The organism is Streptomyces sp. NPDC018000, assembly GCF_044328025.1.
Taxonomy (GTDB): Bacteria; Actinomycetota; Actinomycetes; order Streptomycetales; family Streptomycetaceae; genus Streptomyces.
This window is the reverse complement of the sequence record NZ_JBIRGM010000029.1, coordinates 1-49,884: the sequence shown is the minus strand read 5'-3', so window position 1 is coordinate 49,884 and position 49,884 is coordinate 1. Positions and strand designations below refer to the sequence as shown.

Here is a 49,884-nt window from a genome sequence, read left to right as displayed (position 1 = left end):
AGGGGGGACCCTGTGGGAGAGTAGGACGCCGCCGAACTCCTTTTCGGGAAAGCCCCGTGCCCTTGTGGCACGGGGCTTTTCTGCGTTCACGAGGTCTTGCGTTACCCCTGTGTATCTGTCGGCGGTGGCTGAGTGTAAGGTCGGGGGGCATCATCGGCACGTTCTTCACACAGGAGGCCCCCGGGTGGAGGTCCAGGAGACTCGGGTTCAGACGGACCGGGTACTCACCATCCCCAACATCCTCAGCATGGCTCGCCTTGTCGGGGTTCCGCTCTTCCTGTGGTTGATTCTTCGCCCTGTGTTCGGCGGCCCCCAAAGCGATGGCTGGGCCCTGCTGGTGCTGATGTTCAGCGGCATCAGCGACTACCTCGACGGTAAGCTCGCCCGCCGGTGGAACCAGATCAGCAGCCTCGGTCGGCTCCTGGACCCTGCCGCAGACCGCCTCTACATCCTCTCGACCCTCGTCGGCCTGACCTGGCGGGAGATCCTGCCGCTCTGGCTCACCGCAGCACTTCTGGCCCGCGAGCTGATGCTCCTCGTGATGGTGGGAATCCTTCGCCGTCACGGCTATCCGCCGCCCCAGGTGAACTTTCTGGGGAAGGCTGCCACGTTCAACTTGATGTACGCGTTCCCCTTGTTGCTGCTCAGCGACGGAAGTGGTTGGCTTGCATCGCTGGCCGCTGTTTTCGGATGGGCGTTCGCAGGTTGGGGTACAACGCTCTATTGGTGGGCAGGGATCCTCTACGTCGTTCAGGTCCGCCGGCTCGTCAAGGCGGATGTAGCAGCCGATTGAGCTCGTTGATGCGGGTGCCGTGCAGTGTGGCCGGCCCGCCGCTGATGACCCGGATGGTGCCCTGACGGGCAAAGTCGGCCAGACCGTCGTCTCTGCAAGGAGGACGTTTCCGACATGAAGGCCGTCGTGATGGCTGGCGGCGAAGGCACTCGCCTTCGCCCCATGACCTCAAGCATGCCCAAGCCGCTTCTGCCCGTCGCTAATCGGCCGATCATGGAGCATGTGCTTCGGTTGCTCAAGCGGCACGGGCTCAACGAGACGGTCGTAACGGTCCAGTTTCTCGCCTCGTTGGTCAAGAACTACTTCGGGGACGGCGAAGAGCTCGGGATGGAGCTCAGCTATGCCAATGAAGAGAAACCGCTCGGCACCGCGGGAAGCGTGAAGAATGCCGAGGAAGCGCTGAAGGACGAAACCTTCCTCGTCATTTCTGGTGACGCGCTCACCGACTTCGATCTCACCGACCTCATCGCCTTCCACAAGGAAAAGGGCGGGCTGGTGACTGTGTGCCTGACCCGCGTGCCGAATCCCCTGGAATTCGGCATCACCATTGTGGACGAGGCGGGACAGGTCGAGCGTTTCCTGGAGAAGCCCACCTGGGGCCAAGTCTTCTCGGATACCGTCAATACGGGCATCTATGTCATGGAGCCCGAGGTGTTCGACTATGTCGAGGCCGATGTCTCGGTGGACTGGTCCGGTGACGTCTTCCCGCAGCTCATGAAGGAAGGCAAGCCCATCTACGGCTATGTCGCCGAGGGGTACTGGGAGGATGTGGGTACCCACGAGAGCTATGTGAAGGCCCAAGCGGACGTTCTTGAGCGCAAGGTCGAGGTCGAGATCGACGGCTTCGAGATCTCGCCCGGCGTATGGGTCGCCGAAGGCGCTGAAGTACATCCCGACGCGGTACTGCGAGGCCCCCTCTACATCGGGGACTACGCGAAAGTCGAAGCGGGAGTGGAGATTCGCGAGCATACGGTCATCGGGTCGAATGTTGTTGTCAAAAGCGGTGCATTCCTGCACAAGGCTGTGGTGCACGACAATGTCTACATCGGCCAGCACAGCAATTTGCGCGGATGCGTGATCGGGAAGAACACCGACGTCATGCGGGCCGCCCGCATCGAGGACGGCGCGGTCATCGGGGACGAGTGCCTGATCGGTGAAGAATCGATCATTCAGGGAAATGTTCGCGTCTACCCGTTCAAGACCATCGAAGCCGGAGCCTTCGTCAACACCTCCGTCATCTGGGAATCCCGCGGACAGGCTCACCTCTTCGGGGCCCGCGGTGTGTCCGGCATTCTCAACGTAGAGATCACGCCGGAGCTGGCGGTCCGGCTCGCCGGAGCCTATGCCACGACCCTCAAGAAGGGCTCGACGGTCACCACCGCCCGTGACCACTCCCGTGGCGCCCGTGCGCTGAAGAGAGCGGTGATCTCGGCGCTTCAGGCCAGCGCCATCGATGTCCGGGACCTGGAAAACGTACCGTTGCCCGTCGCACGCCAGCAGACCGCACGGGGCAGCGCCGGCGGGATCATGATCCGTACGTCCCCCGGTGTGTCCGACTCGGTCGACATCATGTTCTTCGACGAGCGGGGTGCGGATCTCTCCCAGGCGCGGCAACGGAAGCTGGACCGGGTCTACGCCCGTCAGGAATACCGCCGTGCCTTCCCGGGGGAGATCGGGGACCTGCACTTCCCATCCAGCGTCTTCGACTCGTACACCGGATCGCTGCTGCGGAACGTGGACACCACGGGGATTGCGGACGCGGGTCTCAAGGTTGTCGTCGATGCCTCCAACGGCAGTGCCGGGCTCGTCCTGCCCAGTCTGCTGGGCCGGCTCGGCGTGGACGCATTGACCATCAATCCCGGCCTCGACGAATCACGGCCCACCGAATCCGCCGATACCCGGCGCTCAGGACTGGTGCGGTTGGGCGAGATCGTCTCCTCGGCACGGGCCGCGTTCGGCGTGCGGTTCGATCCGGTCGGCGAGCGACTCTCCCTGGTCGACGAACGGGGCAGGATCGTGGAGGACGACCGGGCGCTCCTGGTGATGCTCGACCTTGTGGCGGCCGAGCGGCGCAGCGGGCGGGTGGCGCTGCCGGTGACCACGACGCGGGTCGCCGAGCAGGTCGCGGCGTACCACGGCACGCAGGTCGAATGGACGACGACATCGCCCGACGATCTGACGCGTGTGGGACGCGAGGAAGGCACCATCTTCGGTGGAGACGGCCGTGGTGGCTTCATCGTTCCCGAGTTCAGCAGCGTCTTCGACGGATCGGCTGCTTTCGTGAGACTCCTCGGGCTCGTTGCCAGGACCCAGCTGACTCTGAGCCAGATCGATGCCCGCATTCCCCGTGCCCACGTCCTACGCCGGGATCTGGCCACACCCTGGGCCGTCAAGGGCCTGGTCATGCGGCGGGTTGTGGAGGCCGCCGGCGACCGCAGCGTCGATACGACGGACGGTGTACGGGTCGTCGAGGCCGACGGGCGGTGGGTGATGGTCCTGCCGGACCCGGCCGAAGCGGTCACCCATTTGTGGGCTGAAGGTCCGGATGACAACTCCGCGCAGGCGCTGCTGGACGAATGGGCGGCGGTCGTGGAGACCGCAGGTCACTGAGGGTTCCACCGGTGTGCCTGGAAGCGTCCGGCCGCGCCGGCGGGCACACCGGTGGGGCCATTCGGCGGTAGCAGTGGCGACGTGCGACGATGTGCGGCATGTCGCAGCAACCCCCCGATCGGAGTACGGCCTCGCCTCCCGCACGCCCCGACGCGTCCATGTCGCTGTTGACCAATGTGATGGACCACAGCCTGGACGATGGATATGCCGAAGCGTCGGCGCGTCGCAAGACCGATGGGAGTGCGGGCATGCCTCGCACGCTCAAGTCGAAACTCGGCCTTGCCGCGTGTCTGGTGCTTGCTGCACTTGTGGTCACGCTCGGGGCCGCGCAGGCTCGTGTCTCCGCTCCGGTCCTCGCCAAGGAGCGCGAGGAGTTGATCGACCGCATCGACGCGGAGACGGCGGCCGCCGACACCCTTGAGTCGCAGGTCGACAAACTCAGGGACGACGTGGGAAGGCGCCAGCGCAAGGCGTTGGAGAAGCACGGGGGGGACCAGGGGGAGCTGGTGGCACTGCTCGCCGGGGCCACACCGGTGGAGGGGCCCGGCGTGAAACTTGTCGTCGACGACGCCGAGGACACCGACCAGGGTGGTGACGGGCCGAGGGGGACCAGCGGATTCGCCGACACCGGACGGGTCCGCGACCGGGACCTGCAACGGGTCGTCAACGGCCTCTGGCAGTCCGGTGCGGAGGCGATCGCGATCAACGGGCAGCGTCTGACGGCACTGTCGGCGATCCGCGCGGCCGGCGACGCCATACTGGTCGACAACAGACCGCTCGTGCCGCCGTACACGGTGCTGGCGGTGGGGAATGGGAAGCAGTTCAGCACCGCATTCCATGAGAGTGCTGACGGCCAGTATCTGCAGGCGCTCAAGGACACATTCGACATCCGGACGAGCATGTCCGTCCAGGAGAAGGTCAACCTCCCGGTCGCGCCGAGCCTGATCGTACGAACAGCAGAGCCTTATAAGGCCGCAGACACCGGCAGTGGTGCGGCAGACGCAGGGAAGGGCACATCGTGATCGCCGTACTGGGCCTCGTCGTGGGAGTGGTGGTCGGACTGTTGGTCCGACCCGAGGTGCCGGCGGTGGTCGAGCCCTATCTTCCGATCGCCGTCGTGGCTGCTCTCGACGCAGTCTTCGGAGGGCTGCGGGCCATGCTCGACGGCATCTTCGTCGACAAGGTCTTCGTTGTGTCGTTCCTGTCGAACGTCGTGGTGGCCGCACTGATCGTGTTCCTGGGCGACAAGCTGGGCGTCGGAGCGCAGCTCTCCACCGGTGTGGTGGTCGTGCTCGGGATCCGGATCTTCTCCAACGCCGCGGCCATCCGCCGGCACGTCTTCCAGGCCTGAGGTCGATGAACAACGAAGAACTTCCCAGCGACAAGGGGCACACCGGCGAGCAGCCGGCCGATGCCGCCAAAGAGCTCACCGGGCGTCAGCGGCTGGTCGCCGGACTCTGGCCGCCGCGGGTGACGCGGGCCCAACTCGTCGTCGCGCTTCTGCTGTTCGTCCTCGGTCTCGGGCTGGCCATTCAGGTGCGCTCCAACAGCGACAACAGCGCACTGCGGGGTGCCCGCCAGGAGGACCTGGTCCGCATTCTCGATGAGCTGGACGACCGTACTCAGCGCCTGGAGGACGAGAAGCAGCGCCTCGACGCTCAGCGTACGGAGTTGGAGAACAGCTCCGACCAGGCTGAGGAGGCGCGTAAGCAGACAGTGGAAAAGGAGCGGCAACTCGGTATTCTCGCGGGCACCGTGGCGGCACACGGGCCCGGGATCACGCTCACCGTCAATGACCCGGGAGACGGGATCAAGGCGGACATGCTGCTCGACGCGCTGCAGGAGTTGCGTGCGGCGGGTGCCGAAGCGATCGAGGTAAACGGAGTGAGAGTGGTGGCCAATACGTTCTTCTCCGGTGACGGGGGCAACGTCAAGGTGGACGGCCGTAAGATCACCGCGCCGTACGTTTTCAAGGTGATAGGCAAGCCCCAGGATCTGGAGACGGCGCTGAACATCCCTGGTGGTGTGGTGCAGACACTGGAGAAGGAGCAGGCCGCCGTGCATGTGGAGCAGGCCGACGACATCGTCGTGGACGTCTTGCGACCGGCGAAGCGGCCTGACTACGCTCGGTCGTCCTCCTCGTGAGGCCGCGGCACGGAGGGGCCGAAGGAGACGGGCAGGAGGTTGCGGGGGGTCGCCGCATCGTAATGGTGGTGCGTGGTGGAAACTGTCGAGTGGATACGGACGTTGTAAAGATGTCCGGGTCGGCAGGTGTGTTCGTTCAGGGTTCGTCCTGCCCCACGGGCGGGTCTATTTCGGTCAAGGGGAATCGCCCGTGAAGTTGTTTGGGAAGTTGTTCGGCAAGAGCGCTCGCGATGAAGCTGCCCGCCATCGCGCATCGCGTAATGGCCAGGCGGAGGAGCAGGGCTCGCAGCGCCCGCTCTTCCGCGATCAGATGTCCGGTTCGGGCAGTGATAATTCGGGCGCTTCCGGCGCGTCGTCTGTTGACCCCGCCGGTGCCGGCCGCATAGGTTCCGGAGAACCGTCAACCTCAAGTAAGGGTGGAGGGTTCACCCCCAGGCAGGAGGGTTCGTCCATGCCGGTCTGCACGAGGTGCGGGCATCGCAACGCCGAGGACAGTCGTTTCTGCTCCAACTGTGGTGCGCCGCTGAGGGGTGGAATTCCCGAGCGTGCCTCGGAGACGACCTCGACCATCTCCATCTCCGGACTTGAGGCGTACGACGCGGAGGCCACCGGGCAAACGCCCCTACCGTCCCTCTCGCCCGAGGCACAGGCCGCTGTCGACGCTCTTCCGCTCGGCTCGGCGCTCCTGGTGGTGCGACGTGGTCCGAACTCAGGCAGCCGCTTCCTGTTGGACGGTGAGCTGACCACGGCCGGCCGCCACCCGCAGAGCGACATCTTCCTCGACGACGTGACGGTGTCGAGGCGGCATGTGGAGTTTCGCAGGAGCCCCGACGGCAGCTTTACGGTCGGGGACGTGGGCAGCCTGAACGGTACCTACGTCAACCGCGAGCGTATCGACTCCGTCGCCCTGTCCAACGGCGACGAAGTGCAGATCGGCAAGTACCGGCTGGTCTTCTACGCGAGCCAGCGGGGCATCTGACCCGTCAGGGAAGGTCCATGCTGAGAACATCGACGGGCGGTGCCGGTCACGGCACCGCCTCCGCCGACGACCGCCCGATGAGCATCGGCACGGTGCTCCTGCAACTGCGGGACGAGTTTCCCGAGGTCACGATCTCCAAGATTCGCTTCCTGGAGGCCGAAGGTCTCGTCGAGCCGCAGCGGACCCCCTCCGGCTATCGCAAGTTCCGTGGGGCCGACGTGGAGCGGCTCGCTCAGGTGCTGCGTATGCAGCGGGACCACTACCTTCCTCTGAAGGTCATCCGGGAGCATCTGGATGCCCTCGCCCGCGGTGAACAGTCCACCCTGCCGTCCGAGGGCGGCCCGCGGGACCTGACCGACGGCGGCTGGGACGCCCACCCCGGACGGGCGACCGCGGCCCGTATCGGCCGCGCCGAGCTGCTTGCGGCCGCCGAGGTTGCCGAGAGTGACCTGGATGAGTGGGAGTCGTACGGCCTGGTCGCTCCGGCCGTCGAGGGCGGTTATGACGCGGAAATGGTCACGGTGGCCAAGCTTGTGGCGGATCTGGGGCGATTCGGTCTGGAGCCGCGTCACCTGCGTGCCATTCGGGCAGCTGCGGACCGTGAGGCGGGACTCATCGAGCAGGTGATCGCGCCTCTGCGTCGGCACCGGAATCCGCAGACCAGGGCACATGCGGAGGCCACCGCGAGGGAGCTCGCAGAGTTGTCTGTACGGCTTCATTCGTCATTTGTGCAGACCGCTCTGCGGGTCCGGCTCCACTGATCACGTCGGTGCCCGACTACCCAAACCTGCCGCGCACGTCCTAGGGTTGCTGTGTGAACGAGCTCGACGTTGTGGGTGTCCGGGTGGAAATGCCCTCCAACCAACCGATCGTGCTCCTGCGTGAAGTGGGAGGCGACCGGTACCTCCCCATCTGGATCGGTCCTGGTGAGGCGACCGCGATCGCTTTCGCCCAGCAGGGCATGGCTCCGGCCAGGCCGCTGACCCATGATCTCTTCAAGGATGTGCTCGAGGCCGTCGGCCAGGAGCTCACCGAGGTCCGTATCACGGACCTGCGTGAAGGGGTCTTCTACGCGGAGCTGGTCTTCGCCAGCGGGATCGAGGTGAGCGCCCGGCCGTCCGACGCCATAGCGCTCGCACTGCGCACCGGAACGCCGATTTACGGCAGTGACGGGGTGCTCGACGATGCCGGTATCGCCATCCCGGACGAGCAGGAGGACGAGGTGGAGAAGTTCCGCGAGTTCCTCGACCAGATCTCACCGGAGGACTTCGGTACCAACAGTCAGTAACCGTTCTACGGGGTCGCATTCAGCGCATCCGACAAGCCTTTCCCGCTCGAGAGACACGGGAAACCACCCTCAGGGTGATTATCACTCGGCGTGCCGAGTGTGGCGATCGTTGACGCACCCCGAGTGACTGCCTACCTTCGAGATGGCAGGTCAAGGACGGAGGTCGGCGTGAGAAGCAGCGGCGACGGTACGGCAGTGGGTGGGCCGTATCCGCACCAGGGGAGTACAGCCGGCCGCACCATCAGGCAACCGGTTGAACCGGCAGCGGTGGCGGGGGGCGGCGTGGCATCGGCCAGCGACATCGGCTATCGCGGGCCGACAGCTTGCGCGGCTGCGGGGATCACCTATCGGCAGCTCGACTACTGGGCGCGTACGGGGCTGGTCGAGCCGAGCGTGCGTCCGGCATACGGCTCGGGCACACAGCGGCTCTACAGCTTCCGGGACGTCGTCCTGCTGAAGATCGTGAAGCGCTTCCTGGACACGGGCGTCGCTTTGCAGAACATCCGCACCACGGTCCAGCATCTACGGGCCCGAGGTTTCCAGGATCTTGAGCGGATGACGCTGATGAGCGACGGGGCGACGGTCTACGAGTGCTCCTCGCCCGACGAAGTCGTCGATCTGCTCCAGGGCGGCCAGGGGGTCTTCGGTATCGCCGTGGGTGTGGTGTGGCAGGACGTCGACGCGGCGCTGTCACAGCTGCACGGTGAGCGGGTGGACACCGGCGAGACGCTGGTCGGGAACAACCCCACCGATGAGCTCGCGCGTCGGCGCAACCGCGCCGGCTGACCCGGCCCGGGATTCGGGCGCGGCAATTGTCAGTGCCGTAGGGCAGCATCGATTGATGTGAGAGCCGCGCCCACCATCCTGCATCTGGACATGGATGCCTTCTACGCCGCTGCCGAGCAGGCGGCGAAGCCCAGCCTGCGCGGCAAACCGGTCGTGGTGGGCGGGCTGGGGCCGCGTGGAGTCGTCGCCACCGCGTCGTACGAGGCACGGCGCTTCGGGGTGCACTCGGCGATGCCCACGGCGCAGGCGCGGCGGCTGGCCCCCAACGCGGCCTATCTGGTGCCCCGTTTCCTGCTGTACCGGACGGTCAGCGACCAGGTGATGGAACTGCTGGGGCGGCTCTCCCCGCTGGTGGAGCCGCTCAGCCTGGACGAAGCATTTGTCGACCTGGAAGCCGGTGGGACGGCCGATGACAGCGCCTCCGCGCTGGAGATCGGTGAGCAGTTGCGTACGGCCATCAAGGCGGTCACCGGACTCACCGGCTCGGTCGGGCTCGCCGGCTCCAAGATGCTGGCCAAGATCGCTTCGGAGGAGGCGAAACCGAACGGGCTGCTGCTCATAGAGCCCGGAACGGAACGTGAGCTGCTCGCGCCCATGTCGGTACGGATCCTTCCCGGCGTCGGACCCGCGACGGCGGACCATCTGCGCCGCGCCGGGATGACGACGGTCAATGACCTGGTCGAGGCGGGTGAGGCGGAGCTCGTACGGCTGCTGGGCAAGGCGCACGGCGGCTCGCTCCACCGCATGGCGTTCGGATACGACGACCGGCCCGTGGTTGCGGAGCGCGACGCGAAATCGGTGTCGGTCGAGGACACCTTCGACACCGACCTGCACGACCGGGTGCGGGTCAGGACGGAGGTGGAACGGCTGGCCGACCGATGTGTCGAGCGGTTGCGGGGCGCGGGGCGGTCCGGGCGGACGGTGGTGCTGAAGGTACGGCGGTACGACTTCTCCACGCTCACGAGGTCCGAGACGCTGCGTGGGCCCACGGACGACCCCACAGTGGTCCGGGAGGCCGCCGCACGGCTCCTGGAGGCCGTGGACACCACCGGAGGCGTACGGCTCCTGGGCGTGGGCGTCACGGGCCTGGCCGACTACACGCAGGAGGACCTCTTCGCCCAGGCCGCCGGGGAACAGGCCGCGACCGGGCAAACGGTCGAGGAGGAGACAGCGGCGGGGGACGACGGGGACCAGCTGGCGGACAGCGCACAGGAGGAGACCCCGGAGACCGCTGAACAACTCGCCGCACGGCGCTGGCCCGCCGGCCACGACGTGCGGCATGACACATACGGCCAGGGCTGGGTACAGGGCAGCGGAGTCGGCCGGGTCACCGTGCGGTTCGAGGAGCCAGGGTCGGCGCCCGGCCGGGTGCGTACGTTCCGGATCGACGATCCCGAGCTGCAGCCGGCCGATCCGCTGCCGCTGGTGCGGAACCCGGTGGACTACTCGTCCTGGCCGGCCAGTCTGCCGAAGTCCCTGTCTGGTCCGGTCTCCTCGGGCGGGGAGTCCAGACCGTAGTGACGGTAGAGCTGGAGTTCCTGTTCCGGCGAGAGATGGCGGCCGACGCCGAAGTCGGGCGCGTCCCTGATCAGTGCACGGTCGAAGGGGACGCGGAGCGAATCCTCCACGAATTCGCTGGGTTCCAGCGGGACGAACGCGTCCCGGCTGAACAGTCCGGTGCGAACGGCCGCCCACTCGGGCGCACCGGTCGCGTCGTCGAGGTACACCTCGTCCACGGTTCCGATCTTGGTGCCCTTGCGGTCGAACGCCTTGCGGCCGATCAGGCGGCGCGGGTCGATGTCGGTCTGCACGGTCCCTCCCACTGGTCGCGGCTACTCCACTAGCACTACAGAAGTGCAGATCCGGGGGGTTGGCCACTCGAGAATTGCGCCGTGAACCCCGCTGGTACGCTGGTTACGGCTGCTGACCCCGTGCGGGAGAGTCCTCCGGAGCGAATCCGAAGGCGCCGAAGGAGCAAATCCTCCCCGGAATCTCTCAGGCCCCCGTACCGCACGGACGAGGTCACTCTGGAAAGCAGGGCGGGTTCCGTGCGGCCGAGCGCCGGTACGGTTCCCTTCCTCACCGACGGTGAAAGCCGGTACGCCTCAGGGTGCGCCGGTGAAGCTCTCAGGTTGAGATGACAGAGGGGGAGGCCGTTCGGGCACCCGCGCCGTGGTGCCCCTCGCAGGTCGTGACAGACCAGGAGGCCTCCACCATGACCCCCCGTCGCACTCCGCTTTCCGAGCTGGAGCAGGGCATCCCCTTCGAACAGCGCCACATCGGACCCGATGCCGAGGCACAGGCGAAGATGCTCGCTCAGGTCGGCTACGGCTCGCTCGACGACCTGACTGCGGCCGCGGTGCCCGACGTCATCAAGAGCGCGGAGGCACTCCAGCTGCCGGCCGCCCGTACCGAGGCCGAGGTTCTCGCCGAACTGCGCGCCCTCGCCGACCGCAACCAGGTGCTGGCCCCGATGATCGGGCTCGGCTACTACGGCACCTTCACCCCGCCGGTGATCCTCCGCAACGTCATGGAGAACCCCGCCTGGTACACGGCCTACACGCCGTACCAGCCGGAGATCTCGCAGGGCCGCCTGGAGGCGCTCCTCAACTTCCAGACGATGGTCGCCGAGCTGACCGGGCTGCCCACCTCCGGTGCTTCGCTGCTCGACGAGGGCACCGCGGCCGCCGAGGCCATGGCGCTCTCGCGGCGCGTCGGCAAGGTCAAGAACGGTGTCTTCCTGGTCGCCGCCGACGCTCTGCCGCAGACGATCGCCGTCATCGAGACCCGTGCCGAGCCGACCGGTGTCGAGGTCGTCGTCGCCGACCTCTCCGACGGCATCCCGGCAGAGATCGCCGAGCGCGGTGTCTTCGGTGTCCTGCTGCAGTACCCGGGCGCCTCCGGGGCGGTACGGAACATCGGGCCCGTCATCGAGCAGGCCCACGAGCTCGGTGCGATCGTCACGGTCGCCGCCGATCTGCTGGCCCTGACCCTGCTCACCTCACCGGGCGACCTGGGTGCGGACATCGCCATCGGCACCACGCAGCGTTTCGGCGTGCCGATGGGCTTCGGCGGACCGCACGCCGGCTTCATGGCCGTACGCGAGAAGTTCGCCCGCAGCCTGCCGGGACGCCTCGTCGGCGTCTCCGTCGACGCGGACGGCAACAAGGCATACCGGTTGGCCCTGCAGACCCGCGAGCAGCACATCCGCCGCGAGAAGGCCACCAGCAACATCTGTACCGCTCAGGTGCTGCTCGCCGTCATGGCCGGGATGTATGCCGTCTACCACGGCCCGGACGGGTTGCGGACGATCGCTCGGCGCACCCACCGCTACGCGACCATCCTGGCCGAGGGCCTGCGCGCCTCCGGTATCGACGTCGTGACCGGCGCCTACTTCGACACCCTCACCGTGCGCGTCCCGGGGAAGGCCGCCGATGTCGTGGCCGCCGCCCGCGAGCGCGGTGTCAACCTGCGTCTCGTCGACGCCGATCTGGTGTCCCTCGCCTGCGACGAGACCACCACGCGTACGCAGATCGCCGCCGTCTGGGCCGCTTTCGGCGCCGACGGGGACATCGAGGCGCTGGACGCCGCGGCTGCCGACGCGCTGCCCGAGGGCCTGCTGCGGACCGACGAGATCCTCACCCACCCGGTCTTCCACCAGCACCGTTCCGAGACCGCGATGCTGCGCTACCTGCGCAAGCTCGCCGACCGGGACTATGCCCTGGACCGCGGCATGATCCCGCTCGGCTCCTGCACGATGAAGCTGAACGCGACCACCGAGATGGAGTCGATCACCTGGCCCGAGTTCGGCGCACTGCACCCCTTCGCGCCGGCCGAGCAGGCGCAGGGCTTCCTCACCCTCATCCGTGAGCTGGAGGAGCGCCTCGCCGAGGTCACCGGGTACGACGCGGTCTCGATCCAGCCGAACGCCGGATCGCAGGGCGAGTTCGCGGGCCTCCTGGCCGTGCGTGCGTACCACCGGGCCAACGGCGACGACCAGCGGACCATCTGCCTCATCCCGTCCTCCGCGCACGGCACGAACGCCGCCAGCGCCGTGATGGCCGGCATGAAGGTCGTCGTGGTCAAGACGGCCGACGATGGCGAGGTCGACATCGAGGACCTCCGCGCCAAGATCGAGAAGCACCGCGACGAGCTTGCCGTGCTCATGATCACCTACCCGTCGACGCACGGTGTGTTCGAGGAGCACGTCGCCGACATCTGTGCCGAGGTGCACGACGCCGGCGGTCAGGTGTACGTCGACGGTGCCAACCTCAACGCGCTGGTCGGCCTCGCCAAGCCGGGCCGGTTCGGCGGCGACGTCTCGCACCTCAACCTGCACAAGACCTTCTGCATCCCGCACGGCGGCGGCGGCCCCGGCGTCGGCCCGGTCGGTGTGCGTGCGCACCTCGCCCCGTACCTGCCGAACCACCCGCTGCAGCCCGCGGCGGGCCCGGAGACCGGTGTCGGACCGATCTCGGCCGCACCGTGGGGCTCGGCCGGCATTCTCCCCATCTCCTGGGCGTACGTACGTCTGATGGGCGGGGAGGGCCTGAAGCGTGCGACGCAGGTCGCCGTGCTCGCCGCCAACTACATCGCCAAGCGTCTCGAACCGCACTACCCGATCCTGTACAACGGCCCGGCCGGGCTCGTCGCGCACGAGTGCATCGTGGACTTGCGGCCGATCTCCAAGGCCACCGGCGTCAGCGTCGACGACATCGCCAAGCGTCTGATCGACTACGGCTTCCACTCGCCGACCATGTCGTTCCCGGTCGCCGGGACGCTGATGATCGAGCCGACCGAGAGCGAGAACCTCGCGGAGCTCGACCGCTTCTGCGACACGATGATCGCGATTCACGGCGAGGTCGAGAAGGTGGCCTCCGGCGAGTGGAGCGCGGACGACAACCCGCTGACCAATGCTCCGCACACCGCGGCGATGCTGGGTGGGGAGTGGGACCACGGATACAGTCGTGAGGTGGCGGTCTTCCCGGCCGGAGTCTCGGCCGCCGACAAGTACTGGCCGCCGGTGCGCCGAATCGATGGTGCCTTCGGTGACCGCAACCTCGTCTGTTCCTGCCCGCCGCTGGACGAGTACGACAACTGAGACATGAGTGGTAGGGCGTGACGCGGACATGCGTCGGGGCCGGTGCGGAGAGTCCTCCGGGCCGGCCCCAGTTCGTACCGGGGTCAGGCGGCCTTCATCACCCGGCCGGTCCCCAGGGGCCGGTGCGGGGCGATGATCTGCCCGTCCGGGAGCAGCTCACCGGTGTCCTCGAAGAACAGGACGCCGTTGCACAGCAGGCTCCAGCCCTGTTCCGGGTGGTGTGCCGTCAGGCGGGCGGCTTCCCGGTCGGCTGAGTCGGCGGTCGGGCATGGTGGCTGGTGCTGGCACATGGATGGGTTCTTTCGCTGCGTTGTGGTGAATGTCCTGCGGCTTGATGAGGTGTTCATGGCCGCTCCCCGTATCGATCGGTCCGGTCCCAGTGTTGCGCCACGAGCGTCAATCCGCAGGGATTTCGCAGCAGCACTTCTCCTTACTCCGAGGACGCGTCACCCGGCCGGACGGTTCACCGCAACCGCACTGTCCCTTCGGGTGGTTCGGGGCGGCCGGACCGGGCTAGTCCGGATGGGCGGGATGCGCGCCCCGCAGCACTGTGCCCCGCCACTGGAGAAGGTGGCGGGGCACAGTGCGGTGATGTGGGGTGCGGCCGTGGTCAGGCCGGTGATCCGAGCAACGGACCGGTGCCCGGGGTGATACGCAGCGTCATCACGCGGAGTAGATCGGCGACCCGATGCGGGCGATGCGCCGCGATGCCCGGAGGTGCGGGTGCCAGCGGTACCAGGAGATCGGCGGGGGCGAGCGTCCCGCCGGAGGCGTCGGCCTCGGTGTCGGTGTGCAGCCACAGCGCCAGCATGTAGAGCTCCGGAATGGACAGCAGCCGTGGCTGGTAGTGCGGTGTAACCGTCTCGGCCTGGCGCAGGGCGAGTTCGGTCGAGGCGATATACGGACCCTCGAAGAAGTGCGAGAAGGTCCAGCCCTCCGGGGTGAGGATGGTGTCCGCCGCGGCGATGGCCTGCTCCGAGCTGCGTATCAGGAACCGCCACGCGGCAAGCCGGGTGGCGGGTGCGAGCCCGTTCGGGCCGATCCGGTCCAGTACGTGGACGGGGAGTGGGAGTTCGGGGCTCAGGGGCCCCTGGGCGGCTCGGAGAGCGGGTGTGCGGGCCTCGCGGACTGCGGTGGGTGAACCGAGTGCCGCGAGAACGCTGCACAGAGCGGGCGCGGGAGCCGGGGGAACATGCAGCGGCATAGTGGGTCGCCTCTCACTTCGGAGACACGGTGATGCGTGGGCGGGTGCAGACGGCGCTGTCGGCGTGCGGGGCCAGAGGAGGCCGGTGACTGGGCCGGTGCGTCAACTCTCTGCCTCGTCCGCGAAGTTTATACGACACGTGTTCGCGCAGTGATTCCACTAGCCGCCGCAGGTATTGCCGACAAGGCGGTATCAGGACTTAATTATGCGGAGATTATGCTGATTCTTCGTCAGTGGCGCAGCCGCCGCCAGGGACTTTCTCCTGGGCGCGGTCGGCCGAAACGAGTCGGCGTTTTCTCTACGTGCGGGGTGGCGGAAACCGTGCACTGCATCATGCCAAGGGAATGTGCCCGGTCGGCCGCCCTCAGATTAGTGGGTGCGCTGCGTTCGTGGGGGCGTTATGGATCACCGGGCCTGGGCATTATCGATCGTGACGCGAGCGGCCTGGGCCGCGGGCCGCCCACTCGAGGGAGGGACGCTTCGATGGGGGAGAAGGTCGTGGCGGGCGCCTTTGATCTGTCCGATCGGCAGAGGTACCGGAGGAAGCTCCACCAGTGCGTGGAGGGGCTGGAGAGGCTCCTGGCGGAGCGGAGGTTCGACCGCCCCCGCAACCTCATGGGCATGGAGATCGAGCTGAATCTGGCAGGCTCCGACGGCATGCCGAAGATGGTGAATGGGGAGGTGCTCCCCCGCATCGCGAGCCGTGATTTCCAGACCGAACTCGGGATGTTCAATTTGGAGATGAACATAGTCCCGCACCACCTGGACGGACGCGTTTTCGACCAGCTGGCCGAAGAGCTCAGGACCGGCCTCGGATATGCCCATAGGAAGGCGGGCGAGGTCGGTGCCGGGATCATGATGATCGGAATTCTGCCCACCCTGGGCCGTCAGGACCTCGTTGTGGCGAACCTCTCGGCCGCGGAACGCTACACACTGCTGAACGATCAAATGGTGGCTGCGCGGGGCGAGGAATTCTCCCTCGATATCCAAGGCGTGGAGCGCTTGGTCTCCACCTCCTCCTCGATCACCCCCGAGGCTGCCTGCACATCGGTTCAGCTGCACCTGCAGGTCACACCGGCGCGCTTCGCGGCCGTATGGAACGCGGCTCAGGCCGTCGCCGGGGTCCAGATCGCCCTCGGCGCCAACTCTCCCTTCTTGTTCGGCAGGGAGCTGTGGCGGGAATCGCGGCCGCCGCTCTTCCAGCAGGCCACGGACACCAGACCGCCCGAACTTCACAACCAAGGGGTGCGGCCCAGGACCTGGTTCGGCGAGCGGTGGGTCGATTCGGCGTACGAGCTCTTCGAGGAGAATCTGCGCTACTTCCCCCCGCTGCTGCCGATCCGTGACGAGGAGGACCCGCTGCGGGTGCTCGACGAGGGCGGGGTGCCGCGGCTGCAGGAACTCGTGCTGCACAACGGTACGGTCTACCGCTGGAACCGGCCCGTGTACGGGCTGGCCGACGGCGTACCTCACCTGCGGGTGGAGAACCGGGTCCTGCCCGCCGGCCCCACCGTCACCGATGTGATCGCCAATGCCGCCTTCTACTACGGGATCGTTCGGGCGCTGGCCGAGGAATCCCGTCCCGTGTGGACCAGGCTCCCGTTCGCAGCAGCGGCCGAGAACTTCGACACCGCCTGCCGCCACGGCATCGACGCGGAGCTGATCTGGCCCAGTCCCGGCCGTTCGGGCGGGCTGACCCGGGTGCCGGCGGTCAAGCTGGTACGGGACGAACTTCTACCGCTGGCCGCTGCGGGGCTCGACGCCTGGAACATCGAGGCTGCGGACCGCGACCGTTACCTCGGGGTCATCGAGGAGCGCTGCAAGCGGCGGGTGAACGGAGCGTCCTGGCAGGTGGACGCCTACCACCGGGCACGGGAGGCCGGACTCGAACGGCATGCGGCACTGGCCGCGACCACCCGCCGGTACGCCGAACTGATGCACAGCGGCGAACCCGTGCACAGCTGGCCGGCGGGTGTCCCCGCGCCGTGACCCGTTGTGGCGTGGCGCCAACAAGCGCTGCCGTTCCCGACTGCGCTGAGCGCTACTCCTGGGCTGCGTGGCTGGTGTGCCCGGCCGTCATGACAGCCTGCAGAATCACGGCCTGGATCTCGGCCGGGTCGGTGACCTGGTAGCCCCCGCCGCCGGTCACCTTCGCTATCTCGTTCACCTCTTCGCGGTCGGCCTCGGGGCCGACCGCGATGGCGAGGAGCGGCACCGGACGCTCCGGGTCGGCGATCCGCTTCAGTTCCGCGACCAGGGCGCTGCGGGAGCTGGAGCCGTCGTCCTGGTTCGAGCCGTCGGTGAGGATCACCACAGCGTTGAACTTGCCCTTCACATACGTTGCCTGGGCGTGCTTGTACGCGGCCAGAGTGGTGTCGTACAGGCCGGTCGCGCCGCCCGGCACCGGCTGCAGTGCGGAGAAGGCCGCGGCGAGCCTCTCACGGTGGGTGCCGCCGCCCTTCGCCGGATTGCCGAGCCGGTCGGTCGGCACCAGCTGTCGGTAGTCCTTGTCGCCGTCGAGCGTGGTGGCGAACTCCCAGAGCCCGATCTCGTCGTTCGGGGTGAACTGATTGAGGGCCTCGATCAGGGACGCCTTGGTGATGTCCATCCGGGACTGGTTGCGCCCCGGCACGATCGTGGCCATCGAACCCGAGGCATCGACGACCGTCGTCAGCCGGGCGCTCTGCACCGTGATCGTCCACATGCCGAGCGTTTGCTGGAGCGCCTTGGCGGACGGCGCTGCGGCAGCTGTGGTGGCGTACGGCTGGGGCTTCCTGCCGCCCGCCGATGCGACCACCGACTCCGTGGCCGACCCGTCCACGCTTCTGAAGCCGTGCTCCTTCAGGATGGCTTGCGCGCCCGGCTCATTCAGCAGTGCCATGAACCGCAGGGCCGCCCGGCCCTCGAAGGTGCTCATCCTCATCTCGTCCACCAGCGTGTACGGGTAGTCGAGCAGCGGGGTGCCGTCCTTGGGATAGAAGAGATCGAGCCTTCCACCGCCGGTCGACTGCGCGTTGTGGGCGAACGCGGCCTGCTCGGAGAGGAGCAACGCACGGTTGCGCTTCGGATTGTCCTGCTCGGCGCCCGAATCGCCGTGCGCCAGCGTTTCGAGCACCTGGGTGTCACCGTCCGACATGCGCTGCGCGAGCAGCTTGGCGGTTGCCGCGACCCTGGTGTCGCTGTCGCCGCCCTGCTTCTCGGAGGACGCGCCGATGCTGGAGAGCGCAAGCAGACCGGTGGCGCTGCGCGCCGGGTCGGCCGCGCCGAGGCGCACCTTGTCCGAGTCCATGGCCGTGGCCGTCAACGCGGCCCAGGAGTACTTCTTCTTCGGCCAGCCCAGACTCTTGGCCGCCGACGGCACCATGGCCAGGGTGACGGGGGAGGAGGCGACGGAATCGCCCGGTGTGATCGGGATGCCGTCACCGGAACCTTTGGCCCGGTCGAGCCAGAGGTCGGAGTCGGGCAACCAGATCTGGTAGTCCGGGGCACGGTTGCCGGAGCTGAGGGCATCGGCGACCTTGTAGGAATCGCGCGCCACCACCCGCACGTACAGACAGTGGCCGTCGGACTTCACATTGTCCTTGCGTGCCTTGTCGGCGACGGCACGCACGGCGGGGGCGATGTCCGGGGAGGCCACCATGGACAGACGTACGGCGGATTCCTCGCAGGACTCCGAGAACGAGAGCAGGCCGCCCTGCACCGCGACTGCCGTTCCCGCCGCCACTCCGAGGACGAGCATGGTTGCGATCGAGACGGTGCGGCGACGGTGCGGCGGCGGACCGTCCCCGCTGCCGTCGGTCGCGTAGTCATCGGGCAAGCTGTGACGTCCCATGACGGTGGTGCCCCTCCTTGAGGATGAACAAGGAAAAGGGGGACCACACCATCGCCAATGGTGGTTGCCCCCGGACTGTCGCGCATGATCTTCGTACCTGCATTCGAGACCCTAGCGGGACGGGGAGCAGGATGGGGCGTGAATGCACAACTCAAGGCAGGTGTACAGGTGGAGGCGGGGTACGTGGCTGAATCTTTCCGCCAAGAGACCGTGTCGCGGCGGATCTTGCAGTCCGAAACGGTGCTGGTGCTGGCTCTCTCGCTGGGCGCCAGCGGGGTGTCTGCCCTGATCAGTTTTGTCGGATCACTGACGAAACCAGGGAGTTTGAAGGAACAGGCCGCAACGCTCAACGGCTCGTACGCACCAGGGCGTCCATGGCTGGATCTCGCCTGGCAACTCTTCGGAATCGCGACGGCTCTGGTGCCCGTCGCCCTCGTCGCGCATCTATTGATGAGGGAGGGGACGAGCCTGCGCGCCATCGGTTTCGACCGGACCAGGCCATGGCTGGACCTGGGGCGCGGCATGATGGTTGCGGCGGGTATCGGGAGCGCCGGGCTCGCCTTCTATCTGGTGGCGCGGGCAGCCGGTTTCAATCTGACCGTGGTCCCGGAATCACTCCCCGATGTGTGGTGGAAATTCCCGGTCCTGATCCTTTCCGCACTCCAGAACTCCGTGGTGGAGGAAGTGATCGTCGCCGGGTATCTGCTGCGCAGACTCGGGCAGTTGGGGTGGACGCCGATGGCCGCCCTGGTGGCGAGCTCGGTGCTGCGCGGCTCGTACCACCTGTATCAGGGCATCGGCGGCTTCATCGGCAACATGGTGATGGGCGTTGTCTTCGTGCTGCTCTACCGACGCTGGGGCCGGGTCGGGCCGTTGGTCGCGGCACATGCGCTGCTCGATATCGGGGCATTTGTCGGATATGCCCTGCTGGCGGGGAAGGTTGGGTGGCTGCCTACGCCGTGAGTGCGGTCGGCGCCGCTGGGTGGTGTTCACCGACAGGGGCGTACGAAAGCAGTCCGTGGGTGGTGTTCGGCACAGAGGGCGTACGGGAATGGTCCGTACGCCCTCTGCCCGGTCGTCGGAAGGCTCAGAGTTCCGTGAGCAGTTCGCCGTCGATGACCGTTACGGCGTTGCCGGTCAGCAGGGTGCGGTCGCCGCGCAGTGAGGTGCGGACCAGACCGGAACGGGCGGAGGCCTGTAGTCCGGTCAGCTCGTCACGGCCGAAGCGGGCCGACCAGAAGGGGGCCAGCGCGGTGTGGGCGCTGCCGGTCACCGGGTCCTCGTCGATCCCGACGCGCGGGAAGAAGCCGCGCGAGACGAAGTCGTAGCCGCGGGCGGGGTCCTCGGCCGCGGCTGTGGCGATGACGCCCCGCTTGGAGAGACGGGTAAGTGCGGCGAGATCCGGGGTCACTTCTCGTACGCTCCTCTCATCGGCCAGTTCGACGAGGATGTCGCCGAGGTGAGGGCCCGTGTCGTGGACGGAGAGCGGTTCCGTGCCCAGGGCGACGGCCAGCCCGGCCGGGGCGGTCTCCGGTGTCAGCGGGGCTGTGGGGAAGTCGAGCGTGACCGTGCCGTCGGGGTGGGCGGTCGCGGTGAGGATGCCGCACCGCGCCGCGAAACGCACCGTGCCGCTTGCCGTCCGGGTGGTGTGGAGCACATGCGCGGTCGCGAGGGTGGCATGCCCGCACATGTCGACCTCGCTGGTCGGGGTGAACCAACGCAGTGCCCAGTCCGCGTCGCCGCCCGGCGGCAGTGGGTGGGCGAAAGCGGTCTCGGAGAGGTTCAGCTCCATGGCAATCCGCTGGAGCTGTTCGTCGTCGGCAAAGGCGTCGGAGTCCAGCAGCAGGACTCCCGCGGGGTTGCCGGTGAAGGGGCGGTCGGTGAACGCATCAACGATTCGGATCCTCATGACATGACCGTACGCGCAGCGGAAAGCCGCAGGCCAAGGCCAATTCCGTGTCGCTGGAACGAAGAGCTCCGCCGGTGACGAGGTCTTCGACCGTCTGCCACCGATTCCAGGTTCTGTCCTGTCTGATCCTTGCCGACGGGCACTGAGCGCTGAGCACGTGTGCCGAAGGCCTCGCGGCCGAGCCGCGAGGCCCTTCCCGTTGCTCCGGTGGCGGTCAGGCGGCGACAAGCCCGCCGAGTTTGCGCAGCGACTCGACGAGTGCGGCGGTCGCCGAGTCCTTGAGCTTGCCTGCCATCAGGGAGACCGCGGCGCCGGTGAACTCCCCGTCGATGCGTACCGTGGTCGCGTCCCCGTCGGGGGCGAGTGAGTAGCGCATGGTCAGGTTGACTCCCATCGGCCCCTTGCCCTTGGTGGCCAGCAGGCGTGCGGTCTCCAGCTCCGCCACCGTCCAGGTCACCTCGGCGGGGAAACCCATGAGCTTCATGTTCTCCAGATAGGTGGCTGCGAGTTCGAGTGTCGCCGGCCCGCCCTCGGGGAAACTCGTGTGGGTGGCATTCCACTGGCCGTACGCGGTGAAGTCCGTGAGCTGGGCCCAGACCTTCTCGGCCGGTGCTTCGATGCGTGCTTCTGCACTGACTTCGGCCATGCGACCACCCCTTCTCGGCGGGTTACGGTGTCGCGGAACGTAGCCGGAGCGACGTGAACATTCAATACTGATGAACTGTCAGATCCATGTGGTCTGTTCCGTCCGATCCCGCCCGCCAGATCAGGGCGGCGTCGAATCGGTCGGAGACGCGCGGGTGCGGGCCGTCGTCATGGCAGTGGAACGCGGCCGGGAAGAGTCCGCAGTTGCTCAGCGCGCGCGGTGCAAGGCGGCGCGCGCCGTTTTCCCGGATCGGATCCGGGAGTGGCGATATCTCATCCGTAAGGAGGAGAAACCGCTCTGGTGTGCCCAACTTGTGTGGGATGCCTAAATGGGCCCCTCCGGCGATGCTTCGGCGCCGTGGGACTGATGGGGTAAGAGGTGTGCAAAACCGGACGCCGCGGATCCCTCAGCAGCCCGCACCGAACCGTGCTGAGTTCGACGCCAGACTCACAGTGGAGCTGGCCGCCGTGGTGGCGGGTGCCCGAAGGCGCGCACTGCGCGACGGTGACCGGCAGATCGACACTGCGCATCTGCTGCACTCCCTCATCGAATCGGACCCGGAGGTGCGGGCGGCATTCGAGGGCGGGCCCCAGCTGGCCAAGGTGCTCGGCTATCTCGTCCAGCGCAGTATCGGATACGGGCTCCGCTGGCAGGGCGCGGTGGAGCACTCCGGTGCTGTCCCGGTCGTCGCGGACCTGGATTCCGCTGTGCGGGACAAGGGAGTTGAGGGCTGGTCGCCCTCGGCTGCTTCGGCGATGGCCGAAGCCCGTGCGCGGGCGGAGCTGCGCGGTGACGCACGGGCCGGAGGGTTCGATCTGTTCGCGGCACTGGCCTCGGACCACGAGTGCCGGGCCGTCGAGGTGCTGCAGCGGGCCGGCGTCGACGCGGAGCAGCTCGCAGCCCGGATCGTCGGGGCGCCCGGCCAGGGGTGGCGGGAAGCCGACGCCTGACCGCAGCTGTCATGATGTGTCGATGTACGCGTCTCAGGGGAGAAGCGCCAGCCTGGGACTTGCCCTGGCCTCGGCGTTCGCATTCGGTTGCTCGGGGGTGGCGGCCAAGCCGCTGATCGAGGCAGGACTCGATCCGCTGCATGTGGTGTGGTTGCGGGTGGCGGGCGCCGCCCTTGTCATGCTGCCCGTCGCCTGGCGCCACCGGGAGCTCGTGCGCAGTCGGCCAATCCTGCTGCTGGGGTTCGGGCTGCTCGCCGTGGCCGGTGTACAGGCCTTCTACTTCGCCGCGCTCTCCCGTATCCCCGTCGGCGTCGCTCTTCTTGTCGAGTATCTGGCACCCGCGCTCGTCCTCGGCTGGGTCCGCTTCGTCCAGCGCCGGCCGGTCACCCGGGGTGCCGCGGTCGGTGTGGTGCTCGCGGTCGGGGGACTCACCTGCGTGGTCGAGATCTGGTCGGGGCTGAGCTTCGACGTGGTCGGGCTGCTGCTCGCGCTCGGCGCCGCCTGCTGCCAGGTCGGCTACTTCGTCCTGTCGGACCAGGGCAGCGCGGACAGCGCGGAAGGGGGCGAACCTCCGCATCCGGTCGGTGTCATTGCGTACGGACTGCTGATCGGCACGGTCCTCCTCACCGTGGTCGCACGGCCCTGGGACATGGACTGGTCGGTCCTGGGCGGCAGCGCGGGCATGGGCGGCACGAATGTGCCTGCCTGGTTGCTGCTCGCCTGGATCGTGCTGATGTCGACGGTGATCGCCTACGTCACCGGGGTGATCTCGGTGCGGCTGCTCTCACCCGCGGTGGCGGGCGTCGTGGCCTGTCTTGAGGCGGTCGTCGCCACCGTGCTGGCCTGGGTGATGCTCGGCGAGCACCTGTCGGCGCCGCAGCTCATCGGCGGTTCCATGGTGCTGATCGGTGCCTTCATCGCCCAGTCGTCGACACCGAGGACGTCCTCGGGTCCCGTCGTATCGGGACGGGGCGAGGGGCACGTTGCAGGATCGGACGGAGGCCGAGCCCCTGCCGAGGGGGAGCTGTCCGCGGGTCGCGCTGCGACGTGATGTGACGATCACGCGTTCGGCCGTACTTTCGCCGCCTGCTGCCTTGTGCGGCGGCCACTCCTGACGAAGACCGGGCTCGGGCAGTCCCCGAGCGGTCCGTCGCTGCCCCCGTACGCGGGCGCGGCGGTGCGTGCCGCGGCCGTGTCCGTGTCCGTGTCCGTGATCACGCTGCTCGAACCGGTCAGCGCGGCGGCCATTGCTGTGGTGGTGCTCCGCGAACAGCTCACCGCGGCCACCGTCGTCGGCACGCTGCTGCTCGCGGCCGATAGCGGGGCCGGCATTTGCCGAGGCGCGCAGCGTCGCGCGCCCGCTGCCGGGCGGCTGTACCGGCCTGACCACCGGGGTGGACGGGCCGGTCTCCCCGGCGGCGGGCCCGGCCACCCCGGGGGCGATCAGAGCGAGGCGATGTAGTCCGGCACCCTGATGGCGGGATCGAGGTCGTTCGAGGGGAGCGGCGTCGCGTAACCGTGGGCGAGCGGGACGACGCCCGCCCAGTGGTGCAGCTCGAGGTCGCGGGGTTCGTCATTGGGGCCGCCGGTGCGGATCTTGGCGGAAACCTCCTGAAGATCCAGGCGGATGACCGCTGTCGCTGCCAGCTCCTTCTCGTCGGCGGGCCGCGAGTCCGCGGACCGGCCCGGCACCACGTGGTCGACGATCGCGTCGAGGGCGGTCCGCCGCTCCTGCGGGTCGGTAACCGTGCGCGCGATGCCATGGACCACCACGGAGCGGTAGTTGATCGAGTGGTGGAAGGCGGATCGGGCAAGCACCAGCCCGTCGACATGTGTGACCGTCAGGCAGACGGGGAGGCCGGGGTCGGTCCGGTCGGCCTCCCGCAGCGGCCGGGAACCGGTCGAGCCGTGTACGTAGAGCCGATCGCCGACCCGGCCGAAGAGTGTCGGCAGGACGACCGGTGCGCCGTCACGGACGAAGCCGAGATGGCAGACGTACGCCTCGTCGAGTATCGAGTGGACCAGTTCCCGGTCGTACGCCGCGCGATCGCGGGAACGGGTCGGGACGGTGCGCTCGGTCGGCTGATATCCGGCCGCGGCGTCCGGGCCCGTGGTCTGCGGCGGTGCGGTGTCCGACATTGCGGTACTCCATTGTACTAGTGCATAATCGTGTTTGTGCTAGGAGAGTATCGGATTGTTGGGCGGCGCGCATCGGAAATTGCCGCCAGTGTGGAGCGCGGGGTCGGCTCGGGGGACCTCGCGCCCGGACAGGTGCTGCCGCCCATGAGGCAGCTGGCGGACCTGCTGGGGGTGAATCCCAATACGGTGGCGGCCGCCTACCGCACGCTCCGCGAGCGCGGGGTGATCGAGACGGCCGGGCGCCGGGGCAGCAGGGTGCGCCCGCGCCCCGCGAGTACGGCGCGCGGTTCGCTCCGGGTCGAGGCGCCGCCCGGGGTGCGGGACCTGGGGGAGGGGAACCCCGATCCGGCGCTGCTGCCCGCGCTGGGGGAGGCGTTCGCGGTGGCCACGGGTGAGTACACGCGGCGGCCCGGAATGTACGGCCAGGCGCCGGTGGACCCGGAGTTCGCCGCACTCGCCCGCGCCGCGCTGGATGCCGACGGAGTGCCGGCCGGGTCCGTGGTCGCGACCTCCGGATCACTGGATGCGATCGAGCGCGTACTGGTCGCGCATCTCAAGCCCGGTGACGCGGTGGCCGTCGAGGACCCGGGATGGGGCAGTTTGCTGGATCTTGTACCTGCGCTGGGGCTGCGCCCCGTGCCCGTCGCGCTCGACGACGAGGGACCGCTGCCCGATGCCGTCGAGCACGCGCTGAACGCCGGTGCCCGCGCACTCGTGGTCACCGATCGCGCGCAGAATCCGACCGGGGCCGCGATCAGCGCCGGGCGCGCCTTCGAGCTGCGGGGCGTCCTCGCCGGACACCGCGGCGTCCTTCTGATCGAGGACGACCACGGGCACGCCATCGTCGATCTGCCGCTGTACCCGCTGGCGGGCACCACGGACCGGTGGGCATTCGTGCGGTCCGTGGCCAAGGCGTACGGACCGGATGTGCGGGTCGCCGTGCTGACCGGCGACCCGGTCACGGTCGACCGGGTGTCGGGCCGGCAGCGGCTGGGCCCGGGCTGGGTCAGCAGACTGCTGCAACGGGCCGTGGTGCATCTGTGGTCCTCGGACGCGGTCGATTCGGGCGAGGTGGCACGGGCGTACGCAGAACGGCGGGACGCTCTCGTGGAGGCGCTGGAGGAGCGGGGCGTGGAGGCGCACGGACGCAGCGGCATGAACGTGTGGGTGCCGGTCAGCGACGAGACCGGTGCGGTGGCGCGGCTGCTGCAGGCAGGCTGGGCGGTGGCGCCCGGGGCGCGGTTCAGGATGGCCGCGTCCCAGGGCATCCGGCTCACCGTTTCACCGCTCACCGAGGCCGACATCGAGCCGCTGGCCGATGCCGTGGCGGCAGCGGCGGGGCCGGTGAAGCCGCTGAACTACGGCTGAGCCCGGGAGCCAGCGTTCTGCGGACGTACATCCAGCCGATCGGACAGCTGAGGGAGGCGAGCAGGGCCATGGCCGTACCGCTGAAGTCCGGACCGGAGAAGCCCTGCCAGGTGCCCAGTACGGTCAGCGCACCGAGGAACCCGAGCCCGAGTCCGGCGACGCGGCGAGGGTCGGCCGGTCCTCGGAGAGTGCGAGAAGGGAAAGCGCCATGCCCCACAGGGGCGAGGTCGCATTGCAGATTCCGGCCAGCGTCGACGGGATGCTCAACTCGGCATACGCGAAGAGCGAGAACGGCAGTGCGTTCAGGAAGAACGCGGCGACGGCCAGATGCCCCCACGTGCGGGCGCCGCGCGGCAGCCGCTCACGCCGTACCCCCGGCGCGCGGCGGGCGCTGAGGCCGGAGCGGTCGTCCCGGCCGGAAGGGCGGGAGCGGGGGACTTGGCGGGAGGAGTGGTTCTCGGCGTGGCGGCGGCGCTCATGGGGGGCAACGATGACGAAGACAACCACGTAGGAAAAGTGAGAATTTGCGCGCGAATTCGCGTAGCGTTGCTTACATGTTGAACCTGGAGCGCTTGCGCACCTTGGATGCCCTCGCCCGGCTCGGTTCAGTCAGCGGTGCCGCCGAGGGGCTGCATGTCACCACATCGGCGGTCTCTCAGCAGATGTCGAAGCTGGAGCGGGAGGTTGGCCAGCAGCTTCTCGCCAAGAACGGCCGCGGAGTCCGGCTCACCGATGCCGGCCGGCTGCTCGCCGACCATGCGGCCCGGATCCTGTCCCAGGTCGAGCTGGCCCAGTCCGACATCGAGGCGCAGCACGGTGAGGTGGTGGGTGAGATCCGGCTCTCCGCCTTTCCGACCGCGGCCCGCGGACTCTTTCCCGCGGCGCTCCTCGCACTGCGTGCAGACCACCCGGAACTGCGCGTACGGACAAGGGAATTGGAGCCAGAGGACGGGATCCGTGCAGTGATCAGGGGCGACATCGACCTTGCGGTGGTGCTGGACTGGAGCAACAAGCGGCTTCCGGTGTCCGGTGGCCTGGCCAAGGTCGAACTCCTGGACGATGCACCTGACGTCGCGATGCCGGCCGGACACCGGCTCGCGGACCGGGCGGAGGTGGACCTGGAGGAGTTCGCCGACGACGAATGGGTGTCATGGCCGGAGGGTGAATTCTGCTACGACTGGCTGATGTTCACTCTGCGCTCGAAGGGTATCGAACCGCGCATCGCGCATCTGGCGGGCGAACACCACACCCAACTCGCCCTGATCGCAGCGGGGATGGGGGTCTGTGTGGCACCGCGACTGGGCCGGGGGCCGGTGCCTGACGGGGTGCGGCTCGTGCCGGTACGGCAGAAGATGCGCCGGCACGTCCATGCAGTATGGCGTACCGACGCGGACCGGCGTCCGTCGATCAGGGCGGCGGTGGCGGCGCTGCGGATGGCCGGCCGGGAGCTGGATGCGCCGTCGGCGTAGGACGGGAAAGCATGTCTTCAGGTGGTGGACGGCCCTGCGAGCTTCCGGAAGTCCCAGGAGGTGATGGCCTGAGGGGTGAGTCGCAGCCAGGCGTGCCGGCCGTCGTGCGGCATGGTGTCCATCCCGAAGTATTTCGCTGCGAACAGCCGCTCCGGCGCGTCGAGTTCGGGGCACGGTTCGCCGGTACGGGGCGCCTCGCCCACAGGGACGGCCGCGCCGGAGAGTTCGATGCCGCGCAGATCCGCGTACTCCACCCCGTCGTCCACGATCACCGCGATCCTCGGGTCGTTGCGCAGCTGGGACCAGCGCAGGCTGCGGATGATCGAGTACAGCCAGAGCGAGGTGCCGTCCCAGACGAACCAGAGGGCGCCGACATGCGGGCGGCCGTCCGCGGACACGGTGGCGATCCGGCAGGTGCGCTGTTCGGCGAGATAGGTGTCGCGTTCCGCGTCCGTCATCATGATCCGACGGCCCCGTCGCTGAATGGCGGCCATGGGACGCCCCCTCTTGATAGCTGACTTTGTGTCAGAGATCATGGGGCCTCTTCCCTCATCACGCAATGGCGGTTAACCTCGCGCGCCCGATCCGTCACCGAAAGGGGCAGCCGTGCCGTCCAAGGAACAGCTCGCCGCGCAGCTCGATCCTGCCACCACCGTGCTTTTGACGGTCGAATGCCAACAAGGTGTCGTGGGCCCCGGGAGCGCGCTGCCCGAACTGGCCGAGGAGGCCAGGTCCTCCGGCGCCCTCCACCGCGTCGCCCGACTGGTCGCAGCCGCCCATGAGGCCGGGGTCCAGGTGCTGCACGCGGTGGCCGAACGCCGTCCCGACGGGCGGGGTGCCAACAGCAACGCCCGCCTCTTCCGGGCCGCCGGCCGGTTGCCCGTACAACAGCACTCGGGCAGCACGGCGGTACGGATCGCCGCGCCCATCGAAGTGGCGGACGAGGACCTCGTCGTGCGCCGACTGCACGGCCTCTCGCCCATCGCCGGTACGGATGTGGACGCACTGCTGCGCAACCTCGGCTGCCGGACGCTCGTCGTCACCGGGGTCTCGGCCAATGTCGCCATCCCCAACGCCGCGTTCGACGCGGTGAATCTCGGATATACAACGGTGGTGCCGTCCGACGCCATCGCGGGGGTGCCGGCCGACTACACCCCCGCGTTGATCCGCAACACACTCGCCCTTGTCGCCACCATCACGACCACCGATGACGTACTCGACTGCTGGCTGAGCCGAGAGCGGGCCAGGGCCCTGTCCGGGCGATCAGGCCCGGACAGGGCCTGGCGCCGCGACCGGCGCTAGTGCCGCGACCGGCACTAGGAATCGAGCGTGATCGAGTCGCCCTCGACCGTGATCGGTCGGGCGGGCAGCGGCTTTGTGGCCGGACCTGCCATCACGCTGCCCGTCGCCACATCGAACTTGCTTCTGTGGCAATGGCAGTTGATGGTGCCCTCCGACACGCTCGACACCGCGCATCCCTGGTGGGTGCACTTCGACGAGAACGCCTTGAATTCGCCGGCCTTGGGCTGCGTCACCACTACGCCCAGGTCGGCGAAGATCATTCCGCCGCCCACCGGGATGTCGGCGGTCTTTGCCAGAGCGGCTTTGCTGGCCGATGCGTCATCGGTCGGCTCGACCACATCCGATCCGTCATCGGTCGGCTCGACCGCATCCGAACCGCCCGAGTCCTTCTGGTTGCCGCACGCGGTGAGTACGGCGGCCACCGAGACGGCCCCGACCGCTGCCACAACGGCCCGACGCCCGGGACGGACCTCGTGGTCCTGCGATGCGCTCATGCTGGCTTTCCCTTCCGCGATTCACGATTTCGGTGTGCACGACTTCCGTGTCCGACCAGGGGTACGCGCAGCGCGACCCCCGTTTTCAACGCCCAAGGGACTTCTTGAGGAAGTCCCGCTCCAGCAGCACAGATTGCTCACCGTCTCCTCCTGGGTGACCAGAAGCCCGGCCCCGGACAACGGCAGCACCGTGTGCGACCGGCCCGCGGCCAGCAGCGCGGCGGAGAACCGCAGCATGTGGACGACGGCCACATTGTCATCGGCAAGTCCGTGCACCAGCATGAGCGGGCGGGTCGGCCCGGCCGCCTCCGAGAGCAGTGAACTGCGCTCGTAGTTCTCCGGAAGTACATCCGTGTGGCCGAGAAACCGTTCCTCCGAATGGTTGTCGTAGAGCCGTCGGTCGGTACGCGCACCACCGGCGACCGCCGCATGGAAATCCTCCGGGTGACGCAGCACGTCGGCAGCCCCGAGGTACCCGCTGAACAACCAGCCGCGCACGGGGCGACCGGCGGAGCCTCGGCGAGGACCGCGAGCCGTCCGGGAGAACACGCATCGCGCGTCATTGTCAGAGGCGTCTGCAAAGCTGAGCGGTATGACACTGAGGAACTTCAACGACTTTGAGCAGGCCATTCGCGGCGCTTGGGGCGCGGACACCACGACGCCGGATCACCGTCCGAACTGGACCCCGGACAATCCGGCGCGCGACCAGTGCGGTGTCACGGCCCTGGTGGTGAACGATCTGTTGGGCGGTGAGCTGATCCGTGGTGAGGTTCATGTCAATGGCGAGCGAGTGGACTACCACTGGTGGAACCGTCTGGGCATGGGGATCGAAGTCGATCTCACCCGCGAGCAGTTCGGCCCCGAAGAGACAGTCGTCGGCGGAGATGTGATTGAACGGCCTGCCCGGATCATGCGGCTCCGTGAGGAGTATGAGCTTCTCCGCAGCCGCGTCGTGGCGGTGCTGTGTTCGTAGGCGTTACGTCTGCGGGATGTCCGGTGCGGTAACTGTGCAGGTCAGCGAGCTGTCGCGTTCCCTCCAGGGTTGACCGCGGCGATTTCACGGTCTGTGGCGGTTGGTGACATGCCATGGGTCACAAGGCGTCCGAGCTGTATAGCCTGGGGAAATGCTCACCGAAGTCACGGCGACCCGCTACGTCACGCCCTTGCGGGAGGGCGGATCGCTGCCCGGGATCGTCGAAGCCGACGATCTCGGCACCTACGTCATGAAATTCACCGGCGCCGGACAGGGCCGCAAGACACTGGTCGCGGAGGTCATCTGCGGACAACTCGGCCGCAGACTCGGCCTTCGCGTCCCTGACCTCGTGCAGATACAGCTCGACCCGGTCATCGGGCTCGCCGAGCCCGACCAGGAAGTGCAGGAGCTCCTGAAGGCCAGCGGCGGGCTCAATCTCGGGATGGACTTCCTGCCCGGCTCGATCGGCTTCGACTCGCTCGCCTACCAGGTCGACTCCCGGGAAGCCGGGCGTGCCGTCTGGTTCGATGCGCTGATCAACAACGTCGACCGCTCCTGGCGCAACCCGAACATGTTGATCTGGCACGGCGACCTGTGGCTCATCGACCATGGCGCCACCATGATCTGGCACCACAACTGGCCCGGCGCCCAGGCGTCCGCCGCCAAGCCGTACAACGCCTCGGACCATGCGCTGGCCCCGTTCGCCCCCGATATTGCGGCGGCCGCCGCCGAGCTCGCCCCGCTGGTCACCGAGGAGCTGCTCACCGAGGTCGCGGCCGATGTCCCCGACGAGTGGCTGGTGGACGAGCCCGGCTTCGATTCCACTGACGAGCTGCGCCGCGCCTATGTGGAGGTGCTGCTGCCGCGCGCCGCCACCATTCATGAGCGCATCACGATGGAGGGCCCCACCGAGCCCAAGCCGTCACAGGCCCCTGGCTGGCTCACCGAACACCTCACCCCCTGGCCGCACCCCACCAAGAAGAAGAACGACAAGGACGGCCAGCCGTGACCCACCGCGATGTCTTCGAGTACGCGCTGCTGCGCGTGGTGCCGCGGGTGCAGCGCGGCGAGTTCTTCAACGCGGGTGTGGTCGTCTACTGCCACGCCCAGGGTTTCGTCGCCGCCCGAACCCATCTCGACGAGACCAAGCTGAAGGCCCTGGACCCGACCGCCGACGTGGTCGGTGTACGGGCCGCCCTGCATGCCGTCGAGAGCGTGTGCCGCGGCGGTACGGACGCGGGCCAGGCGGCCCGCGACGACGCAGGACGCCGCTTTCGCTGGCTGATCGCCCCGCGCTCCACCGTCGTCCAGCCGAGCCCCGTGCACAGTGGCCTCACGACCGACCCGGAGGCCGAGGTCGAACGATTGCTCGACCTGTTGGTGCGCTGATCCGCAGCCCCCGGCGCCGCCCGCAGCCATTGCGGCAGCGGCGCCGCCGGGTGTGACATGTACCCCTGCGACCGTGGGCCGTTGACACCGAGTGCCAGGGCTTCTAGCGTCTCGTCTGCTGAAGGTACTAAGCGGTTGCTCAGTTATCGGGAAGACTCCGCGCACGAAGGTTCCGTGCCGGGGGTGCCCCGACGTCCGCTGAGCCGCGATCCAAGGGCGAGGAGAACCAAGCATGTCCACCACCGAGCAGCGCGTCGCCATCGTGACCGGAGCGGCGAGGGGCATTGGCGCCGCCACCGCGGTACGCCTGGCGGCCGAGGGCCGTTCCGTCGCCGTACTCGACCTCGACGAGGCGGCCTGCAAGGACACCGTCGAGAAGATCACCGCTGCCGGGGGCACCGCCCTCGCCGTCGGCTGCGATGTGTCGGACAGTGCCCAGGTGGAAGCCGCGGTCGCGCGGGTCGCCGCCGAGCTCGGCGCCCCGACGATCCTCGTCAACAATGCGGGCGTGCTCCGCGACAACCTGCTCTTCAAGATGAGCGAGTCCGACTGGGACACCGTGATGAACGTGCACCTCAAGGGTGCGTTCCTGATGGCCAAGACTGTTCAGAAGCACATGGTGGACGCCAAGTTCGGCCGCATCGTCTCGCTCTCCTCCTCGTCGGCGCTCGGCAACCGCGGCCAGGCCAACTACTCTGCCGTCAAGGCCGGTCTGCAGGGTTTCACCAAGACCCTTGCCAAGGAGCTCGGCAAGTTCGGCATCACCGCCAACGCCGTCGCACCCGGCTTCATCGTCACCGAGATGACCGCGCAGACCGCGGCCCGGGTCGGCATGGGCTTCGAGGAGTTCCAGGCCGCTGCCGCCACCCAGATCCCGGTGCAGCGTGTCGGCCGCCCCGAGGACGTCGCCAACGCCATCGCCTTCTTCACGGGCGACGAGGCCGGCTTCGTCTCCGGTCAGGTCATGTACGTCTCCGGCGGACCGCTCAACTGATCCGAAGGGGTGCAGGCATCATGACTGTGCAGGACAGTGGGAAGGTCGCGCTCATCACGGGCGCGAGCCGGGGCATCGGATACGGCATTGCCGAGGCGCTCGTGGCGCGCGGCGACCGGGTGTGCATCACCGGACGCCGCGAGGACGCCCTGAAGGACGCCGTCGAGCAACTCGGCTCCGACCGCGTCATCGGCGTGGCGGGCAAGGCGCACGACGAGGCGCACCGGGCGGCGGCGGTCGAGCGCACCATGGAGGCGTTCGGCCGTCTCGATTTTCTGATCAACAACGCCGGTACGAATCCGGTCTTCGGCCCGATCGCGGAACTCGACCTCAATGTCGCCCGCAAGGTCTTCGAGACGAATGTGATCTCGGCGCTCGGTTTCGCCCAGCAGACCTGGAAGGTCTGGCAGAAGGAGAACGGCGGGGCGATCGTCAACATCGCCTCGGTCGCCGGTATCTCGGCCTCGCCCTTCGTCGGCGCGTACGGGATGAGCAAGGCCGCCATGGTCAACCTGACCCTTCAGCTGGCGCACGAGTTCGCGCCGGTCGTCCGGGTCAACGCGATCGCTCCCGCGGTCGTGAAGACGAAGTTCGCCCAGGCGCTGTACGAGGGCCGCGAGGCGGAGGTCGCTGCGGCCTATCCGCTCGGCCGGCTGGGCGTCCCCGAGGACATCGGCGGCGCCGCCGCGTTCCTCACGTCGAGCCAGAGCGACTGGATCACGGGACAGACCCTGGTGGTCGACGGCGGCATCTGCCTGAATGCGGGCATGAGCTGAGAACGGCCTGAGCGGGTTTGGCCCTGATTGACTCAAGTGCCCTGTCGGGCCTGCGGATTGACCCGACGGGGCACTGCGGTATGGTCTGCCGATCCATGGCTGATCGAGGAGCGTTCACGTGTTCTACCGGGCCAGTCTGCAGGCCACTGCAGTCCTTGCTTCCCTTTCCCTGCTGGCAGGCTGCGGACTTCTCTCCGACAGCGGCTCGAAAGTGGAACAGAAGATCGTCGTCGGTACGACCAGCGAGCCCTCCACCCTCGATCCGGCGGCGGCGTGGGACAACTCCTGGGAACTGATGCGGAATGTCTTCCAGACACTGGTGAGCTTCCCCACCGGCAGCACCAGCCCCGAGCCCGATGCGGCGGAATGGTGCAAGTTCACCGACACGACCAGCACGGCCTACCGGTGCAAACTCCGGAAGGGCCTGAAATTCTCCAACGGCGACAAACTCGACGCCGAGGCCGTGAAGTACTCCATGGACCGGATCACGGCCATCAAGGTCAAAGGCGGCCCCGTCGGCATGCTCGGCTCGCTCGACCGGGTCGAGACCAAGGGGGACGACATCGTCGTGTTCCATCTCACCAAGCCGGACGCCACCTTCCCGTTCATCCTCGCCACGCCTGCGATGTCGCTGGTGGCCCCCAGCGACTATTCGAAGGACAAAGTCCGCAGCGACGGAAAGGTCACCGGATCCGGACCCTACCTCCTGGATTCTTACAAGCCGGGGAACCGGGCCGAGCTGGTGAAGAATCCGGACTACAAGGGTTTTGCCAACCGTAAGAACGACGCTGTGACCATCCGGTACTTCAAGGAATCCGCCCCCGTGGTCGCGGCGCTGAGGAAAAACGAGATCGATGCGATCTACCGCGGCCTCACCGCCGAGGAGGTCGTCGGTCTGGAAGACAACAAGGACAAGAACAGCGATCTGCAGATCGTCGACACGGTCGGCGCGGACATCCGCTTCCTGGTCTTCAACCCCGAGGATCCGGCCGCCGGGAATGTGGCCGTACGGCGCGCCATCGCCCAGCTCGTCGACCGTGACGCCCTGGTGGCCAAGGTCTACCAGGGGACGGCCGAGCCCTTGTACTCCATGGTTCCAAAGGGCATCGCCGGACACACCACCAGCTTCTTCGACGCCTACGGCGACCGGGACAAGGGCAAGGCGAAGCAGATCCTCGTCAAGGCGGGCATCACCGAGCCCGTCGCAATGACGTTCTGGTTCACGACCGACCGGTACGGCTCGTCCACGGCCCCCGAGTTCGACGAGCTGAAGCGACAGCTGGAGGCCTCCGGGCTGTTCAGGATCACGCTGAAGAGCAAGCCCTGGAAGGAGTTCCAGGAAGGCTTCAACAAGGGGCAGTACCCCGTCTTCGGCCGCGGCTGGTTCCCGGACTTCCCGGACCCGGACAACTTCATCGCCCCCTTCGTGGGCAAGGAGAGCATCACCGGGATGCCGTACATGAAGAAGGAGATCACCGAGCAGGTGCTGCCGCAGACCCGTAAGGAGAGCGACCGGGGTGCGGTCAGCGAGGAGTTCGAGCGGGCCCAGCAGATCCTTGTCGACGACGTGCGGCTGCTGCCGCTGTGGCAGGGCAAGCTGTACGTCGCTGCGGGCGAGGACATCGGCGGCGGCGAGCGTGCCCTGGATCCGCAGACGGTCATGCAGATGTGGGAGCTGTACCGCAAGGCCAGCTGGTAGGCACCGGTAGGGCCGACAGGGTCCGTTGTCAGTGGCCCCCGGTAGGTTCTCGGTCGAAGAACTGATTACCTACCGGAGGTTGTTGACGTGACCGACACCGACCTGCTGCCCGAGTCCTGGCGCGGCGTCCTCGGCGAAGAGCTGCAGAAGCCCTACTTCAAGGAGCTCACCGAATTCGTCGAGGAGGAGCGGGCCAAGGGGCCGGTCTATCCGCCGCGCGACCATGTGTTCGCAGCCCTGGATGCCACGCCCTACGACAAGGTGAAGGTCCTCGTCCTCGGCCAGGACCCGTATCACGGGGAGGGGCAGGGGCACGGGCTGTGCTTCTCCGTGCGGCCGGGCGTGAAGACGCCGCCCTCCCTGCGGAACATCTACAAGGAGATGAATGAGGAGCTCGGCCTGCCGATCCCGGACAACGGTTATCTGATGCCGTGGGCCGAGCAGGGCGTGCTCCTGCTCAACGCTGTGCTGACGGTGCGCGCGGGCGAGGCGAACTCGCACAAGGGCAAGGGCTGGGAGAAGTTCACCGATGCGGTGATCCGCGCGGTCGCCTCGCGGCCCGATCCGGCGGTCTTCGTGCTGTGGGGCAACTATGCGCAGAAGAAGCTTCCTCTGATCGACGAGGAGCGCCATGTGGTGGTGAAGGGTGCGCACCCGTCACCGCTGTCCGCCAAGAAGTTCTTCGGCTCCCGTCCGTTCACGCAGATCAACGAGGCGGTGGCGGCGCAGGGGCACGAGGCCATCGACTGGCGCATCCCCGACCTGGGCTGACGCCGGGGGTTCGGCCCGGGCCGGGGGTGGGCGCCCGGTGGACAGGTCCTGGACGCCCGCCCGAGCCTCAGCGGGATTGACCGCGGCTGCGGCTAGCGTCGAACGGAAACGGGTGGACGTGGACAGGGAGGCCGCAGTGACGGAGCAGCGGGAGACGTCGAAGGATGCCGTCATGACCAGGATCGGCCAGGCGATCATGCTGTTGCACGGCGGCGACCGGGAGGAGGCCCGCAATCGCTTCGGCGAGCTCTGGTCGGAGATCGGCGAGGACGGGGACGCCCTGCACCGGTGCACCCTCGCCCACTACATGGCCGACACGCAGGACGACCCTGGTGATGAGCTGGCCTGGGACCTCAGGGCGTTGACCGCGGCCGGCAGTCTGACCGACGAGCGCGCGGCACAGCACTCCGATGCGCTCGCGATGCGGGCGTTCTATCCCTCGCTCCATCTCAATCTCGCGGCGGACTATATGAAGCTCCACAGCCCCGAGGCGGCTCGGATTCATTTGGACAGGGCGCGCGCTGCCTCCGCTGTGCTCGCGGACGACGGGGCGGACGACGGATACGGGGGAGGGGTCCGCGCGGCGATCGCGCGGCTGGAGCTGAGGCTGCGGGAGCTGTGAGGGGTGGCCCGTCCGAGGAGGACGGGCCACCCGCTCGTCTCTCTCCTGCCGCGCTCAGCGACCGTAGGTGTTCTCGCAGATCCGGAACTGCGGGCTGCCCGCGGGCCAGTGCCCGTACCTCCGTCCCAGAGCGCAGGCATCCTTCCTGATGACGGGGGCCGGTGAAGCCGGGACGGGTGCGGTCACAGCGGGCGGGGCCTGACTCGGCCGGGGCTGCGCCGCCCCGGGGTGCTCCCGTTGCTGTGGTGCGCGGGGCGCGGCGCGTCGGGTGCCCGGCGGTGGGCCGGGCGCCGGGGCGGATGCGGACGCGGATGCGGGCGGCTCGGGGACCGGCAGGGCTCCCAGGCTGTCGTGGACCGGCGGCCGCACGATCGCCGGCGCCATGTCCTGGGCGGACCTGCTGGTCCCGGGGCGGGACGGAACATCCGGCTGCGGCGCCACGGACACACAGCCGCACAGCATCGTGACCGCCACGCCGACCAGGATCTTCACGGAGATTCGGGTTCGTTGCACCTGATCAACTCTGCTGTGCGCACCCGGTTTTGAGTGAGCCCGGAAGCCGGGATTGGCCCGCACGAGTTACGCCGGTCAGCGCAATGCCGCCTGCGATCCGAGCATCCCGCGCAGCAGTTCGGTGAAACCGGTGCGCAGCTCCTCCTCGGTCGGCACGGAGCGGTGGTACGACCCTGCGGCGCACGAGAACATCAGCCCCTCGCACCAGGCCACCAGGGACAGGGTGTGCCGTTCGGGCTCGGCCGATCCGGCCGCCGTCATCAGCGCCATCAGCGGCTCGCGGAACTGCCGGCCCGTCGCGTCGAAGAACTCCCGCAGTTCCGGGCGCCGGGTGGCCTCAAGGGCGAGCTCGTAGCGGCAGATGAGCAGTTCGGGGTGGCGGGTGAGATACCGGTGCAGGGTCGGCGCGAGAACGGCGGCCAGCGCCCGGGCTCCGGCGTCCGGTCCGCTCTCCGCACCGCTGCCCGAACCGTCCTGCGCGCCGAGGCCTGTGCCACCCGACCGTCCGGCGTCCGGGCTGTTGTCCGGTCCGGCGTCCGGCATCGAGAGCCCGCCCGGAGCCAGTACCTGCGCCTCCCGTTCCGCCAGGCGACGCACCGCGGCCTCCAGCAGCGCCTGCCGGGTGCGCGCGTAGTTGGACGTCGATCCCTGGGGGAGTCCAGCGCGTTCGTCGACCGCTCGATGGGTGAGACCCCGCAGGCCGCGCTCGGCGAGAAGTGCCAGCGCGGCATCGGTGATCCGGTTCGCCCGGGAGGTGCCCACGGAGGGGATGTTGCGTGTGCCCATGGGACCAACATACCGCTGACACTACACCTGTAGTATGCTGACTTCGCGACTACAGGTGTAGTGCCATCTGGTGGAGGAGGAGTCGTGGACAAGCCCCATGCGGTCGTCGTCGGCAGTGGAGTGGGCGGTCTGACCGCCGCCGTTGCCCTGTACCGGAGCGGCTGGGAGGTCACCGTCCTGGAAAGGGCCGCCTCCCTGGAGCCCGTCGGTGCGGGCATCAGCCTCGCCCCCAACTCCCAGCGCGCCCTGGATGTTGTCGGGCTGGGCGACAGGATCAGATCCCTCGCCGCCTGGCAGGGAGACGGCGGAATGCGCGGTCCGAGCGGCCGCTGGATCTCTCGGACGGACAGCGCGGCGGCGACCGAGCGGTTCGGCGGTTCGCTCGTCCTGCTGCACCGTGCGACGCTGATCGGAGTTCTCGCCGCCGAGCTGCCCGTATCCGGAATCCGTACCGGAACGGCGGCGAAGGTCGTGGACCCCGGCACCGCGGGCGGCGCCCGCGCCGTGGTCGAAACACCCACCGGGAACATCGAGGCCGACCTCGTCATCGGCGCCGATGGCGTCAACTCGGCCGTACGCACTCTGCTCTTCCCCGATCACCCCCGACCCTCGTACGCCGGATTCACCACCTGGCGCGTCGTCGTTCCCGCGCCCGATCAGCCCTTTGCCCCGCACGAGACCTGGGGGCGCGGTGCCCTCTGGGGCACTCAGCCGCTGAAGGACGGCCGGATCTACGCGTACGCGGCCGCCGTCGCCCCCGCCGGGGCCCGGGCAGCCGACGACGAAAAGGCCGAACTCCTGCGCCGGTTCGGTGACTGGCACGACCCGATCCCCGGGATCATCGCGGCCGTCGAGCCGGGCCAGATCCTGCGCAACGACGTGCACCATCTGCTCGACCCGCTGCCCGCGTTCCACCGCGGACGTACCGTCCTCGTCGGCGACTGCGCGCACGCCATGGCACCCAGCCTCGGGCAGGGCGGCAACCAGGCCATCGAGGACGGCATCGTGCTCGCCCACCACGCGACGCCCGACGCCGACCTCGGGGCGGCTCTGGCTGCGTACAGCGCAGACCGGCTGCCCCGGACGAGCGCCATCGTCCGCAAGGCCGCACAGACGGCCCGGCTGATGAGCCTGACCAACGCGCCCGCCGTCGCGGTACGCGACACGCTGATGTCCGTCGCCTCAAGATTCGGGCCTGCCCTGGTCCTGCGTACCTTCGACGGCATCATGGACTGGCAGCCGCCGCAGCACACGTATGCTGCCCGGACGCAGGACACGAACACGGCACGCGCCAATCGGAGGGAGACCTTGTGAAGGTCGGCTGCATCGGGCTCGGCGACATCGCGCAGAAGGCGTATCTGCCGGTTCTGACGGCCCTGCCCGGGGTCGAACTGCATCTGCAGACCCGTACCCCCGCCACCTTGATCGCGGTCGCCGAAACCCACCGGATCCCGGCTGGGCAGCGCCACGCCGACCTCGAGTCACTGCTCGCCCAGGGTCTGGAGGCCGCGTTCGTCCACGCACCGACCGCCGTACACCCGGAGATCGTGGGCCGACTGCTGGACGCGGGCGTCGCCACGTACGTCGACAAGCCGCTGGCCTACGAACTCACTGATTCCGAGAGGCTGGTGAGCCTCGCCGAAGAGCGAGGGGTGAGCCTCGCCGTAGGTTTCAACCGCAGGCTCGCGCCCGGCTACGCGCAGTGCGCCGAGCACCCGCGCGAGTTGATCCTCATGCAGAAGAACCGCGTGGGCCGGCCCGAGGAACCGCGCAGCACGGTGCTCGACGACTTCATCCATGTCGTCGACACCCTGCGCTTCCTGGTGCCGGGGCCGATCGAGCACACCGTCGTACAGGCCAGGATCCGCGACGGTCTGATGCACCATGTCGTGCTGCAACTGGCCGGTGACGGGTTCACGGCCATCGGCGCGATGAACCGGCTCAGCGGCTCGACCGAGGAGCGGCTGGAGGTCTCCGGCCAGGACTCCAAGCGCGAGGTCGTCAACCTCGCCGAGGTGATCGACCACAAGGGGCAGCCGAGCGTACGACGGCGCGGCGACTGGGTGCCGGTGGCCCGCCAGCGCGGCATCGAGCAGAGCGTGCTGTCCTTCCTGGACGCCGTGCGGGCCGGAAGGGTGCTGAGCGCCCAGGACGCCCTGCAGACGCATGAGCTGTGCGAGCGCATCCTGCGCGACCTGGACTGCGCCTGAGGCCGACCGGCACATGGGGGCGGCGTCGCGAGGTCCGCGTCGTCTCGGCGAACGGCCCCGGACAGCCCGTCCCGCCTCCTCCTACGGCCCGGAACGGCCGGCGGGTCCGCCGCCCGAGGCGATCACCGGAGCCGCATCACCCTTCGCACCGGCCGGCCCGACCCGGTCACGCCTCCTGAGCGAACGCACCCCTTCGAAGGCGCAGAACGCAACCAGTACCACCGCCGCCCCCTGCACCGGCCAGTCGCCCAGCCGGACGAACAGCGTCGTACCGGAAGCCAGTGGTACGTCGAACACGGCGGCCCCGCTCGTATCCGTACCGAGCGGGGCGCCGATCCGCTCGCCCTGCGGGCCGTACACCGCACTGACCCCGGTGAGCGTGGCGTGCACCATCGGGCGGCCGTTCTCGGCGGCACGCAGCGCTCCGAGCGAGGCGTGCTGTTCGGGCGCCCAGCTGTGCTGGAACGTCGAGGTCGACGACTGGGCGACCAGCAGTTGCGCACCATCCCGGGTCAGGCTCCGGCTCATGTCGGGGAAGGCGGACTCGAAGCAGATCAGCGGCCCGATGCGCAGCCCCTTCCCTCCGGCGGCACCGGGAAGCGACATCGTCACCTGATGGGTGCCCCGCAGCCGGTCCTCGCCCGCCGCCTTGCCCAGGGACGTGGCCCAGCCGAGCACAGAGCGGGCCGGGATGTATTCGCCGAACGGCACCAGCCGCATCTTGTCGTAACGCTGCCCGGTCAGCCCGCCCGGTCCCACCAGCACAGCGGACTTGAAGATGCCCGCCCGCCTCGATCCATCCGTCTGCCGGGCGTCCATGTTGACCAGCACATCCGCGCCCACCCGACGGGAGAGGGCCGCGATCCGGGCGGTGACGTCCGGGTGCCGGGACAGATCCACACCGACACTGCTCTCGCCCCACACCACCAGATCGAGATCGCGCCCCGCCAGCGAGCGGGTCAGTCGCTCTCCGACGGCGAGCCGGCGCCCGACGCTGTCGGGGCCCGTGATCAAACCTGGCTGCACGACGGCGATCCTGGCCACGCCCGACTGCTCAGGCCGCGGCGCCCACTGTGCCATCGCCCCCACGGCCAAGGCGCACACCGAGATACCGACGACGGCGACCGTACGGGCGGCGGCGGCCACGAAAAGCAGGGCAACCGCTGTGTTCACGGCGACCACCAGAAGGCTCACCAGCCACACCCCGCCGACGGATGCCACGCGGAGCGCCGGAGCCACCTCCCACTGGCTCGCGCCGAGCAGCCCCCAGGGACCACCGAGCCCCTGCCAGGAGCGGACCAGTTCGATCATCAGCCAGCCGCACGGCACCACGACGATCGCGGCCGCGGCGGCTGCGACCGACACCGGCCCGCGCAGTATCCGGAAGACCAGCAGCCCCCACGGCGCCCACAACAGACCGAGCAGCGCCGCCAGGACCACGATGAACACATGGAGACTCGGCATCAGCCAGTGATGGACGGCGATCAGGTAGCCGATCCCGCCGAGCCAGCCGTCGAGCGCCGCCCGGCGCCCCGTGCCGGCCGACCGGATCAGCAGCAGCCACGGCACCAGACCGACATAGGCGAGCCACCACAGGGAAGGCGCCGGGAACGCGAGCGCGGGCAGCGCACCGGCGAGCAGCGCGACGCAGTCGCGCGACAGGCCGGACCGCAGCATCCGCTCCCCCTGCTCGCGCCGACTGGCCGGAATCCGCATGCTGCGCCTCCTCGTCCTGCTGATCAGCAGTGTCCCCCCTGCTCGGCCGTCGCGCAGTTCTTTCCCGGCGTGAGAGGGCGGAAGTGCTGGTGAGCGGGCTCATGCGGGGATGGGCGAGCCCGCTGTGCCGCGCCACTTCTCATGCACGGTCACGGTCCGGATCCGCCAGCCGCTCCCCGTACGCGACAGCGTGAAGGCGTACCGCCCACCGGAGACGAAGTTCGGTGCGGTCGCCCGTACCCCGGAGCCGTCCTCGCCGCCCGCCGCGCCCTCCAGCCGCATCGGGTTCAGGTAGTCGGCCCGCACTTCGGCGCGGTCGCCGGGACAGCCTTCCAGGTCCTGGATGTCGAGCCGGCGGTTGACGATCAGATGCTGGCGTACGGGGAAGAGCCGCATGGTCTCCGCGAGCCACTGGGCGACCTCGGCTGCAGGCCCTTCGACACCGCCCGCGCCGCGGTAGTCGGCGCGGCCGTCCGCGGTGAACAGGGCCCGGTAGCCCACCCATTCGCCGTCGTCCACCGCCATGGCATAGCCGGTGATCAGTGCATCGATGGACAACTGGTCCATCACGGTCGAGAGATCCATGCGCTGCGTCATCGGGTCAGTGTCTGCCCGCCGGCGTCCGAGGCCAAGGGGCGTGCACGCACGACGGGCCGGCACAACTGTCAGCAGGGCACGACGGCAACCGGGCCGAGCGCATGCGTGAGCGTGGTCTGTGCGACGGGGGAGAGCCCGAGCCCGAGGGACTCACCGCCCTTGCGCCGCCCGATCACGGTCAGCGCAGCGGTTGCCGAGGCCGTGACCAGGGCGCGGGCAGCGGAGCCGCCGACCGGTTCTCTGACGACCTCGACCTGCGGGTACTTCTCCCGCCAGCCTGCGGTGAGTTCGGCGAGGGTTCGCTCGGCCGCACCTGCCGCCGCGTCGCGGTCGAAGACCGGGCCGCCGGAAAGCATCGAGGAGAACATCGTCCAGCCGTGCACGATCCGCAGCCGTGCACCGGGCCGGGAAGCGGCCGTCACGAAGGCGAACTCCAGCACCGCTTCACTGCTCTCGTCGGCGGCCACACCCGCGACAATGTCGGGGAAGGATTCAGCCGCCTCCGCTTCGCTCTCGTCCGACGGTCCGCTGTGGATGACGACGACGGGGCACTGGGCCATCGAGGCGGTCGCCAGACTGTTGGAGCCGAGCATGAGCGACCGGAAACCGCCCAGACCGCGTGAGCCGACAACCACCAGCGACGCACCACCACTGAGCGAGGTGAGCGCTGCCGAGGGGAAGTCCAGCGGTGTGAGCGTCGACGGGTGCAGATCCGGAGCGATCTCGGACACCCTTCGTACGGACTGGGTGAGCAGTTCCTCCGTCTCGCGCTGCTGCGTCTCCTGGTCGGCGCGCCGGTACGGAGCCCGGGCGTGCACGATCACCAGCGGGAGCCCCCGGCGGACGGCTTCGCGGGCGGCCCATTCGAGTGCCTCACGGCTGTGCGACGAGCCGTCGACGGCTGCGATCACGGGAAGCTCGGTGGTGGTCATGATTTCCCTCCAGGTTCCGGCAGTACATGTCCCAGGCTGGTACGCGCACACGTCGTACGGCAGGGACTTTCGGCCCCATCTGTCCGGGAAGTTCCAGGCGGAGGCCGCCGCGCGCATCAGGCCGCGGCACGCCGCGTATGCTACGGCCGGTCGCGGTCCGGCGACGGCATCACCGGTACTCCGCGGGGCGCAGGGCGACCGCCCCCGCCGGTCGCTCGCTCTGTCACGCGACAGAGGCGTCTTCGGGCTGCTTCATCCAGTCGTTCCCGCCGTCTACGGCGGTCCGCCGGGACGGACCGGTGTCCTGGTGCTGCCCGTGCCGGCCCGCCTCCTCGGGCGGGTGGTCGTCGCGTACTGACGCGTGGGAGTGCTCACCCGCCCCTTGACCTTCCCCTCCGGGCAGGCGGCATCGTGTCCCTGTCGGAATGACCGGGACGTACACCCGCCCCGGTCCCCAGGAGCGGAAGAGGTCCGGATGGAGTCGCGTTGCGTCGTCTTCGATATCGGTGGGGTGCTGGAGATGACTCCGGCAACGGGATGGGACGTGGCGTGGGAGCAGCGACTCGGCCTTCCGCCCCGTTCCATGCATCAGCGGCTGGGAGATGTCTGGGATGCGGGGAGTACAGGGACACTCACCGAGCACGAGGTACGTGAACGGGTCGCGGCGGACCTCGGTCTGGACCCGGTGCAGACGGAGGCATTCATGGCCGACTTGTGGGACGAGTACCTCGGGAGCCCCAACGAAGAACTGATCGACTATGTACGCACCCTCGGTTCCCGCTGCAGGCTGGGCATCCTGAGCAACAGCTTTGTCGGTGCCCGGGAACGCGAGGAGGAGCTGTACGGCTTCGGTGAACTGGTGGACGACATCGTCTACTCGCACGAGATCGGCATCTGCAAGCCCGAAGCGGCCGCGTTCGAAGTGACGTGTGCCCGGTTGGGTGTGAAGCCCGCGGACTGCCTCTTCATCGACGATGTCGCGGTCAACGTCAGCGCGGCGGAGGCGACCGGCATGCGGGGGCTCCTGTTCGAGTCCAACGCCGGGACAATCAAGGGTATCGAGACGCACTTGGGGTGCCGACGCAGGCCGTGAGACTTCCGGCCCGCTGCGATTGTCAGTGCCGGGTGCGATCCTGCCCCCATGGACGAGCTGATGCGGCAACGGCGCGTGTACGGCGCCGATCACGACGATCCCGACCCGGGGCCCCAGCCAGGTCACTCCTACCGGGAGTTGGTGGGCGGCCCGCTCGACGGGCTGCTCCTCGATGTGACCGGCTGGACGGAAACGGCGCTGCGCGAAGGGGCGGCTCTGAACACGGAGATCGGGCGGTTCGGCCCGGGCGGCCGAGCGGAGTACGAGCCCAGGGACGGCGACTTTGACCGGTGGGACTGGCAGGGTGACATACCTTGACCCGTCTCACCGTCGCACCACGTCGTACGGGCGCGGCCGACACGGTGCCGATGAGCCCGCCCTCATGTGCCGGTCGGCATAAGGCATGTCAGGACTAATCGCCTGAATCGCTCAATACTGGAACCATGGCACAGAAGACGTCTCGACCGCACGCCCCGCCGACCCTCTCCGTCAAGGGTCGGGACGTGCGGATACGCACTATCGGGATCGTGGTGCTGACGGGTCTTGCGATCTGGTTCATCGCCGCGAATACCGAATCGGTCGGCATCCGGCTGTGGATCCCCACCGTCAGCCTGCCGCTCTGGGCGGTACTGACCGTGACCCTGCTGGCCGGACTGGTCATGGGCGGGCTCCTGGCCCACCGCCGGGCGAAGCGCTGAGCCGACGAACGGGAGCCGGCGGACGGGGAGCCGGCCTCTCGGGCATGTGTAAGCCGGCCATGGCCTGTCCGGCGGATCAGGGCCGGGCAGACCCTATCCCGCCGACTCACCCGCGTGCGGGCTCAGCACCCCGGCCGCAATCAGCGCGAAGCAGGACCAGCCCGAGAAGTACGCGGTAGATGACGAACGGCATGAAGCTCTTGGTCGTGATGAACTTCATGAACCAGTTCAAGTCGAGGTTCTGAGAGGCTCTGACCTGCTGTTTTACCACTCTTCTAGATTGATTGGGAGAGCAGTGGGAGATGTCGCTTTCCAGTGCTCTCCCCCTCGCCGGCCACGAAGCATGGCCACCTGGTTCGCAGCGAATCGGCAATCTCCTGCTCCATGGTCAGGGGAACGTGCGAGTAGAGACCTTTCACGCCGGCGACCTCGTAGAGCAGGTAGTCGGGGGTGCCCCCCGGCCAGCCCCGGGCTCGGTAGCCGTCTGCCCAGGCATGAATCTGCTGCTCGAATCCGGTCACGTCGCCCAGCGCGGCCAGGGCCTCCAGGCGTAGTTCCTCATGCCCAAGCGCATGAGAGACCGGCCCGCCCGGCATGTCCGGCAGACCTCTCCATCCGCCCCCCCTTGCTGCCCGGTGCCCGCTGTGCCCGGCTGCCCGCTGCGGGCCCAGCGCGAACCCCCGATGGCCAGGAGCGTAGAGGGAGTTTCCCGCCCTGCCCGCCCTTTCGGACAGCCCCTCCCCTCACCCCCTCGGTCGTCCTGCCCGGCCGCTGGGGCCGGGCGAACACCCAGGAGTGAAACCATGGACAAGCCCATACCCATCACCCGCCAGCTCACCTACGCCGCGTTCGTCAGCCTCGCCAGCGGGGCTGCCTGGGCGGCGGGTTCGGAATGCGTGGCGGGCCTTGTGTGGTGGGTGCAGCACCGGTAGCCGCCCCGGATTCGCTCGCAGCCCGTCCCCCGAACCCACCGGCCGTGCGGGAAGACGACGGTACTTACGCTGCAGCGCCGCGGCGATCACCGTGAACAGAGGTGCCACAGCGCCTGACCGGCCTCCGTGCTCACCCCCTCCCGGGCTCTGGGTCGCAAGAAGCCAAAACTGGAGGCCCACGCGGCCCGGGAGATGCTTCAGCTCTCCCGCCGCGTCGGAGTACCCCGCTGCGAACGCCTGGTCCAAGAAACCCTGTCGGGTTTCCAGCTCTATCACACTGTCACCGGTGTCCCCGGCCTCCTTTGCCTGGCCGCAGCCCGACACGCGACGGGCGACCAGCGCTCTGCAGATGTCTGAAATTTGCTGATCAATCCGTGGCTTGGGTCGTACGCTTTGCGGAGTAGCCGCGCATAGCTGGGGAGTCTGGTGCGGAGGATGCGCCTGCGCTCCACGGGGCGGTGGCACGGTCGCGGGGGTCTGATGTATCTAGCCAAACTCACCGCCGAAAACTTCCGAGTTTTCGGTGCTCGGCGGTCGGTGGAGGACTCCGGGAGCTCGCTCAGTCTTGAGCTGCAGCCTGGAGTGTCCGTTCTGCTCGGGGAGAACGACGCAGGGAAGACCGCTGTCATAGATGCAATCCGACTGTGCCTGCTAACGACAGCAGTGGACTACTACCGTGTTACCAAGGACGACTTCCATATCGGACCGGAAGGTAGAGCGGACACCTTCACCATTTCGTGCTGTTTCAAGGATTTGTCAACGGAGGAGCAGAGCATCTTCCTGGAGTTGCTCACCACGGACCAGAATGGGACGACATCTCTGCATATCAGCTTCAAGGCTCAGCTGATGGAATCACTACCGCCGCATCGGGTGTCCATCACGACACGGACCGGCTTGGACGGTGACGGCCCAGCCGTGGACGGCGCTGCCCGGGAGCATCTGAAGGCTACGTATCTCCGTCCGCTGAGGGATGCCGAGGGGGAACTGAAGGCGGGGCGTGGCTCCCGCCTCTCGCAGATCCTTGCCGGCTATCCGACGATGAAGGACGAGGGGGCAGACGACTTCGATGCAGGAAGTGACACGGCGAAGACATTGGTCGGCATCCTGCGTCGCGCCGAGCATCACATCCGCTCCAATATCACGGTCACTGCCGCGCTCGATGACATTAACAGCGGCTATCTGCAGAAGTTTTCCATCGGTACCGATCAGCTCCGAGGGGAAATTGGTGTCGCAGGGGATGCGACTCTTTCCCGGGCACTAGAGCGGCTGGAACTTCGACTCGCCGCCGACGCGCCTGAATGGACTCGGCGTGGTCTCGGCTACAACAACGCACTCTTCATGGCAGCCGAACTCCTGCTGCTCGGCAATAGCGACGTTGCACCCCTCCTGCTCATCGAGGAACCCGAAGCCCACCTACATCCCCAACTTCAGACACGGGTCATGGACCTCCTACTCGGACGTGCTGCCGGTGGGGAGGACGCCGCCGGCCGGGTTCAGGTCATACTCACCACGCACAGTCCACACCTCGCCTCGGCAGTGCCGGTCGAATGGATCACCCTCGTCGCTGGGGGTCGCACCTACGGTCTCGCACCGGGTGCCACCCGGCTCGAACCCAGCGACTACGCCTTCCTGTTCAAGTTCCTGGATGCGACCAAAGCCAACCTCTTCTTTGCCCGGGCCGTAGCTCTGGTCGAGGGGGATGCGGAGGCTCTATTGCTGCCAGCCCTTGCGGAGGCCGCTGGCTGGTCGTTCAGTGAGAACGGCGTCAGCATCGTCAACGTGGGGCACACCGGTCTCTTCCGGTACAGCCGCATCTTCCAGCGGGAGGGTGACCAGATTCCAGTTTCTGTTGCGTGCATTCGTGACCGAGACCTACTGCCACCTGCGACCCCGGCCGACATGCGTGGCCAACTCCCTTGCGTCACGGACATGACCCCTGAGCAGGTCGAGCAACACGTGGCGGGGTTGAAAGACGAGGACGCAGGACCGGTGAAGACTTTCGTCTCTGATCACTGGACGCTCGAGTACGACGTTGCGGCAGCTTCGTGGCCTCTAACAACCATCATGCATCAGGCCGTTCGATCTGCATGGGCGTCCACGAAGAAGTGGCCTTCGGGCACCGAACTGGCCGACATTCAGGCGCGTGCGGCCGAGGAAGTCCAGGCGTGGCAGCGGGAAGGGATGTCTCCGAGTGAAGCGGCTATGCGGGTATATCAGCCGTTGCGTAGGAAGCCGGGCAAGCAGGCCAGCAAGGCCGTGACTGCACAATATGCCGCACAGCTCCTTCAGCCGGGATCGATCGGTCCGGACAAGCTGCCCACGTACCTGCGCGAAGCCTTCAGCCACCTGTGCGGCGGCGCCTGATCAATGAAGCTGCCACTGACGCCGGACGCACTGTCCAAGGAGAAGGTCGATGCCGCTGCGGTTGGGATGGGGCTCACCCTTCCGCACCAGGAACAATGGGACTTCCTGCAGAGCCTCTACACCCTGGATTTGCAGGCTGCCCCAGGGTCTGGGAAGACCAGCCTGATCGGCCTCAAGCTGGCCCTGCTCGCTCAGGGTTGGACGTCGGCCACCCACGGCGTGTGCGTCCTGTCCCACACCAATACGGCCAAAGACGAGGTCAGGAAGCGTGTCGTCGGCACTTTGGCCGGCCGCAGGCTCCTGCGCTACCCACACTTCATCGGGACGATCCAGTCCTTCACGCGCACCTTTCTCGCCACCCCTGCGATTCGCGGTCAGGGCGGGCGGGTGCTCGTGGTGGACGACGACGCGTACGCCGCAGCCGCCCAGCGCATCCTGCACACCAGCTGGACCTACGCAAAGCTGCGGACGACGCTGAAACACCAGACCGACGGGGAACGTCTGCTCTCTGACGCGTCGTATGTCTGTGAGGGCACGGACCTCGAGGTAGTGTCATTCCGTCCCCTCCCCTTCGGCGCGAAGTCGGAGAGCGGTAAGCAGTTCACGGCCCTCAAACATCGGATCGCCTGGTCCGGCATCTTCCGGTTCGCGGACATGTACGCCATAGCGGAGCGCCATCTCGCGCGCGCACCTGATCTTGCGCGAGCTGTAGCGGGTCGGTTCCCGTTTGTTCTCCTGGACGAGATGCAGGACACAGACGCCGTGCAGCAGCGTCTGCTCGACAAGGTATTCGGTGCCGGTGGCACAGTCATGCAGCGCGTAGGGGACGTGAACCAGCGGATCTTCTCAGGCAGCTCGATCGGAGGCGCCGGTGCCTCGTCGTTCCCCATGCCCATGGCGGGGGAGCTACCCGTCAGCCGACGGTTCGGCGGCAGGATAGCGAGCCTCGCCGCTCAGCTCACGGTTCACCGCCGTCAGGAGATCATCGGACACGGGCCCGAAGGCACAGTCGCCCTGCTCCTCTTCGACGAGAAGTCAGTCCACGAGGTCGTTCCCGCCTTCGAGTACCTGGCGGCTCAGATGGTCCCCGAAGGGCTGCTGGCGGCCAGTCCCCCGAGAGTACTTGGCGCCCGGAAGCAGCGGGGCGCCGCACAGCAGTATCCGCAGAGCCTGGCTTGTTACGTACCTGGTTTTGGCGCCGTCGAAGACGACCAGACGACCGCGACGCGAGGCCTGCTCGCCCCGATCGTGCGGGAGGCGCGAGCCGGATGGAAGACCGGGCAGGGACAAGCGGCGGTGGTCGACCTTTGGAACGGGATCCGCGCCCTGACCTGTCCTACCTTCTCGAGGGCGGCGTCGCCGCTGCCCGCGCTCGGCAGGTTGGACCGAGCACCTGCTACCGCAGGCGGGCGTACGAGAGCCATTCTCCTAGACCTGCTCACCGGGGCGATGGAAGAACCGGAAGTATGGACAGTGGTCACATCCCGCCTGGCCGCAGGCCTTCGCGACCTGGCGGACGGGTCAGCTCTGGACTTGTCCAGCCTGGACACTGTCCTGGAGCCCGACCGAGTGCAGACCGGTATGCCTGCCCGGCAGGGTACGGCTATCGCAGGGACGATTCAGAGCGCCAAGGGTGAGACCCATGCCGCAACCTTGCTCCTCGACTGCCTCGGACGCACGGGCAGGAAGTACGACGTAGGACAGGCGATCCCTCTCTGACATCGTTGGGTGAGACACCCTAGCGTGATCAGTTAGCCTGGGTGGACGAACGAGCAGGAGAACCACCCGTATGACCAGCACCAGC

Annotated in this window: 51 protein-coding genes, 3 pseudogenes and 1 riboswitch; of the genes and pseudogenes, 35 read left to right on the top strand and 19 right to left on the bottom strand. The window is 68.1% G+C overall.

What is annotated here, in order from left to right:
* Positions 1 to 184: 184 nt before the first annotated feature.
* From ACH4EW_RS30100 to ACH4EW_RS30055, 10 genes are all read left to right on the top strand, one after another.
* A complete protein-coding gene (locus ACH4EW_RS30100; RefSeq protein ID WP_398262331.1) occupies positions 185 to 793 on the top strand; it encodes a CDP-alcohol phosphatidyltransferase family protein in 609 nt (202 codons plus the stop codon).
* Between the two features lie 114 nt (positions 794 to 907).
* Positions 908 to 3,403, top strand: a complete 2,496-nt coding sequence (locus ACH4EW_RS30095; RefSeq protein ID WP_398262329.1) for a sugar phosphate nucleotidyltransferase — start codon at positions 908 to 910, stop codon at positions 3,401 to 3,403.
* Between the two features lie 98 nt (positions 3,404 to 3,501).
* Complete coding sequence (locus ACH4EW_RS30090) at positions 3,502 to 4,425, top strand: DUF881 domain-containing protein (RefSeq protein WP_398262327.1); 924 nt, start codon at positions 3,502 to 3,504, stop codon at positions 4,423 to 4,425.
* Positions 4,422 to 4,754, top strand: a complete 333-nt coding sequence (locus ACH4EW_RS30085) for a small basic family protein (RefSeq protein ID WP_398262325.1) — start codon at positions 4,422 to 4,424, stop codon at positions 4,752 to 4,754. Before ACH4EW_RS30090 ends, ACH4EW_RS30085 begins: the two co-directional genes overlap by 4 nt.
* Before the next feature lie 5 nt (positions 4,755 to 4,759).
* Positions 4,760 to 5,548: a DUF881 domain-containing protein gene (locus ACH4EW_RS30080; RefSeq protein ID WP_398262323.1), complete on the top strand. Its 789-nt coding sequence runs from the start codon at positions 4,760 to 4,762 to the stop codon at positions 5,546 to 5,548.
* 190 nt (positions 5,549 to 5,738) lie between these two features.
* Positions 5,739 to 6,527 (top strand): FHA domain-containing protein, encoded by a 789-nt coding sequence (locus tag ACH4EW_RS30075; protein WP_398262321.1) that lies wholly within the window; start codon positions 5,739 to 5,741, stop codon positions 6,525 to 6,527.
* A gap of 17 nt (positions 6,528 to 6,544) precedes the next feature.
* Positions 6,545 to 7,288, top strand: a complete 744-nt coding sequence (locus tag ACH4EW_RS30070) for a MerR family transcriptional regulator (RefSeq protein WP_398262319.1) — start codon at positions 6,545 to 6,547, stop codon at positions 7,286 to 7,288.
* Between the two features lie 53 nt (positions 7,289 to 7,341).
* The gene (locus ACH4EW_RS30065; RefSeq protein ID WP_153291781.1) at positions 7,342 to 7,815 is read left to right on the top strand and encodes a bifunctional nuclease family protein; all 474 of its coding nucleotides are present in this window, start codon (positions 7,342 to 7,344) and stop codon (positions 7,813 to 7,815) included.
* A 168-nt stretch (positions 7,816 to 7,983) separates the two neighbouring features.
* Complete coding sequence (locus ACH4EW_RS30060) at positions 7,984 to 8,601, top strand: MerR family transcriptional regulator (protein ID WP_398262317.1); 618 nt, start codon at positions 7,984 to 7,986, stop codon at positions 8,599 to 8,601.
* Positions 8,602 to 8,658: 57 nt separating this feature from the next.
* A complete protein-coding gene (locus tag ACH4EW_RS30055; protein ID WP_398262315.1) occupies positions 8,659 to 10,119 on the top strand; it encodes a DNA polymerase IV in 1,461 nt (486 codons plus the stop codon).
* Here ACH4EW_RS30055 and ACH4EW_RS30050 read toward each other — a convergent pair.
* The gene (locus ACH4EW_RS30050) at positions 10,044 to 10,412 is read right to left on the bottom strand and encodes a PRC-barrel domain-containing protein (RefSeq protein WP_398262313.1); all 369 of its coding nucleotides are present in this window, start codon (positions 10,410 to 10,412) and stop codon (positions 10,044 to 10,046) included. The genes ACH4EW_RS30055 and ACH4EW_RS30050 overlap by 76 nt on opposite strands.
* A gap of 113 nt (positions 10,413 to 10,525) precedes the next feature.
* A riboswitch (glycine riboswitch) is annotated at positions 10,526 to 10,622 on the top strand.
* Between the two features lie 194 nt (positions 10,623 to 10,816).
* Here ACH4EW_RS30050 and gcvP point away from each other — a divergent pair.
* On the top strand, positions 10,817 to 13,702 hold the full coding sequence (gcvP, locus tag ACH4EW_RS30045; protein WP_398262311.1) for an aminomethyl-transferring glycine dehydrogenase: 2,886 nt from the start codon (positions 10,817 to 10,819) through the stop codon (positions 13,700 to 13,702).
* A gap of 83 nt (positions 13,703 to 13,785) precedes the next feature.
* Here gcvP and ACH4EW_RS30040 read toward each other — a convergent pair whose 3' ends face one another.
* Together ACH4EW_RS30040 and ACH4EW_RS30035 are read right to left on the bottom strand one after the other, a co-directional pair.
* Positions 13,786 to 13,992: a DUF5999 family protein gene (locus ACH4EW_RS30040; protein ID WP_398262309.1), complete on the bottom strand. Its 207-nt coding sequence runs from the start codon at positions 13,990 to 13,992 to the stop codon at positions 13,786 to 13,788.
* A gap of 320 nt (positions 13,993 to 14,312) precedes the next feature.
* Complete coding sequence (locus ACH4EW_RS30035; RefSeq protein ID WP_398262307.1) at positions 14,313 to 14,906, bottom strand: hypothetical protein; 594 nt, start codon at positions 14,904 to 14,906, stop codon at positions 14,313 to 14,315.
* 483 nt (positions 14,907 to 15,389) lie between these two features.
* On the opposite strand from ACH4EW_RS30035, the gene ACH4EW_RS30030 reads away from it, so the two are divergent.
* Positions 15,390 to 16,895 (top strand): glutamate-cysteine ligase family protein, encoded by a 1,506-nt coding sequence (locus ACH4EW_RS30030; RefSeq protein ID WP_398262305.1) that lies wholly within the window; start codon positions 15,390 to 15,392, stop codon positions 16,893 to 16,895.
* 52 nt (positions 16,896 to 16,947) lie between these two features.
* On the opposite strand, the gene ACH4EW_RS30025 is transcribed toward ACH4EW_RS30030, so the two are convergent.
* The gene (locus ACH4EW_RS30025) at positions 16,948 to 18,738 is read right to left on the bottom strand and encodes a substrate-binding and VWA domain-containing protein (protein WP_398262303.1); all 1,791 of its coding nucleotides are present in this window, start codon (positions 18,736 to 18,738) and stop codon (positions 16,948 to 16,950) included.
* Between the two features lie 183 nt (positions 18,739 to 18,921).
* Here ACH4EW_RS30025 and ACH4EW_RS30020 point away from each other — a divergent pair, with 183 nt between their 5' ends.
* On the top strand, positions 18,922 to 19,701 hold the full coding sequence (locus ACH4EW_RS30020) for a CPBP family intramembrane glutamic endopeptidase (protein WP_398262335.1): 780 nt from the start codon (positions 18,922 to 18,924) through the stop codon (positions 19,699 to 19,701).
* A 124-nt stretch (positions 19,702 to 19,825) separates the two neighbouring features.
* Here the strand turns inward: ACH4EW_RS30020 and ACH4EW_RS30015 are convergent, their stop codons facing one another.
* The 3 genes from ACH4EW_RS30015 to ACH4EW_RS30005 form a co-directional block, all read right to left on the bottom strand.
* Positions 19,826 to 20,647, bottom strand: a complete 822-nt coding sequence (locus ACH4EW_RS30015) for a PhzF family phenazine biosynthesis protein (RefSeq protein ID WP_398262301.1) — start codon at positions 20,645 to 20,647, stop codon at positions 19,826 to 19,828.
* 214 nt (positions 20,648 to 20,861) lie between these two features.
* Positions 20,862 to 21,293 carry an SRPBCC family protein gene (locus tag ACH4EW_RS30010; protein ID WP_398262299.1) on the bottom strand — a complete coding sequence of 144 codons (432 nt, stop codon included), beginning with the start codon at positions 21,291 to 21,293 and terminating at the stop codon, positions 20,862 to 20,864.
* Positions 21,294 to 21,354: 61 nt separating this feature from the next.
* On the bottom strand, positions 21,355 to 21,543 hold the full coding sequence (locus ACH4EW_RS30005; RefSeq protein WP_398262333.1) for a hypothetical protein: 189 nt from the start codon (positions 21,541 to 21,543) through the stop codon (positions 21,355 to 21,357).
* Between the two features lie 130 nt (positions 21,544 to 21,673).
* Between ACH4EW_RS30005 and ACH4EW_RS30000 the strand changes: the two genes are divergently transcribed.
* The 3 genes from ACH4EW_RS30000 to ACH4EW_RS29990 are packed head-to-tail and all read left to right on the top strand — an operon-like array spanning position 21,674 to position 23,705.
* Positions 21,674 to 22,243, top strand: a complete 570-nt coding sequence (locus ACH4EW_RS30000; protein WP_398262297.1) for a Clp protease N-terminal domain-containing protein — start codon at positions 21,674 to 21,676, stop codon at positions 22,241 to 22,243.
* A 22-nt stretch (positions 22,244 to 22,265) separates the two neighbouring features.
* Positions 22,266 to 23,294 carry an EamA family transporter gene (locus ACH4EW_RS29995; protein ID WP_398262295.1) on the top strand — a complete coding sequence of 343 codons (1,029 nt, stop codon included), beginning with the start codon at positions 22,266 to 22,268 and terminating at the stop codon, positions 23,292 to 23,294.
* 45 nt (positions 23,295 to 23,339) lie between these two features.
* Complete coding sequence (locus ACH4EW_RS29990) at positions 23,340 to 23,705, top strand: hypothetical protein (protein ID WP_398262293.1); 366 nt, start codon at positions 23,340 to 23,342, stop codon at positions 23,703 to 23,705.
* Here ACH4EW_RS29990 and ACH4EW_RS29985 read toward each other — a convergent pair.
* On the bottom strand, positions 23,687 to 24,382 hold the full coding sequence (locus tag ACH4EW_RS29985) for a pyridoxamine 5'-phosphate oxidase family protein (RefSeq protein WP_398262291.1): 696 nt from the start codon (positions 24,380 to 24,382) through the stop codon (positions 23,687 to 23,689). The two genes, ACH4EW_RS29990 and ACH4EW_RS29985, sit on opposite strands and share 19 nt — an antisense overlap.
* Positions 24,383 to 24,418: 36 nt before the next feature.
* Between ACH4EW_RS29985 and ACH4EW_RS29980 the strand changes: the two genes are divergently transcribed.
* A complete protein-coding gene (locus ACH4EW_RS29980) occupies positions 24,419 to 25,750 on the top strand; it encodes an aminotransferase class I/II-fold pyridoxal phosphate-dependent enzyme (RefSeq protein ID WP_398262289.1) in 1,332 nt (443 codons plus the stop codon).
* A gap of 7 nt (positions 25,751 to 25,757) precedes the next feature.
* Here ACH4EW_RS29980 and ACH4EW_RS29975 read toward each other — a convergent pair.
* Positions 25,758 to 26,131, bottom strand: a pseudogene (locus ACH4EW_RS29975) (EamA family transporter); the annotation flags it as partial.
* 173 nt (positions 26,132 to 26,304) lie between these two features.
* Between ACH4EW_RS29975 and ACH4EW_RS29970 the strand changes: the two are divergent.
* Positions 26,305 to 27,219, top strand: a complete 915-nt coding sequence (locus ACH4EW_RS29970; RefSeq protein WP_398262287.1) for a LysR substrate-binding domain-containing protein — start codon at positions 26,305 to 26,307, stop codon at positions 27,217 to 27,219.
* Positions 27,220 to 27,236: 17 nt separating this feature from the next.
* On the opposite strand, the gene ACH4EW_RS29965 is transcribed toward ACH4EW_RS29970, so the two are convergent.
* Positions 27,237 to 27,713 (bottom strand): pyridoxamine 5'-phosphate oxidase family protein, encoded by a 477-nt coding sequence (locus ACH4EW_RS29965; RefSeq protein WP_398262285.1) that lies wholly within the window; start codon positions 27,711 to 27,713, stop codon positions 27,237 to 27,239.
* A 112-nt stretch (positions 27,714 to 27,825) separates the two neighbouring features.
* Between ACH4EW_RS29965 and ACH4EW_RS29960 the strand changes: the two genes are divergently transcribed.
* Entirely contained in the window at positions 27,826 to 28,521 is a 696-nt protein-coding gene (locus ACH4EW_RS29960; RefSeq protein ID WP_398262283.1) for a cysteine hydrolase, read from the top strand.
* Positions 28,522 to 28,535: 14 nt separating this feature from the next.
* Here ACH4EW_RS29960 and ACH4EW_RS29955 read toward each other — a convergent pair whose 3' ends face one another.
* Positions 28,536 to 29,015, bottom strand: coding sequence for a Rieske (2Fe-2S) protein (locus ACH4EW_RS29955; protein ID WP_398262281.1), 480 nt, complete (start codon positions 29,013 to 29,015; stop codon positions 28,536 to 28,538).
* Positions 29,016 to 29,100: 85 nt separating this feature from the next.
* Positions 29,101 to 29,513, bottom strand: a pseudogene (locus tag ACH4EW_RS29950) (alpha/beta hydrolase family protein); the annotation flags it as partial.
* Between the two features lie 94 nt (positions 29,514 to 29,607).
* Between ACH4EW_RS29950 and ACH4EW_RS29945 the strand changes: the two are divergent.
* The 8 genes from ACH4EW_RS29945 to ACH4EW_RS29910 all read left to right on the top strand — a co-directional run bounded on the left by ACH4EW_RS29945 (position 29,608) and on the right by ACH4EW_RS29910 (position 36,239).
* Complete coding sequence (locus tag ACH4EW_RS29945; RefSeq protein WP_398262279.1) at positions 29,608 to 29,988, top strand: hypothetical protein; 381 nt, start codon at positions 29,608 to 29,610, stop codon at positions 29,986 to 29,988.
* 151 nt (positions 29,989 to 30,139) lie between these two features.
* Positions 30,140 to 30,997 (top strand): HipA family kinase, encoded by an 858-nt coding sequence (locus ACH4EW_RS29940; RefSeq protein WP_398262277.1) that lies wholly within the window; start codon positions 30,140 to 30,142, stop codon positions 30,995 to 30,997.
* Positions 30,994 to 31,377, top strand: a complete 384-nt coding sequence (locus ACH4EW_RS29935; RefSeq protein ID WP_398262275.1) for a DUF3037 domain-containing protein — start codon at positions 30,994 to 30,996, stop codon at positions 31,375 to 31,377. Before ACH4EW_RS29940 ends, ACH4EW_RS29935 begins: the two co-directional genes overlap by 4 nt.
* A 232-nt stretch (positions 31,378 to 31,609) precedes the next feature.
* Entirely contained in the window at positions 31,610 to 32,371 is a 762-nt protein-coding gene (gene fabG / locus ACH4EW_RS29930; RefSeq protein ID WP_398262273.1) for a 3-oxoacyl-ACP reductase FabG, read from the top strand.
* Between the two features lie 20 nt (positions 32,372 to 32,391).
* Entirely contained in the window at positions 32,392 to 33,147 is a 756-nt protein-coding gene (locus ACH4EW_RS29925) for an SDR family oxidoreductase (RefSeq protein ID WP_398262271.1), read from the top strand.
* Between the two features lie 118 nt (positions 33,148 to 33,265).
* Complete coding sequence (locus ACH4EW_RS29920) at positions 33,266 to 34,846, top strand: ABC transporter substrate-binding protein (protein ID WP_398262269.1); 1,581 nt, start codon at positions 33,266 to 33,268, stop codon at positions 34,844 to 34,846.
* Positions 34,847 to 34,933: 87 nt separating this feature from the next.
* Positions 34,934 to 35,617, top strand: coding sequence for a uracil-DNA glycosylase (locus ACH4EW_RS29915; protein ID WP_398262267.1), 684 nt, complete (start codon positions 34,934 to 34,936; stop codon positions 35,615 to 35,617).
* A gap of 136 nt (positions 35,618 to 35,753) precedes the next feature.
* Entirely contained in the window at positions 35,754 to 36,239 is a 486-nt protein-coding gene (locus ACH4EW_RS29910) for a hypothetical protein (RefSeq protein ID WP_398262266.1), read from the top strand.
* A 54-nt stretch (positions 36,240 to 36,293) separates the two neighbouring features.
* Here ACH4EW_RS29910 and ACH4EW_RS29905 read toward each other — a convergent pair whose 3' ends face one another.
* Together ACH4EW_RS29905 and ACH4EW_RS29900 are read right to left on the bottom strand one after the other, a co-directional pair.
* A complete protein-coding gene (locus ACH4EW_RS29905; protein WP_398262264.1) occupies positions 36,294 to 36,752 on the bottom strand; it encodes a hypothetical protein in 459 nt (152 codons plus the stop codon).
* Between the two features lie 75 nt (positions 36,753 to 36,827).
* The gene (locus ACH4EW_RS29900; protein WP_398262262.1) at positions 36,828 to 37,538 is read right to left on the bottom strand and encodes a TetR/AcrR family transcriptional regulator; all 711 of its coding nucleotides are present in this window, start codon (positions 37,536 to 37,538) and stop codon (positions 36,828 to 36,830) included.
* A gap of 84 nt (positions 37,539 to 37,622) precedes the next feature.
* Between ACH4EW_RS29900 and ACH4EW_RS29895 the strand changes: the two genes are divergently transcribed.
* Positions 37,623 to 38,852 (top strand): FAD-dependent monooxygenase, encoded by a 1,230-nt coding sequence (locus ACH4EW_RS29895; protein WP_398262260.1) that lies wholly within the window; start codon positions 37,623 to 37,625, stop codon positions 38,850 to 38,852.
* Positions 38,849 to 39,748: a Gfo/Idh/MocA family protein gene (locus ACH4EW_RS29890; protein ID WP_398262258.1), complete on the top strand. Its 900-nt coding sequence runs from the start codon at positions 38,849 to 38,851 to the stop codon at positions 39,746 to 39,748. Before ACH4EW_RS29895 ends, ACH4EW_RS29890 begins: the two co-directional genes overlap by 4 nt.
* A gap of 81 nt (positions 39,749 to 39,829) precedes the next feature.
* Here the strand turns inward: ACH4EW_RS29890 and lnt are convergent, their stop codons facing one another.
* The 3 genes from lnt to ACH4EW_RS29875 all read right to left on the bottom strand — a co-directional run bounded on the left by lnt (position 39,830) and on the right by ACH4EW_RS29875 (position 42,993).
* Entirely contained in the window at positions 39,830 to 41,464 is a 1,635-nt protein-coding gene (gene lnt, locus ACH4EW_RS29885) for an apolipoprotein N-acyltransferase (protein WP_398262256.1), read from the bottom strand.
* Between the two features lie 99 nt (positions 41,465 to 41,563).
* Positions 41,564 to 42,061 carry a nuclear transport factor 2 family protein gene (locus tag ACH4EW_RS29880; protein ID WP_398262254.1) on the bottom strand — a complete coding sequence of 166 codons (498 nt, stop codon included), beginning with the start codon at positions 42,059 to 42,061 and terminating at the stop codon, positions 41,564 to 41,566.
* Positions 42,062 to 42,129: 68 nt separating this feature from the next.
* Positions 42,130 to 42,993: a universal stress protein gene (locus ACH4EW_RS29875; protein WP_398262252.1), complete on the bottom strand. Its 864-nt coding sequence runs from the start codon at positions 42,991 to 42,993 to the stop codon at positions 42,130 to 42,132.
* A gap of 475 nt (positions 42,994 to 43,468) precedes the next feature.
* Here ACH4EW_RS29875 and ACH4EW_RS29870 point away from each other — a divergent pair, with 475 nt between their 5' ends.
* The 3 genes from ACH4EW_RS29870 to ACH4EW_RS29860 all read left to right on the top strand — a co-directional run bounded on the left by ACH4EW_RS29870 (position 43,469) and on the right by ACH4EW_RS29860 (position 44,784).
* Positions 43,469 to 44,086 (top strand): HAD family hydrolase, encoded by a 618-nt coding sequence (locus ACH4EW_RS29870; protein WP_398262250.1) that lies wholly within the window; start codon positions 43,469 to 43,471, stop codon positions 44,084 to 44,086.
* A gap of 48 nt (positions 44,087 to 44,134) precedes the next feature.
* Positions 44,135 to 44,404 (top strand): hypothetical protein, encoded by a 270-nt coding sequence (locus tag ACH4EW_RS29865; protein ID WP_398262248.1) that lies wholly within the window; start codon positions 44,135 to 44,137, stop codon positions 44,402 to 44,404.
* A 125-nt stretch (positions 44,405 to 44,529) separates the two neighbouring features.
* Positions 44,530 to 44,784, top strand: coding sequence for a LapA family protein (locus ACH4EW_RS29860; RefSeq protein ID WP_398262246.1), 255 nt, complete (start codon positions 44,530 to 44,532; stop codon positions 44,782 to 44,784).
* A 93-nt stretch (positions 44,785 to 44,877) separates the two neighbouring features.
* On the opposite strand, the pseudogene ACH4EW_RS29855 reads toward ACH4EW_RS29860, so the two are convergent.
* Together ACH4EW_RS29855 and ACH4EW_RS29850 are read right to left on the bottom strand one after the other, a co-directional pair.
* A pseudogene (locus tag ACH4EW_RS29855) lies at positions 44,878 to 45,010 on the bottom strand (undecaprenyl-diphosphatase); the annotation flags it as partial.
* Between the two features lie 49 nt (positions 45,011 to 45,059).
* Positions 45,060 to 45,380, bottom strand: coding sequence for a hypothetical protein (locus ACH4EW_RS29850; RefSeq protein ID WP_398262244.1), 321 nt, complete (start codon positions 45,378 to 45,380; stop codon positions 45,060 to 45,062).
* 207 nt (positions 45,381 to 45,587) lie between these two features.
* Between ACH4EW_RS29850 and ACH4EW_RS29845 the strand changes: the two genes are divergently transcribed.
* The 3 genes from ACH4EW_RS29845 to ACH4EW_RS29835 all read left to right on the top strand — a co-directional run bounded on the left by ACH4EW_RS29845 (position 45,588) and on the right by ACH4EW_RS29835 (position 49,799).
* Entirely contained in the window at positions 45,588 to 45,716 is a 129-nt protein-coding gene (locus tag ACH4EW_RS29845; RefSeq protein ID WP_398262242.1) for a hypothetical protein, read from the top strand.
* Between the two features lie 435 nt (positions 45,717 to 46,151).
* Positions 46,152 to 48,080, top strand: a complete 1,929-nt coding sequence (locus ACH4EW_RS29840) for an ATP-dependent nuclease (RefSeq protein ID WP_398262240.1) — start codon at positions 46,152 to 46,154, stop codon at positions 48,078 to 48,080.
* Between the two features lie 3 nt (positions 48,081 to 48,083).
* Positions 48,084 to 49,799: a UvrD-helicase domain-containing protein gene (locus tag ACH4EW_RS29835; protein WP_398262238.1), complete on the top strand. Its 1,716-nt coding sequence runs from the start codon at positions 48,084 to 48,086 to the stop codon at positions 49,797 to 49,799.
* Positions 49,800 to 49,884 lie beyond the last annotated feature (85 nt).

Coding starts and splice junctions, on each gene's coding strand:
- ACH4EW_RS30095 (WP_398262329.1), top strand. CDS start 908: ATGAAGGCCGTCGTGATGGCTGGCGGCGAAGGCACTCGCCTTCGCCCC.
- ACH4EW_RS30090 (WP_398262327.1), top strand. CDS start 3,502: ATGTCGCAGCAACCCCCCGATCGGAGTACGGCCTCGCCTCCCGCACGC.
- ACH4EW_RS30080 (WP_398262323.1), top strand. CDS start 4,760: ATGAACAACGAAGAACTTCCCAGCGACAAGGGGCACACCGGCGAGCAG.
- ACH4EW_RS30070 (WP_398262319.1), top strand. CDS start 6,545: ATGCTGAGAACATCGACGGGCGGTGCCGGTCACGGCACCGCCTCCGCC.
- gcvP (WP_398262311.1), top strand. CDS start 10,817: ATGACCCCCCGTCGCACTCCGCTTTCCGAGCTGGAGCAGGGCATCCCC.
- ACH4EW_RS30040 (WP_398262309.1), bottom strand. CDS start 13,992: ATGTGCCAGCACCAGCCACCATGCCCGACCGCCGACTCAGCCGACCGG.
- ACH4EW_RS30035 (WP_398262307.1), bottom strand. CDS start 14,906: ATGCCGCTGCATGTTCCCCCGGCTCCCGCGCCCGCTCTGTGCAGCGTT.
- ACH4EW_RS30030 (WP_398262305.1), top strand. CDS start 15,390: ATGGGGGAGAAGGTCGTGGCGGGCGCCTTTGATCTGTCCGATCGGCAG.
- ACH4EW_RS30025 (WP_398262303.1), bottom strand. CDS start 18,738: ATGGGACGTCACAGCTTGCCCGATGACTACGCGACCGACGGCAGCGGG.
- ACH4EW_RS30015 (WP_398262301.1), bottom strand. CDS start 20,647: ATGAGGATCCGAATCGTTGATGCGTTCACCGACCGCCCCTTCACCGGC.
- ACH4EW_RS30010 (WP_398262299.1), bottom strand. CDS start 21,293: ATGGCCGAAGTCAGTGCAGAAGCACGCATCGAAGCACCGGCCGAGAAG.
- ACH4EW_RS29995 (WP_398262295.1), top strand. CDS start 22,266: ATGTACGCGTCTCAGGGGAGAAGCGCCAGCCTGGGACTTGCCCTGGCC.
- ACH4EW_RS29985 (WP_398262291.1), bottom strand. CDS start 24,382: ATGTCGGACACCGCACCGCCGCAGACCACGGGCCCGGACGCCGCGGCC.
- ACH4EW_RS29970 (WP_398262287.1), top strand. CDS start 26,305: ATGTTGAACCTGGAGCGCTTGCGCACCTTGGATGCCCTCGCCCGGCTC.
- ACH4EW_RS29965 (WP_398262285.1), bottom strand. CDS start 27,713: ATGGCCGCCATTCAGCGACGGGGCCGTCGGATCATGATGACGGACGCG.
- ACH4EW_RS29955 (WP_398262281.1), bottom strand. CDS start 29,015: ATGAGCGCATCGCAGGACCACGAGGTCCGTCCCGGGCGTCGGGCCGTT.
- ACH4EW_RS29945 (WP_398262279.1), top strand. CDS start 29,608: ATGACACTGAGGAACTTCAACGACTTTGAGCAGGCCATTCGCGGCGCT.
- ACH4EW_RS29940 (WP_398262277.1), top strand. CDS start 30,140: ATGCTCACCGAAGTCACGGCGACCCGCTACGTCACGCCCTTGCGGGAG.
- fabG (WP_398262273.1), top strand. CDS start 31,610: ATGTCCACCACCGAGCAGCGCGTCGCCATCGTGACCGGAGCGGCGAGG.
- ACH4EW_RS29925 (WP_398262271.1), top strand. CDS start 32,392: ATGACTGTGCAGGACAGTGGGAAGGTCGCGCTCATCACGGGCGCGAGC.
- ACH4EW_RS29900 (WP_398262262.1), bottom strand. CDS start 37,538: ATGGGCACACGCAACATCCCCTCCGTGGGCACCTCCCGGGCGAACCGG.
- lnt (WP_398262256.1), bottom strand. CDS start 41,464: ATGCGGATTCCGGCCAGTCGGCGCGAGCAGGGGGAGCGGATGCTGCGG.
- ACH4EW_RS29880 (WP_398262254.1), bottom strand. CDS start 42,061: ATGACGCAGCGCATGGATCTCTCGACCGTGATGGACCAGTTGTCCATC.
- ACH4EW_RS29875 (WP_398262252.1), bottom strand. CDS start 42,993: ATGACCACCACCGAGCTTCCCGTGATCGCAGCCGTCGACGGCTCGTCG.
- ACH4EW_RS29870 (WP_398262250.1), top strand. CDS start 43,469: ATGGAGTCGCGTTGCGTCGTCTTCGATATCGGTGGGGTGCTGGAGATG.
- ACH4EW_RS29865 (WP_398262248.1), top strand. CDS start 44,135: ATGGACGAGCTGATGCGGCAACGGCGCGTGTACGGCGCCGATCACGAC.
- ACH4EW_RS29860 (WP_398262246.1), top strand. CDS start 44,530: ATGGCACAGAAGACGTCTCGACCGCACGCCCCGCCGACCCTCTCCGTC.
- ACH4EW_RS29850 (WP_398262244.1), bottom strand. CDS start 45,380: ATGCCGGGCGGGCCGGTCTCTCATGCGCTTGGGCATGAGGAACTACGC.
- ACH4EW_RS29845 (WP_398262242.1), top strand. CDS start 45,588: ATGGACAAGCCCATACCCATCACCCGCCAGCTCACCTACGCCGCGTTC.
- ACH4EW_RS29840 (WP_398262240.1), top strand. CDS start 46,152: ATGCGCCTGCGCTCCACGGGGCGGTGGCACGGTCGCGGGGGTCTGATG.
- ACH4EW_RS29835 (WP_398262238.1), top strand. CDS start 48,084: ATGAAGCTGCCACTGACGCCGGACGCACTGTCCAAGGAGAAGGTCGAT.